This window comes from Marivirga sericea, from assembly GCF_900177665.1.
In the GTDB taxonomy this organism is placed as follows: Bacteria; Bacteroidota; Bacteroidia; order Cytophagales; family Cyclobacteriaceae; genus Marivirga; species Marivirga sericea.
Genome location: NZ_FXAW01000005.1, coordinates 115,343 through 173,013 on the forward strand (window position 1 = coordinate 115,343; position 57,671 = coordinate 173,013).

Consider the following 57,671-nt stretch of genomic DNA (forward strand, 5'->3'; position numbering starts at 1 on the left):
TTCAATCCTCAATTCAAAAGTATCCCGTACATACACTTCTTGCGGAATATTTTGAACCACCAGTTCTGTTGCTTGAACTTCAATATTAAACGCTTGAGAGCTCACAGGACTCGACAATGGATATTGAAAAGAAGATCCTGATGGATTTACTTGAAATTTATGATTTTCTGAAATTTCAAATGCTAGTGTATCACTATCCATTTGTGTTTCTTCCAACCAAATTAAAAGACTAAATTCTTTCGATTCTCCATCTAATATTTCGATTTCATTTCCTGTAAAATCAAATTCTATTTGGTCTTGATTAATAGATAATTGATTAATATTTAAATCAGAATTACCATCATTCAACTTTGCCCCCTTGATTACTCTTGACCAATCTGACACAGTGTTTTCAATACTTTTTTCAATTACTACATTTTTCAGAAGGGTAGAAACCCCATCATCGGTTCCTAAATCGGTGATTTTAAATTTAAAAACCTCCACGGCATCTACTTCAGAATTTAGAATGGAAGGTATGTAAGTTTTTCTAACTTGAGTTTCCGGAGCTTCAATTTTACTATCTTTATCAAAGGAATTAGTGGTAAATACCGTTAATGATTCGACTTCAGTCAAGTAGCAAAAGTCAGCTGCGTAATATTCGAAAATCGAGAAATGATACTCCGTACCTTGAGTTAATCCTGTTATGTCCAAGGAATTGCCGCTTCCCTCATAAACCACAAAATTACCTACCCCTATTTCTTCAGCTAATCCACTACTTAAATCATTGCCAGCAGTATAGGGAGTTCCGTTAATAGGATTTTCATTAACAGGACTATTTTCTTTTACTACTACCACAACGGCATCACCATTTCCCCTAGTCCAGTTCAGTGTAATTTTATCATCGCTAATATCTCCTAATGTCGGAATAGAAAAAACAGCTTGATGAGCCGGTGGGATACATGTTGGTCCTAAATTTTGCTCATTATTAAGATGTCCTGGAGTTTTTTCATTTGGTTCTAGCCAAGAAAAATCTGAAGTGATTATCCCGTTTCCTGACAGTTGTAATGATGTTTCAATAGGAGTTGAAGCGGGTACTTCTACTCCTATATCTTCCGAAGGCATACCGGCAGCAACTCCTCCAGCACCCGTAAAGCTTCCTTCATAGCTGATGAATTGAATTAAAGTGTTGTCATAATCTAATGAGAACCCATCTGGGGCACCATTTTGAATACCCGGGATATTTTTATAAAAAACTGTAAAACCATTTTCACTAATCCCTTCGTCAAAAGAATCTAATGAATGTGCACCATAAGATTCACCGTTACTTCCATTATAAAGATGAACAGTAAATAAATTCAGATCATAAGAATCTGCATCCTGCAAAACAACTTCAATAAATTCCCCGACATCTCCCCCATCATTGTCATAATGGAATTCATTGATCCATGCATTTTGGGCGATTAGATTGAAACAATAGAATAATAATATTAAGACAAGCAGGGCAGGTTTTGGAGAAAATGACATTATTTTAAATACAATGGTTCGTATTCAAAAATGATAATTAACCTTTAAAATTCATAATAATTCAAATAAAATTAATCTTCAAATCTATAATTTCTTGAAGCACTGGATAAATAATAAAATCCAAGGTAGTTTAGTTTACTGCTACTCTTTGAAAGGAATAACAGTTAAGTATTACTTTTTGAAAATCAGTAGTTTCTGAATTGACTACTAAGCTTTCAAACTTTTAATATACAGTCGCTCTACCTTTTCCCTAGCCCAAGGAGTTTTCCTTAAAAAAGTCAAACTTGACTTTATAGAAGGGTCGAAGTTGAAGCTATTAATTTTGATCCTGCTTCCAAGTTCTTCCCAACCGTAAAGATTTACTAAATGCTCTAAAATCGCTTTAAGCGTTACACCATGAAGAGGATTATTAGGTTGTTGCTCCTTGGGCATTATCTAGTTTTAATCATTAAAAAAGACTTCTTTTACAATTGAAATTTTCTTCTAAAAAAAGAATAACCTCCGTTTCTTAAAAGGTGAAGGCGAAAACATTTTGAAGAAGCATTTAAAATCGTACTTAAATAAAAAAAGCATCTGCTAATTTACAGATGCTTTAATTTAAAATTTCTTGCACAAGACTATTACAATAAACCGTTAGTTTTTCTAACAGCTTCTGCACTTTCCGTCAATTTTGCCTTTTCAGCATCATCTAACTTAATTTCTACAATTCTTTCAATTCCATTTCTACCTATTATAGCTGGAACTCCAATAGAAATATCATTCAATCCATATTCCCCCTCAAGCAAACAAGAGCAAGGGAACATTTTTTGTGAATCGTTAGCAATGGCATGAACCATGGCTGATACAGCTGCACCTGGAGCATACCAAGCAGATGTACCTAATAATTTTGTCAAAGTCGCACCACCTACTTTTGTTTCTTCTTTTACATTCTCCAATTTATCCGCAGCTAAAAATTCCGAAACCGGCACACTATTTCTAGTAGCTATTCTAGTTAAAGGAATCATACCCGTATCGCTATGACCACCGATTACCATTCCATCAACATCAGATGCAGGACATCCTAAAGCCTCAGCTAATCTATATTTGAAACGAGCAGAATCTAAAGCACCACCCATTCCAATGATTTTATTCTTTGGCAAGTTGGTCGCTTTGTGAGCTAAATAGGCCATTGTATCCATTGGATTAGAAACTACTATAATAGTCACATCAGGCGAATTTTTAATAAGATTTTCAGCTACTTGCTTCACTATGCCAGCATTAGTAGAAATTAATTCTTCTCTGGTCATTCCAGGCTTTCTTGGAATACCCGAAGTGATAACAGCTACATCGCTATCAGCAGTTTTGCTGTAATCATTGGTAACACCAGTAATCTTAGTATCAAATCCATTTAAAGAAGCACATTGCATTAAATCCATTGCTTTACCTTCGGCAAAACCTTCTTTAATATCAACTAGCACAACTTCCTCGGCAAAATTTTTGATGGCAATGTATTCGGCACAACTTGCGCCCACTGCACCAGCTCCTACTACGGTAACTTTCATTTTATTTATTTTATACGTTAAACAATCTTATTTTCGCTTACAAAACTACAAAAAATAATGCTATTCTGACGAGGATTCTCAAAGTGTTTCAACTCCCTCACTAGCAAAATTTAGTTAAATATATTTCACATTTTCCCGTACACATGACCTAAATCGAAAAAACCGAAATTGGTCTTATAAGTAGAAAACAATCGGGCTACGTAATCATTTTGTTGTTGTGTATAAGACTCCAACACTTTCGCTTTTATTTTCGGATAATGATCAAATATTTCAAAAATATTAATTTGTGGTATTACGTAAATCTGTGCTTTTTCTGAGGCAACTATTGCATTGTAAATTCTTCTGGCATCAGGAATTAGAGCATTATCTCCAAATGACTTATTTTCTGACAAACCACCCAAGCTTTCGAATCTATCTTGAATGTCGATAGTTAAGGTAATTTCTCCTTTTTGCGTCAAGTATAATGCATGACTGGGATCATCTCGAAAAAAGACCACTTCATCTTTTTTATAAACCCTCATGTGCATAAAAGGTACAAAATGTGATAGCTGCTCAAAATTTAGTTGCTCAAACAACTTAATTTCTTTCAAAAACTTAAAAAGGACCATTTGCTTCTGGTCATATGTCTTTCTAAATGGATTAAGAATTTTCATATTCGATTCGTAATATTTTAGTAGTCTCTTCTTTAACTTTGAATAATTCAGAGAATTTGTACCCTATAACCCAGACAATTTCTCCGCCAGATTTTAAAACCATAGCCTTGTTCTTCTGAGGCAAAGGCACCTTTTGATCAATCAATATATCACTAATTTTTTTCTTGCCCTTCATTCCTATGGGTTGAATTTTATCACCTTGCTCCCACAGATCAATTTCAAGTGGTTCTTTCAAGCTTTCAAAAGCTATAAACGCAATTTTTTGATCTCGTTTAAAAGATATCTTTTCCTCTTTTACCAGTTCAATCTTTAAAGTGCCATAAGGAGTAATAATTGGGCTTTCATTCAAACTAATTTTTCTTGGGTAGAAATTAAAATTTTCTTGATCTATAGTTTTAGTGATTAACATTTTATCCCTATCAATCGTCAAGACGTAATTTGAACTGAATAATTGAGCCCCTACCCTAGCAAAATCAAATGCTTGTAATTGCTGTAAAGAAAAACCATAAACTGCCAATAGTTCTGACAGATAAGCCAAAACGTAAGCTTCATTTAATATCGATAAATCAATGACAACATGCTGCTCTTCAAAACTAAGGTAGCGCTTGGCTATAGTTTCTATTTTTTCTTCCCATGCTTTTTCAGTAGCTCTCAAACGAAAAACAGTCTGTTGAAAACTAGCCAATAAGTTAGGGTTTAACTCTAATAATGGAGGAATTACGTGATGTCTAATCTTATTTCGCGTGTAATGATCATGAGAATTTGAAAGATCTTCTCGCCATTCTATTGATCTAGATTCAGCAAACTCCTGAAGTTCAAATTTTGCTGCAAAAAGCAAGGGTCTGGCAATTCTATTTTGTAAAGGCAAAATACTTCTTATGCCCTTTATACCAGTTCCTCTACTTATATTCAACAATGCAGTTTCCAACAAATCATTGGCATGATGGGCTGTCAAAATTTTATCAAATGAATATTCCTCAAGAAGTTTATCAAACCAATCATAACGTAGTTCTCTGGCCTGAACTTGAGTAGATCCTAACTCTTTGTTTATTTGCACTTTCTTTACAAAAACTTCAACTTCTAATTTATCTGCTAAATTTCTAATAAATTGCTCATCTTGATTAGAATCTTCACCTCTCAATTGAAAATTCATATGCGCTAAAGAAAAAGAAAATTTTTCCTCAACTAATAAATGAGCTAAAACCACAGAATCAAGACCACCGCTAATAGCTAAAAGTAAATGTTCGTTCTTTTGAAAGAGTTTTTCTGATTTGATAAATTGTAAAAATGACGTGCTTAACATTTTTCTTTATGAAATTACTTAGATTTGCACAGAATTTGCTGATGACAGCAATCAAAAGTAAATGTATGAACTTCCAACGAATTTTAATCCTTTGTTTCTTTCTAATCTTTTCTTTCAGTGCTTCTGCGCAGAAAAATGGCGTAAAATACGGCTCAGAAGGTTACTCAGAAACAATTAATAAAGGAAAGGATAGCTTTACCCGATTGGTTGATAACGTCTGGTTTGATATTAAAAAAGAGAATGTTAGAATTAAGGGTGATTCGGCATTATACTACGATAAGCAAGGGATTATGATCGTTTTTGGTGATGTAGTGATCACAAAGAATGATACAATTGATATCACTTCGAAACGATTAAATTACTACATAGATGAAAATAAGGCTGAATTACGAAATGATGTAGTCTATGACGATGGAGATATGCGCATGACCACAAATTATTTAGATTATTACATGTCCACTGAAGATGGTCATTTTTTCAATGGAGGAAAATTAGTAGATGACGAAACAACCCTAATTGCAGAAGAGGGCTTTGTTGTAAATGCAGAAGATCTAATCAAATTCTATAAAGACGTGGATTTGACTAATCCAGAATATCAATTGTTGACTGATACACTTTTCTATCATAGAACTACCAAGATTGCCACTACTTTCGGACCAACAAAAACTATTATGAAAAATGGTGAAGTTGTTGATGCCAAAAAGGGAGGTAAATTTTACACCGATAAAAAAAATGCGCAATATACACTGGGTAAGATCACTACAGAATCATATGAAATTTTTGGAGATGAGCTTTATTTCGATGATTTAACGCAAGAATCCAAAGCAAAAGGAAATGTAAAGGTAATCTCCGAAGAAAATGATATTATAATTTTGGGAGACGAAGCCGCCACCAAAAAGGAACAAGGTATCACAAAAATTTGGGGGAACCCTATCTTAAAGCAGGCGGTCGATAACGATACGCTTTATCTAACAGCCGACACCCTAATTTCTATAGACTCCGAATATGATTCGCTTAGCAGATTATTAGCCTACAAAAATGTTAAAATTTATAAATCAGATATGCAGGGTGTATCAGACTCCATGGCTTATATGATGCAAGATTCGATGATATTCTTTTACCATAACCCAATCATTTGGAGCGAAGGAAATCAAATCGTTGCAGACACCATCTTCATGGAAATTAAAAATGGTAAAATGGATAAGCTGAATATGCGAAATAAAGCATTTACCATAAATCAGGACACGATAAAAAATTTCAATCAGATTAAAGGAAGAAATATGACGGCCTATTTAAAAAATGATGAAATGGATAAAATTCTAGTAGAGGGCAATGGTGAAAGTATTTATTTTGCAGTAGACGAAGAAACCTTAGATTTAATTGGAATGAATAAAGTTTTGTGTAGTTCAATGAAGATTCAATTCTTGAATGGCGAAATGAATGATATCACATTTTATAAAGATCCTGAAGGACGGTTTATACCTCCACATGAAATTGAAGAGCCCGAAACAAGGTTAAAAGATTTTCTGTGGCAAATTGAGAAAAAACCCCAACTAATAGATGTTTTAGGCAAATATGCTCCGATCAAAGTTACCAAGGCTGAAAAGAATCAGCCTGTTTTACCTGATGAAACAAGGTTAGAAGACGAAAACTAAAACACAGTGAAACGCTTCATGTAATATTTTATTACATTTAGATTTTATTTTTTTGTAATCCATTAGACTTTATAATAATTAAGTCCTATTTTTACTAATGAAATTAATAAAGTCTAATGAAAATAATATTTACCATATTTTTATCAATAGCTCTTTCCGCATCTTTGTGGGCACAAGATATATTGGTGAAAGATTTAGATGGTGAAATTGTTACAGGCTTCCAAAAAACCACAACTAAAACCTTTAAAATACAGAATTTCAGCAACACTGAGAAATCAATCCGTATTAAACAAAACATTGATGAGATTCAAGGGGGCTCCACCTTCATAATGTGTTATCAAGGTGTTTGTAGCAACAAAAACGAATCTATTACAATCAGTATTGCTGCAAACAGTGTCTCTCATGATATTAAGATCATGCTCAACGGAGGCTTATCGAATTTTAATTCCATTGCCTATTTAGAATTTATAGATTTAAAGGTAGACCATGTGGTTAAAAAAGAAATAGCTCTAAAAGTCACTGAAAGGAATTCTAAAGATGTTTTTTTTGAAAAAGGCGATATAGCGGTTAATAGTTTTTTTCCAAATCCAGCAGTGAAAAATGCAGTGATGGAGTACACTATATCGCCATATGAAGAAGATGCTAAAATTACTCTTCAAAACGTGCTAGGGAGCATTGTTAACACCTATGAATTGAGTCCTGACCACAACAAACTGAGCATTAATACCGAAGATCTAAACCCTGGAGTTTATTTTTACACACTATCTATAAGAGATGAAGGCTTAGCAACAAGGAAACTCATAGTGAAAAAATAAAGCCCTATCCAATCTTTTCCAGAGCGTATCGTTATCAATAAAAATTGCTCATTCCACAAAACAAATGTATATTTGCACCCTTATGCGAAATTCGTACAAAAATCTACTACTAATTACATTAATCACGGTTCTAATCACTGCTTGTAGCGATTTCAGAAAGCTTCGGAAAAGTGATGACTGGGAGAAAAAGTATGATGCTGCTATTAATTATTATGAGCAGGGTGAATACTATAGAGCAAATGTTCTCCTTGAACAGATTTTGCCGATTATTAAAGGTTCTGAAAAAGCTGAAATTGCGAATTTTTACTACGGCTATACTTACTACTATCAAGGACAATACCTACTAGCTTCTCACTACTTCAAAACTTTCTATGATACTTTTAATAGAAGTCAATTTGCAGAGGAAGCAAGATTTATGTTTGGATATTCTTTATTCCAAGATTCTCCAAGATATAACTTAGATCAAGTAAGTTCAAAAGAAGCAATTGTAGCGCTACAGGGTTTCATTAATTTATACCCTAACTCGAAGTTTGTACCAAAGGCAGATGCTGCTTTGGGTCAGTTAAGGTCTAAATTGGAACGAAAAGCTTATGAAAAAGCTTTATTATACTACGACTTAAAAAAATTCATGACCGGAGAATATCTTAAAGCATCATTGGTAGAATTTGATAATTTTCAGGATGATTTCCCGGGTTCTTCATTTACCGAGGAAATTCAATACTTAGAAATAGAAGCAATGTATAATTTAGCAGAAGTAAGTATTTACTCCGTGAAGAAAGAAAGATATTTAGAGGCTATTTCCTTTTACGAAACTTTTATAGAGACTTACGAAAACAGTAAGTACCTAAAAAAAGCACAAGACATTTACGAAGATTGTTTAGAACAAATTAGAAAATTAAATTCATAAATAAATATGGCAAATCCATCAATTACAACTAGAGACACCTCTGAATTGGTTAAAGATACTGATAACATCTACCAAACAGTAGTGGTAGCTTCAAAAAGAGCTCGTCAAATTTCAAGCAATGTGAAAGAAGAATTGAGTAATAAGCTAGCTGAATTTGCTTCAACTGTTGATAATCTTGAAGAAATATTTGAAAACAGAGAACAAATTGAAATCTCTAAATTTTACGAAAGAATGCCAAAGCCAACCATTATGGCGATGGAAGAATTCTTGGAAGGTAAAGTCTATTACAGAAAAAGAGAAGAAGAGGATAAATAAACCTGGAAATGCTCCAAGGTAAAAAGATAATTTTAGGAATAACGGGTAGTATTGCAGCTTACAAAACTGCCATGCTTACCCGTTTGTTGCTTAAAGCAGGTGCAGAAGTTCAGGTTATTATGACAGATGATGCCAAGGAATTTATAACTCCACTTACGTTAAGTACTTTAAGTAAGAAGCCAGCTCTCTCCAAATTTGTAAAAAACAGTGCAGGCGAATGGAACAACCACGTTGCATTAGGTTTGTGGGCTGATTTATTATTAATTGCTCCTGCATCAGCAAATACTATAGCTAAATGTGCGCATGGCATTTGCGATAATCTCCTGCTAGCGACATATCTTTCAGCTAAGTGTCCGATTGCCTTTGCTCCTGCCATGGATTTGGACATGTACCAACATCCTACTACAACTGAAAACCTTCAGAAACTAGAATCATTTGGTAATACCATCATACAAGCAGCATCAGGTGAATTAGCTAGTGGCTTAGATGGTCAGGGTAGAATGCAAGAACCTGAAATTTTAGTTCGAGAAGTTGAAAACATCCTTGCGCTAAAAAAAAACTTTAAGGGGAAAAAAATTCTTATAACTGCAGGACCAACACAGGAAGCTATCGATCCTGTACGATTTATTGGCAACCACTCTTCCGGAAAAATGGGCTATGCATTAGCTGACTCATTTGTCAAAGAAGGAGGTCAAGTTACTCTTATATCAGGACCTTCCGCTCTTAATTCTCCTTCAGGTCTAACGAATTTCATCAAAGTTAAGTCTGCACAAGAAATGTACGAGGCGGCTGAAAAGCATTATAAAGATGCTCATATTGCTGTATTTGCCGCAGCTGTTGCAGATTACAGACCTAAATCAGTGGCCACTGAGAAAATCAAAAAGGAAGCCAATGGAATGTCTATAGAAATGGAGAAAACCGTTGATATTGCTAATTCCTTAGGAAAAAACAAACAAAAACATCAATTGAATATAGGCTTTGCATTAGAAACTGAAAATGAAGAAGCTAATGCTTTAAAGAAATTAGAAAATAAAAACTTTGATTTAGTCGTTCTCAATAGCCTGAGAGATAAAGATGCTGCTTTTGGACATAATACTAACAAGGTGAAAATCTACGGACTTCAAGGATTGATACAAGAATCGGAATTATTAGCAAAGTCAGAAATAGCCAAAATTATATTAAATCAAATACATAATTTGAGTAATGAAAAATGAATAAAATCGTTCTAACAGTCTTTATTATTGTTTTTTCTCTTAGTTCAACGACTGCTCAAGATTTATTTTTTCGAATCAAAGTGGATGCCACTGCAGCCAATACCTCTGAAACGCGTGTATTTACCAATATGGAAAACGCTTTCACCCAATTCATTAATGAAACCAAATGGATGCAAGAAGAACTTGAGCTTTACGAAAGATTAAAGGGGATAATGGCCATCAATATTACAGAAATTCCAAGAACAGGTCGATTTCAGGCGCAGATGCAAGTGCAGTCAGTCAGGCCGGTTTACAATAGTAATTATGAATCTATCATGATTAATATAGCTGATCGTAATCTAAATTTCGATTATACTGAATCTCAACCATTAATTTATACACAAAACAGCTTCAACGAAAATTTAGTTAGTATTTTAGCCTTTTATGCAAATTTCTTGCTTGCAATGGACTTCGACTCTTTTTCAGAATTAGGTGGTCAAAAATATTATGATGAAGCCTTGAATATTGCACGATCGGCTAATCAGCAAGGGTTTGGAGCGGGCTGGGAACAATTTGGGAATATTGAGAGTAGGTACTCTTTAGTTCAGTCAGCTCTTAATTCACAATTAGAACCTGTTCGCAAAAGCTTATATCTATATTACAGAAAGGGCCTCGATCTAATGGAAAAGAATCCCCAAGAAGCGCGAAAATCCATCTTAGAATCATTAGAAAATATTCAAAAAGCGAATAAACTTAATCCTAACTCCCCATTTATCACACTTCTAATCCAATCAAAATCTGATGAAATAGTAGAAATTTTCACAGAAGGAGATTTAGCATTACGAAGAAAGGCTTATGAGGTAATGCGAGAAATTGCCCCTGCAAATTCTGAACGATATGAAGTCATGATTAAATAGGAAGCCAATTCACCATCAATTAGTAATGAAATATTTGGTAAAATTTTATGGAATGCTGAAACAGAAAGAATTTACAATCCATAATTTTTAAGTAAATTAGCCCTGCGATAAAAACCTAGTGCCAATATGCTTCAAAAGCTTTTGATTAAAAATTACGCCTTAATTCAAGAACTAAATATAAATCCCTCTTCTAACCTTAACACAATTACTGGTGAAACGGGAGCGGGAAAGTCTATCATGTTAGGTGCGGTAGGCTTATTGTTAGGTAAAAGAGCAGACACAAAAGTACTTTACTCGTCTGATACCAAATGTGTAGTAGAAGGACTATTTGACATTGGTGAATATAATCTGAATCATTTTTTCGAAAGAGAAGATTTAGATTATGACACAGAATGCGTAATCAGGAGAGAAATAAGTACCAGTGGTAAATCTAGGGCCTTCATTAACGATACCCCAGTTACCTTAGATGTTCTCAAAAATTTGGGCAACCACCTAATGGATATTCATTCTCAACATGAAACTTTATTAATCGGAGATCAAGATTTCCAATTAAGAATTATTGATGCTTACGCAGGCACAATTGAAGCCCTTACTAAATACAAATCCTCGTTTTCCACTTATACTAAAGCTAAAAAAAGTTTAAAGCATTTTAAAGACACTGCTGATCAAATGCAACAGGAAAAAGATTTTAATCAATTTCTTTTTGATGAATTAGATAAGGCACAACTAAAAAATAATGAACAAGAAGATTTAGAAGAAAAGCTAGAGCTGTTGGAAAATGGTGAATTGATTAAACTTAAATTATCAGAAGCCCACCAATTAATGGATGGGCCAGAATTAGCAGCTATCCATAATTTACACCAAGCTACGGAGAGCCTTAAAGCTATTCAATCTTATGGTAAAGATTTTCAAGAACTCTCTGAAAGACTAAATAGCAGCTTCATAGAAATTCAGGATATAAGTAAAGAATTGGAAATCACTGCCAATGAATTTGAACACCAACCAGAAGAACTTCAGCAAACCCAAGAAAGACTGAGCTTGATCTATTCTCTACAACAAAAGCATCATGTCGATTCCGTTGAGGCCTTAATGAAAATAAAATCTGATTTGGAGGGACAACTACTGGCGGTTCAAGATGCAGAAGGGAGCGAATTGAAACTACAAAAAGCAGTTGATGAAGCATATGCTCAAATGGATCAGGAAGCTCAGCAAATCAGCAAACAAAGAATCGAACATTTCCAAAATCTTGAAAAAGAACTTCGTTCTCTATTAGCCGGATTGGGTATGGAAGATGCAGTGGTCAAAATTGATAATCAAGAAAAAGAGCATGATAAAAGTGGAATAGATGATATCAGAATATTATTTAGTGCTAATAAGGGCGTTGCACCTCAAAATTTAAAAAACGTAGCTTCAGGTGGTGAGTTTTCACGTTTAATGTTTGCCATTAAGTATATTATGGCCGATAAGATTGCAATGCCTACAATTATTTTTGATGAAATTGATACAGGAATTTCTGGGGAAGTAGCGATCAAAATGGTAAATATGATGCAGAAAATGGCAGAGAACCACCAAGTCATCACCATCAGCCATTTACCCCAAATAGCGGCCAAAGGAGATCAGCACTACTTTGTTTATAAAGATAATTCTGCAGATAAATCCATTAGTAAGATTAAATTACTGGATGAAAAAGAACGTTCTTTGGAAATTGCAAAAATGATAGGTGGAGAAAACCCAAGTGATTCAGCTATTCAAAGTGCGAAAGAATTGTTGGAGCATTAGTACACAAGTAGGTTACATCCTCTGATGTCTGAGTTATCAAATCGACCCAGCACCTGAAAATCAGCGTTATCATGCACCATTCCCACATCTTGAGTTTCAATAAATGCACAACTATCAATATTAGCTAAATCAATTACATTTAATCCTCCGCTTCTCTTATGAGCGAATTTGACATCGAAGGGGTCGTTTACTTCCCTTATCAATACTTTCATGCTAATAGGAGATTTAAAAAATCCATCTCCTTTGCTGTAGCTTTGTGATAACAATTCTGTCATACCATACTCAGAATGAATGGTATCTACATTTAGTCCTTCACACAAAATCTCATGTAGTTCTTCTCTGGTGATCTCCTTTCTCCTACCCTTCATACCCCCAGTCTCCATCACTATACAATTTGCAAAGTCAGTGCTATAGTTTTCTGCCAAATCCAACAAAGCAAAACTAACTCCCCAGATAATGATTTTCTTTCCGGTATTTTGTTTCTTTAACTTCTCAACTTTATTTATCAACTGCTTTAGATCATCTAAATAAAAACCCGAATCAGAAGACTGCGTAAGCTTAATAAAATAATCTACCATGGCTACCAAAGAAGACCCTTTACGCTCCAAGTAGGATGGTAACACCGCTAGGATTATATAATCTTCAAGATCTCCATATTGGGTTTCAAAAATAAGCCGGGCATTACTTAAATAGTGCTTAGCACTCGGCACATAATGTTTACTTATTAAACCTGAACCAGTGCCACTACTTTCAAAAACAGCATCGAACTCTTCAATATTACTGGAACTAGTAGCAATTCTATGCTGTTTAAAAAATTCTATAGGGAGGAAAGGAATTGACCTCAAATCGCTGATAGAATAAGGGTTAATATTTAAAGCATCAATATATTTTTTATAAACTAAATTGTATTTACTTTGGTACTGGAACAGCGCTAAGGCAAAATCCTGAAAATTTTCATCATTTAGGGCATCAAATTGCTTAAAAAAGCGTTCTCTTTCTGACATTAGGAAAATAATTATGTATTACAAAGCTAAAAATAAGGCACGGTATCTCATATTGAATTCCATTATTATTATCAGCTCTTTAATAATGTTTACTGCCTGTCCGACACCTCCGGAGTTTGAAAATGGCCCAGCCATCGAATATGAAGACATACAATTCAGTCAAATAACAGATACTTCAGCCAGCGGACAACCTTTAAACCAAGACGTGATTAGTGTAACACTATCTTTTGAGGATGGAGATGGGGATTTAGGACTAAGAAACACTGAAATTGAACAGCCTTACAATTTGTTTAATATTCCCTTAAGCCAAGAAAGGGAATTGATTTTTTTTGGAAGTTCTCCCGAATTACCACCATTCAATTTCTATGACTATTATATAGCTTCAGATTCAATTATAATTAACAATACCCTACTAGTCAATGATACTATACTAGTGGATTTTAATGAACGGCATTTTAATATTTATGTAGATTTTTATTATCAACGGCCTGGAAGCAATGACTTTGTACAGTTTGAATGGGAAACGGAACCTGGATTTTATCAGTCTTTCCACGGGAGATTTCCAATTTTGAATACTGAAGATTATAGCCGCCCGTTAAATGGATCTTTGACTTATGAAATGAAAAGTGTAGGGTTTCAAGCTATTTTTAGAGATTACCCTATGTTTTTAGAGGTGTATATTTTGGATAGAGCGGGAAATCGCAGCAACATTATCCAAACTGATCCTATTCGCTTAGTAAATCCAAACTAGTGAATTGTTTTATAGAAAATTAAATGGCTCAAATCAAATTTGAGCCATTGGTGTCAATTCAAATAACTATTACAGAATATCAATTACCGATCTTCATTTGGATTTCCTTCTTTCCCTCACTCTTTTCAGAAGTGGAATTTGAAATTTCACTTAGGTTAGGTATTCGATTATTAGTCGCTTTTTGGCTTTTTGAATAAAGTTTTTTGGCCTCTGGTAGTAATTTGTTTAAATCTTTAATTCTCGTATTGCTCGCAGGGTGTGTACTCAAAAATTCAGGAGGTGCACTTCCTGACTTCGCTTTCATTCTTTGCCAAAACTTAGGTGCTTCTTCAGGATTGTAGCCTGCCAAAGCCATAAATGTTAATCCAAGTTCATCGGCTTCGGACTCATGTAATCTACTAAATGGCAAGATTGCTCCTACCGTGCTGACACCAGAATAAGCTGCCATGGCCAAGGCTTGTGCATTCTCTGGTTGCTCTCTCATTAAAACACTTAAGGTAATACCTCCAGCTTGCTGGGCTAGTGCTTGTGTCATTCTTTCGCCTCCATGCTTAGCAACAGCATGAGCCACCTCATGCCCCATTACGACTGCTATACCTGTCTCATCCTGACAGATTGGTAATATACCTTCATAAAAAGCCACTTTCCCACCTGGCATACACCATGCATTTACTATATTTTCTGCTATCAAATTAAATTCCCACTTAAACCCCTCTGTGGCATTTTCCAAATTATTCTCTTTTAAATACACTTCTACTGCATTTTTAATCCGCTCTCCAACAGTTCTTATCATTTGAGCTTGACCACTATTTGAGGATAATTTACTCTCCTTCATCACTTGATCATAAGATGAAAAACTTGAAGCATTCAACTGATTATTTGGAATTAAATTAAATTGATTTCGGTCGGTTATCGGCACTTTTTTACAAGCAAACATGATTAACACTACCGTCAAAAAAGTCAAAATCTTTCTCATAGCTAGTTATTTTTGTTCTTCAAATGATAATTTTCCAGTTTTAAATTCTTTAAATACCATCTGTAATAATTCTTTTTATAATTTAACGAAAGTTTCATTTTTATAGTTAAAAGAAACCATATTTTTGCATAAAATTCATCAAATGAAGATACTGGCAATTGGTAGAAATTACGGAGACCACATCAAAGAGCTTGACAATGAGCGTCCTGAAGAACCTGTGATTTTCACTAAGCCAGATACAGCAATTTTAAAAAATAATGAGCCTTTCTACTACCCTTCATACAGTAATGATATTCATCATGAAGTTGAATTAATTATCAGAATTTGCAAAGAAGGCAAATTCGTAAAAGAAGAGCATGCTTCCAAGTATTATGACAAAATTGGTTTAGGGATTGATTTCACTGCAAGAGATTTACAATCCAAAGCAAAGGAAAAGGGGTTACCATGGGATATTGCAAAAGGATTTAATGGATCCGCCCCGATTTCAGGGTGGCTCGAGAAGAATGAATTTGAAAACCTTCAAAATATTAATTTCTCCCTTAAAGTAAATGGAGCTTTAAAACAAGAAGGTAATTCATCCCTGATGTTATTTCCTATAGATTATGTAGTTTCTTATCTATCTAAATTTTTTACTTTAAAAACAGGAGACATAATTTTTACAGGTACTCCAAAGGGTGTAGGACCAGTCCTTATTGGTGATAAATTGGAAGGTTTTATTGAAAATCAAAAACTATTAGATTTTGAAGTCAAATAAATATAAAATAATACTATTCGTTTTTTTAATCAGCTTCCCGATCGGGATGTTAGCTCAAAATACGGACCCTTATACTTTCCCAATTCGTCCTAACAAAACCAACTACCTATCAGGTACTATGGGCGAATTACGTTCTTCGCATTTTCACGCTGGCATTGATATAAAGACGGGAGGCAAAATTGGAGAACCTGTACACGCTACCAAAAGAGGCTATATTACGAGAATCAAAGTATCCACCTCTGGTTATGGAAATGCTCTTTATATGTTACATCCTGATGGAAACACATCAGTTTATGCGCATTTGAATGAGTTCTCTCCTGAGATTCAAAAGTACGTTAAATCCGAACAATATAAACAGCAGACATTTGAGATAGAATTATTTCCCCAACCCTACGAATTCGCATTCAAATCGCAAGAAGTAATAGGTCTTTCAGGAAATACAGGAGGTTCTCTTGGGCCTCATCTCCATTTTGAAATTAGAGATGCACAACAGCGAGTTTTAAATCCTTTGCATTATGGCTTTGCAGAGGTCAAAGATGACATCCCTCCTATTCTACAAGGCTTTGCGGTTAGACCAATGAATAATAATGCACGTGTATTTTCTAAATATGATAGAGCCGATATTAAGCTTAATAGAATAGGATTTAATTATAGAGCCACAGATACCATCAAAGCAATCGGAAAAATTGGTTTAGAACTCTGGGGCCATGATAAATTAAATGGATCTGCGAATAAAAATGGTATTAGCATCATTGAAGTTCAAGTCAACAAACAACCACATTTCAAGCAAAACATTGATGTGATGAGTTTCGGTTTGCAACGACATATTTTAATGCATTATCCTTATGATGTAAAGATGACGACAGGTCCTCGGTACCATAAATTATATATAGACGATGGCAATCAACTGAAATTTTATGAAACCCAAAATCATAATGGAATAATTACAATAGAAAATGATAGGATATATGAGGTCAAAATCAATATGTTCGATCCTTATGGAAATGAGAGTACCTTAGATTTAGTTATTAAAGGAAAAGAACCCGAAAAATTCTTACAAGAGTCTTTAGATTTTCAAATAGATGAAATCGATTACACTATTAATGGCAATATCTTGAAAGTATTTGCAAATTCTAATTGTGAAAATGAAAGCGAAGAACTAAATCTAAACCTAGGCGGAGAGATAGAATCAATCAAACCGGACTATTTCATAAATACAACAGCAGTATATTTGTGGAATTTAAAGAATGGAGTACCTGAATCGATATTGAACTGTGATAATGGTTTAAACCTTAGAGCAATTCATGAAGTTCTTCCCAACCAAAACAAGACAATATCTACTCAGAAAATGAATTTTCAATTCAGCTCTTATTCTGTATTTGATACCCTTTATATAGAAACAGCTTATGAAATTAAAACCACTGATTCTTTAGAAATATTTTCATTGGGACCTGTTACCTCACCACTAAAGAGCTCAATAGAAGTGGAATTATCCCCTTCGTTAAACCACTATAAAGCAGGTAAAAGCCATGTTTACGAAATAGATGATTCGGGTAATTTCTCATTTACAGGTGGGGAGTGGAATAATGGTCAAATAACTTTTCAAACCAGGAATCTGGCCGATTATACTATTCTGACAGACAGCATTTCTCCATTAGTAAAAGTAGGCAGCAGCAAATACAGCTATAGCATAAAGGATGAATTATCCGGAATCAAATCTTTTGAGGGGAAACTTAACGGAGAATGGGTACTGTTGAAGTATGAACCAAAAGATAATTTGATATGGATAGATTGGCCAGATCATAAAATCACGAAAACTGGAGAATTTGTATTGATAGTAACCGATAATGCGGGAAATGAAACTGAATACACTACTAAATTGTAAAAACTATGGAATTAAATATTGGAGATAAAGCACCAGATTTTAAGGCTAAAGATCAAGATGGCAACGAAATCAAATTAAGCGATTTCAAAGGTAAAAAAGTAATTCTTTACTTCTACCCTAAAGATAATACGCCAGGATGTACAGCACAGGCCTGTAACTTAAGAGATAATTATGAAGAGCTTCAGAAGCAGGGCTATGTTGTGCTTGGTGTAAGCCAAGATTCAGAAAAATCACATAAAAAATTCATTGAAAAACAAAGTTTACCTTTTCAGCTTATCGCTGACGAAGACCATACTGTGCATAATTTATATGGCACCTGGGGTGAGAAAAAAATGTACGGAAAAACTTATATGGGCACGATACGGACTACCTTTGTTATTGATGAAAAAGGTGCAATTGCAGACATCGTACAAAAAGTAAAGACAAAAGAACATACAGCACAAATTTTAAATTCATAATCAATGGCAAGTCAGGCAAACATTCAAGAGCTTGAAAAAATAGCTTCTCAAGTAAGAAGAGACATAGTTAGGATGGTCCACGCGGTTAATTCTGGTCATCCTGGAGGCTCTTTAGGCTGCACAGATTTTTTTGTAGCATTATACTTCCACATCCTAAAGCACAATATCGAATTCGATATGGATGCTAAAAAAGAGGACCTATTTTTCTTATCAAATGGGCATATATCTCCCGTATGGTATAGCGTTTTAGCAAGAAGCGGCTATTTCGAAGTCTCAGAGTTAAGCACTTTTAGAAAAATTAATAGCAGATTACAAGGCCATCCAACAACTGAAGAACATCTTCCGGGGATTAGGATTGCTTCAGGTTCCCTTGGACAAGGATTATCAGCTGCTTTAGGTGCTGCTCAAACCAAGAAACTAAATAATGAAGATAATTTGGTTTATGTGCTGATGGGAGATGGAGAATTACAAGAAGGTCAGATCTGGGAAGCTGCAATGTACGGTGCTCATCACAAAGTTGATAATATCATCGCCACAGTCGACTATAATGGCCAACAAATTGACGGTCCTATTTCAGAAGTGATGGATTTGAAGGATTTAAAAGCAAAATGGCAAGCTTTTGGTTGGGAAGTGATAGAAAGTAATGGAAATAATATGTCTGAGATTATTAAATCTTTAGAGCATGCTAAAAGCTTAACAGGCAAAGGAAAACCTGTTTTAAATTTAATGAAAACAGAAATGGGCTATGGTGTAGATTTCATGCAAGGAACTCACAAATGGCATGGTGTAGCTCCAAATGATGATGAATTAGCTAATGCATTATCTCAATTGGAAGAAACATTAGGAGATTACTAAGCAATAGTTATAAGCGTCAAGAAAAATTCTTCACGCTTATATCGACTAAATGAAAGAGAAAATAATCATATCGTTAGTTTTTATACTCTTTGTTTTGCAAAGTGCAAAATCACAAAGGGTGGAGCAAAGTATTCCTGAAAAAACAAGAATTCTGTTTTTGTTTGATGCATCAGGAAGCATGTTGGCTCCATGGGGCAACGAATTAAGAATTGATGCCGCTAAAAGGGTGCTGACTAATCTGGTTGATTCCCTTCGAGTAAATAATAAAATAGAATTGGCACTTAGACCATATGGACATCTAACACCTGCTAAAGAACGCAATTGTCAAGATACAAAACTAGAAATCCCCTTTGCACCTAAAAACAATGATCGCATCATAGATCGCTTAAAATATATTTATCCTAAAGGAACTACTCCCATAGCCTATTCATTAGAACAATCTGCGAATGATTTCCCAAAAGATGATAGTTATCGAAATATCATTATAATCATTACTGATGGTATAGAGTCCTGCGATGGTAACCCATGTGCAGTATCATTAGAACTACAGAAAAAAGATATTTTCCTTAGACCATTCGTAATTGGTCTGGGAATGGAAGAAAAGTTCGCCTCCGAATTTGACTGCATGGGCGAATACTACAATGCTAAAAACATAAGCGCTTTTCAGTCTGTTTTGAATGGTATTTTAAGCCAGTCATTGAGCAAAACCACAGCAAGTGTTGAGTTATTAGATCAATTAGGAAAGCCTGTTGAGAAAGATGTCAACGTGAGCTTTATCAATACGTTTACAGGCATCTCAGAATTCGATTTTATCCACTTCAGGGACCGAAATGGGAAACCAGATACAGTGGAAGTTGATCCTGTCTTAAGTTATGACGTAGTTGTGAATACACTTCCCCCAGTTGTCAAAAGAAATGTTTCCTTAAAAGGAGGAACACATAACATCATTAAAATAAAAACCCCTCAAGGTAGCTTACAAATCAATCAAGATAATACCACAGAATACGAGAGTGATGTGCGCGTTTTGGTGAAAAAAGCTACAGAATCAGCCATTATAAATACACAAACAATCCGATCAGAAGAAAAGTATTTAATCGGAAAATATGATTTAGAGATTCTTACTTTACCAAAAATCGAGATAGATGGAGTTGAAGTAAAACAAGGACGTTCGCAAACGATCGAGATACCTGCTCCTGGTAGAATTAATATCAGCTATAGTAGCAGAGGAATAGGGAGTTTGTACTCAATTGATGATAATGGGAGGCAAACATGGATTAAGAAGTTAGATCTTAAAGGAGGAAAATCAAGTTTTGGAATTCAACCAGGAAAATATAAATATGTATTTCGTTCAGACCAAGCAATGGGAAGCAAATACACGCAAATTAAAGAATTCAACATTCAGTCGGGACAGACTTTAAATCTTAAAATATACTAATTAGAGCAAAATGGCAGAAACTAAATTTACTTTTACTGAAAAGAAGGATACACGCTCGGGATTTGGCGATGGGCTACTAGAAGCTGGTAGAAATAATGAGCAGGTGGTTGGACTATGTGCAGATTTAATTGGCTCATTAAAAATGGGAGCTTTTCAAAAAGAATTTCCAGATAGATTCTTTCAAACGGGGATTGCTGAAGCCAACATGATGGGCCTAGCGGCTGGAATGACAATAGGTGGAAAAATCCCGTTTACTGGAACATTTGCTAATTTCTCAACAGGAAGAGTGTATGATCAAATTCGCCAGTCCATTGCTTATTCTGAAAAAAATGTGAAAATATGTGCATCTCATGCGGGTGTTACCTTGGGAGAAGATGGTGCTACTCATCAGATTTTGGAAGATATTGGTATGATGAGAATGCTACCAAACATGACCGTCATTAACCCATGTGATTACAACCAAACTAAAGCAGCAACTTTAGCAATTGCAGATTATCAAGGCCCAGTATATTTAAGGTTTGGAAGGCCAAAAGTACCGATTTTTACTCCAGATAATCAAAAATTTGAAATTGGTAAAGCCATCAATATGATAGAGGGTTCTGACGTAACCATATTCGCTACAGGACATTTAGTGTGGGAAGCAATCGAGGCTGAAGCTATTTTAAGAGAAAAAGGCATCAGTGTAGAGTTAATTAACATCCATACTATTAAGCCAATAGATGAAGCTGCAATACTGAAATCAATCTCTAAAACAAGATGTGTAGTGACTGCTGAAGAGCATCAACGTAATGGTGGCTTAGGGGATGCTGTAGCCCAAGTTTTAGCTCAACACAATCCTACACCTCAAGAATATGTTGCCGTTGATGATCAGTTTGGTGAAAGCGGAAAACCAGAGCAGTTGATGAAGAAGTATGGTTTAGATGCTGAGCATATTGTTGCTGCCGTTGAAAAAGTAATTAAAAGAAAATGAAGTTAGGAAAAGGCCGGCTAGTTCCGGCCTTAATATTTTAATATTATGATCATTAGAATAGTAAAAATGACTTTTCAAGAAAATAAAACTGCTAGCTTTATTAAAATATTTGAAGAGAATAAAGAGGCTATTCGCCATCAACCTGGCTGCTTGCACCTAGAGCTTTGGCAAGACAAGAATCAACCGCATATTTTCAGTACCTATAGTTTGTGGAAAAGTGAAGATGACTTAAACCAATATCGACATTCGGAAACATTTGGTAAAGTTTGGCCTGCCACTAAAGCTCTTTTTGCAGCTAAGCCTATTGCAAGCTCTCATATTCAGCGATTTACAATAGATTAATTAATTTACTTCTTTCTTTCAATAGTGTATTTTACCAAATCCATTAAAGACTGTCGATATTCTGACTGCGGAAAATCTTTCAAGATGGTCATTGCTTCATCAAAGTAATTATGCATCACTTCTTCAGCGTAGGCAATACCATTCTTTTCTCTCACAAATGCTACTACAGTTTTGACAGTGGAACTTTTGTCGCTCTTATTTTTAATGAGTTTTATTATATGCTTTTGCTCTGAACTATCAGCATTATTTAGGGCATGAATCAATGGTAAAGTCATTTTCTTTTCCTTAATATCAATTCCCAATGGTTTACCTATTTCATGTGTGCCATAATCAAATAAATCATCTTTTATTTGGAATGCCATTCCCACTTTTTCACCAAAAAGTTTCATTTTCTCACTCACATCATCATCTTTCATTACTGAACGACTACCTACAGCACAACATGAGGCGATTAACGAAGCGGTTTTTTGTTTTATAATATCGTAGTAAATATCTTCTGTAATATTGAGCTTTCGCGCTTTTTCAATCTGTAACAATTCTCCTTCGCTCATCTCTCTGACAGCCTCCGATACTATTTTCAATAAATCAAAGTCTTCATTATCTATTGAAAGCAGTAAACCTCGTGATAATAAATAATCACCCACTAAGATGGCTATTTTATTCTTCCACAAAGCATTTATGGAAAAAAAACCTCTTCTGTAATTTGCGTCATCAACAACATCATCATGCACCAAGGTAGCAGTATGTAACAATTCGATTAGAGCAGCCCCTCTATACGTAGCTTCATTTATCTGTCCATGGACACCAGCTGAAAGAAACACAAACATAGGACGCATCTGCTTTCCTTTCCTTTTAACAATATAGCCCATGATTTTATCAAGCAAATAAACTTTGCTTTTCATAAACTGACGGAACTTTATTTCAAATTCCGCCATTTCATTGGCTATTGGTATTTGTATTTCTTTAATTTTACTGCTCATTAGTATGCAATATTACTACCAAATGAATATCTAAGCAATGCATTCAAACAAAATGATTCAAGAAAATATAATTATTACAAGTACGGTTCATAACAAGCCAATTACGGCTGATTTTCGCTATATTCCAAGTAAAGAAAAGAAACCGTTGATCCTTTTTGTTCATGGTTTTAAAGGATTTAAAGACTGGGGAGTTTTTAATTTGCTTGCCGATGGTTTTGCACAGAATGGTTTTGTTTTTGTGAAAATAAATCTAAGTCATAACGGCACTACTCCCGAGCAATTAAATGATTTCGCTGATTTAGAAGCCTTCGGAAACAATAACTTCACTAAAGAATTAGATGATGTAAAAGACACAATTGATTATCTATTCTCAGCATCCTGCCAAATTCCTAAGGACGAAGTTAACTTAAATAGTATAAATTTAATGGGGCACAGTAGAGGGGGTGGATTGGTACTCCTAAAAGCTAGAGAAGAAGTAAGAATACATAAAGTGATCACTTTAGCAGCTATTAGTGATTTGACTAAAAGATGGCCTGAGAGTTTCTTACAAGAGTGGAGAGAAAAGGGAGTGCAATACATCGAAAATAAAAGAACTAATCAATTAATGCCTCTTTATGTCCAATTGTATGATGATGTACTCAACCATCCTGATCGCTTATCAATTCCAAAAGCAATAAAGGAAATGAAGCAGCCTTTGCTTGCCTTTCATGGAACAGAAGATGAAACCCTACCCGTAGCAATGGCTCATCAAATAAAAGAATGGAAGCCTGATACGGAACTAGTGATTTATGAAAAAGAGAATCATGTTTTTGGGGCTGCGCACCCATGGCAGGAAAAAACATTACCCAATGCCTTCAAATTGATTCTAATGAAATCTGAAAGATTCCTGAAAAATCATGAATAAATTCGTGAAAAATAACAACTGTAGATATTCCTTTTGTAAACCCAGATTAAAAGAAGTTTCCTACTAAACCATATTTTTTTGTCGATATACTTCATCGAGAGGAAAATAAGAAAGGTTGCCTAATACAAGACAACCTTTCAACTTAATTAAAGAAATATTATTGATTTTACTCCTCTTCAGGTTCAATAACTACATCTATTTGAATACTACCACTTAATCCCTGATCATTTTCAACAGTTAAAGTGACAGTACCAGTTTCAGTTGCAGTAACTTCAACGAATTCACCATAACGATCAGGAACGGGCGTTGCTGAAGAACCAGCACCAGAGGCACTCCATGTGTAAGTCTCATCTATAGTATGACCGGCAACATAATAAACACCTGTTTCTCCTACAAACTCTAGACCCGAACTAGTTTCAATAATTAAATCCGTACCTGGAGTGAAACTAAAACTCTCTTCCTCATTTTCACAAGACATTAAACCTAATGTCGCAATTAGAAGGATCGCAAAAATATTATATTTTAAATTTTTCATGTTTTTAGAATTAATCTATATCCCAAAATAAGTTTGTACTGTATGCATCTGAACCAATATTGCTTGAAGCAGCAGAATAATTAGCTCCGTTTAGAGTTTGCTCATTTTGCGGATAAATTCTTCGCTTCAAAACACTTGTTACATCAACGAACACTTCAATATCTGTAATATCTACCAAATTAGCTGCATCAACTGATTCCAAATTCATTCTTCTGATCTCAGCCCATGATTGCCATCCTTGATAATACATTGCAATATACTTTTGAACTTTTAAGTTCTCCTCTGAATAAGGATTTGCTGCTATATAAGCTGCAATATCTGCTGCTTCAGTGATCCCCCAAAAATTCATACTTGCAGTAATAGCTTGAGCATAGTACGTTTCCGCTGTTCCCCCAACTGCCCAGCCGTTAGCTGCTGCTTCTGCTAAGATAAACGAAGTCTCCATGTAATCCATTAAGATTCCAGGGAAGTCTGCAGCATAAACTTGAGGATTAAGTTGCGAAACGGCATCTCTGCTGATTCCGGCAGCTACAGCACTAGTAACCCCGTATGGAAGTCCTTCAAAAGTTCCTGTAGAAGCAGCGGGAGTGAAATACTCACCAATTCTAGGATCGCTAAGACCAGTTAACAAACCAACAAAGTTCTCAGTTGCACAATAATCTTGTCGTCCATTCACTACATAAGAAACAAACAATGGATTAACGTTTGGCTGTGCTGTAATATATTGAATAGAAGCGTTATCAGCATTACTTGCAATAGCGCCTGAAGCAGCACCAGTAATTGTTGTTTCTGCTAATCCAGGATTAACTTCTGAGATTCTAATTCCAATTCTCAACAACAAAGAATTACCAAACTTCTGCCATTTCGATAGATCACCACCGAATATTACATCCCCTCCAGGAAATCCAGGAGCACTTGGGTCAATGGCAGCCACGGCACTTGAAATAGAATCAATTAAAGCAGTATAAATTTCCTGCTGATCAGAATAAGCAGGGGAAGGTATATCTGTACCTTGCAATGCTTCTTCAAAAGGAATATCTCCATAAATATCAACCATAGAATGATAAGCCCAAGATTGTAGTATTGTGGCTACGGCATCTTGATTAACACCCTGCTGACCTTTATCAATTGTTCTGTTTATCGTCTTAATTTCTTGCAAATCATTGATTGCAGTATAAAAATCTGACCAGAATGTATTATTGGTATTGGCCCTAAATTGATATCTGGTTTCATCAGAATACTCATTCTGTGCCCAATATTGCGATACTGTCATACCAAAAGCTACGTTATCGAAGCCACCGTATAATCTATTACCTAATTGACGTTCAGCTGAAGTCAATAAGTACTCAACAGGAACCTCTGTAGGTCTGTTGGGATCTTCATTAATCTCTGTGATATCTTCGCATGAACTTGCGAAGATTATTACAGCGATCAACAAGAAATATAATTTATGTAAATTTTTCATATTTAAGTTTTTTCAATTTTAAAATCCTAAACTTACTTTAAATCCATATGATCTTAAACTTGGCAAAGCACCACCTTCAAGTCCTTGAATATTACCTGAATTCGTAACGTTTTCAGGATCAATGTGAGGAATATTTTTAGACAGAATAGCTAAGTTTCTTCCTTCTAAAGCAAGATTGATCTTTGTGAATGGAGTATTTCCAATAATGCTGTTTGGTAATGAGTAACTTAACACTACTTCTCTCAATTTCACAAAACTCGCATCATAAACATGAGCGCCACCTAAACCAAAATGACCTTGGAAAAATGAAATAGGGTCAATAACTGTGGTATTTTCTTCTCCACCTTCAGTAACACCATCAGCAATTAAACCAACCTGTCTGATATTTCCCTCTACTGTTTCTTGAGTCATTCCAGAATATTTTGCAAATAGATTGGTTACAGAATGTAGTGCTCCTCCTTGTTGGAAGTCAACTAAAAAACTCAAATTCAACCCTTTATAAGAAAAGCTATTTCTTACACCACCAGTAAAATCGGCTAATACTGAACCTAATGGAACCGGACTACTTGTAGCTAAATAATTTCCATTAGAGCCAATTACCTTATTACCATTATCGTCTGTAAGAAAATCATTACCATAAATTGTTCCGTAACGTTGACCAACTCTAGCATCTAAGCTTACAACACCAAATAGTTCGTTAGCTAGACGATAATTATCGATCCCTTCAGCCAACTCTTCAACTCTGTTATCATTCTTAGCCCAGTTTACCAAGATATTCCATTGAAAGTCATTGCTTTGAACAACTGCCCCAGAAATGCTGATCTCAGCACCTTGGTTTACCATTCTACCAGCGTTAATAATCTGTGCATTGTAACCAGAAGCTGCAGAAACATCTACTTCGAATATCTGATCAGTTGATACATTCTTGTAGTAAGTCGCATCAAACGTTAATCTATCATTCAAAAATCTCAATTCAGTACCAATTTCATAACTGTTTGTTTGCTCTGGTCTCAAATTCGGATTGTTTAAAGTACCCGGCAAAGAATATGCAGGATTAACACCAAAGTTTTGCCCTGGAGCATATACTGTTGAAATTCTGTAAGGATCAGTATCATTACCTACTTGTGCAACACTACCTCTCAACTTACCAAATGTGAAAATATCACCACCATTTAAGGCATCTAGCTCTGAGAAGATAAATGTACCACTAACAGATGGATAGAAATATGAATTATCTCCATCTGGTAAAGTAGACGAAACATCATTTCTTAAAGTAGCATCTACAAATACCAAATCTTCATATCCCATAGTCAATGAAGCGAACCAACTGTTGATTTGTCTTTCTGATGTGAAATCTGAAAGCACATTTCTATCAATAGAATTTTCTAAATTATAGAAACCTGGAACACTTAATCCACCTTGAGTTTGGCCATAGTTTCTATTATATTTATCCATTCTAATATTACCTCCAATGAATGTAGATAGAGAAATTTGATCGTTTATTTCACCGTCATATTTTAACATCATATCCATATTAGTTTCAGAAACCTGACGAACATCTTCACTGTAAAAAGATTGTCCTACAGATCCTTCTGCAATTCTTCCTTCCCTTCGGTCAGTGTAAAAATCAGTTAGCACTCTACCTGATAATGATAAATTTTCAGTGAAATCATAATTTAAACCTATATTACCAAATATTCTGTCTCTCCCATCATTTTGGAAGTTTTCATTTCTTATCCAGTAAGGATTATCAGCATACAATGGGAAAGCAGTACTTTCACTTATTCTATTCCAAGATCTTTGGGCGCCAGTTGCTTCAACTTTGTAATTTCTCAATTCATTATCATCAAGTTGCCTTTGACCAAAGTGGTTAAATTGAACTATCAAATCACCATATCCCTGTTGCGGTCTTCCTAAGGCTCTTGATTGAACATAATTTACATTAGCATTTGCACTTAATTTATCAGTCAAAAACTGTGAGCCACTGAAATTGACAGTATTTCGTTGCAGTTCACTATTTGGCATCAGACCTTTCTGATCTAAATTAGTGAAAGACATTCTAAATGAACCATTATCATTTGCACCAGAAAACGAAACATTATTGTTTAATGTCACTTGAGTTTGATAAAAGTCTTTAATATTATCAGGGTGTGCTTCCCATGGAGTCTCCTGTCCAAAATTAGGATGATCTTCATAATAGCTATACCATTGACGAACAGGTCGACCATCTAATCTAGGTCCCCAACTTTGATCAACTGCGAAACTTACAATTTCTTGGCCGTCTCCATTTGTACCGAATGGTCCAAAACCACCACCATATGAATTTTGATATTCTGGCAGAACTAAAGGATTAGCGAAAGTAATACCCGAATTAACATCAACGCCAATTCCTTTTCCTTTCTTACCTTTTTTAGTTGTAATAATAATTACACCATTAGATGCTCTATTACCGTACAATGCTGCAGCACTTGCACCTTTCAATACAGACATACTTGCTATATCTTCAGGATTAATATCTTGAGCAGCATTACCATAATCATATCCACTGGAACCTCTTGATTGGCCAGTAGTATTAAAATTAGAGTTATCAATTGGAGTACCATCTACCACGAAAAGTGGTTGATTATTACCTGCAATTGAATTAGCACCTCTAATTAGGATTCTAGATGAACCACCTAAAGCACCAGAATTACCTCCTATTTGAACCCCTGCTATCTTACCCTGCAAAGAGTTTACAATATTGGTTTCACCTGCTTTGATAATTTCATCTCCATCTACTTCTTGAACAGAATATCCCAAAGACTTTTGTTCTCTTTCAATACCTAAAGCAGTCACTACCACCTCAGATAATTGCCGAACATCAGCTTCCATCTGCACATCTATCACTGATCTTGAGCCAATCTCAACTTCTTCGTTAGACATTCCAATAAAAGTAAAAACTAGCGTACCACCATCAGAGGGAACAGAAATCTTGTAGTTTCCGTCTAAATCTGTAGTCATACCCGTAGAAGTACCTTTTAATAATACATTCACACCCGGTAAGGTTTCTCCTGTCGCTGCATCAGTGACAGTTCCGCTTACGGTGCGATCCTGTGCCCATGCGTGTAGCACGAACACCAACATGAAACATGTTAGTAGAATCTTCTTCATTTCTGTTTATTTAGGTTAAAAATTTATTTACTCTTCTCAAACTTAATAAAGATTTAACTTAAGCAAAACATTAATAGGCAATAAAGGTGAGTTAATCGAAAAATATCATAAAAATTACAAATAAGTGATATAAAAAATATAAATAATTATGCAAAGCGTCTGAATTTTAATTAAATTAAAAACATCTGTATATTATCTTATACACCAAGCTCTTTTTTCAGCACTTCTTATTTCAGCTCTTCTTCAGTCTCTGGATTAACAAAAACAAAGCCCCTAGCATCATTTCCTTCATGAAATCGCACTTCCATCCCAATGATGTACATCACATGGCTTTTATCAATGTAAACGGGTATATTCTCTATCTCAAAAATTTTATCTGATTCCTTTGGTTTATCAAAGCCTAACATATAATTCATTCCAGCAGCGCTACAGCCTCCACCCCCACGCACTCCAACTCGAAGCCCATAACCTTTGGGGATATTCTTATTCTGCATGATGTTTTTTACTTCTTTAATAGCTTCTTCTGAAATTTTAACTGGAATCATAAATTGTAATTTTTTTACAGGAACGAATGACTCAAAACAAAAGTTTGCTTCACCCTCTTGCTTTTATTTGCTGCGAAATTAACTAAATTTGAACATCATCAGAGAAAATTAACTATATGGAGCCGATTTGGGACTTATTAAAAATCATCATTCCTGCAGGAATTGTACTGTATGCTATGTTTCTGACTGTAAAAACGATGTTACAGAAACAAAATGAAGCTAAAATCATTGAGATTAAAGCTAAAAATAAAGAAATAGTGCTTCCCATAAGACTCCAAGCCTATGAAAGAATGACTCTTTTCCTGGAAAGAATCTCTCCAGATCAAATTATAAAGCGGGTCCAGAAAAACGAAATGAATGTAGCCGAACTTCAGTATTTACTTTTAAATGAAATAAGAGAAGAGTTTAATCATAATTTATCTCAGCAAGTCTACATGAGCGATGAATCATGGAAAATCATTAAGAATGCAAAAGAGGAGTTGATTATGGTGGTCAATCAATCTGCAAAAGAATTAGATCCTGAAGCTAAAAGCATAGAATTGGTTAAAAGGATTTATGAAGAATCCTTGGAAAAAAAGATTGACAGTATAGAATATGGACTTAGTTTCTTAAAAAATGAGATTCAACAAGAATTCTGATTTATTGCTTACAAATTTAGGTTCTAACAGTACTATATAAACTAATCATTATCGGTTAACTCCAGAAAAGCATCTATTTTCTCATTATCAATTGTGACTGACAAATCGTAGAGTGCTATTTTCCAGCTATTATCCTTTAAAACCAAAATAGCGGTTCCTTTGCAGACACCCATCCAGGTATCTAGTTTTTCATTCAACCATGCTGTTTTTCCGTCTTCTGAAAAATACACATCTCTAGAAATAGCTTTAAAAGACCAAGCTGATTCTTTTTGAAAATGCTCATCTGCCCACTTAGCCATTTCATCTCTGGTCCACTTTTCAGTTTTATCAGTACCTAAATAAACCCCATTTTCGGTCATGCTTCCGAAAAACTTTTCCTCATCGGCAGTAGCTGCTGCTTTATGCCAGTTATCCATAAATTGATTGATAGTTTTAGTAGGGCTTTGGGCGAAAACGCCAAATGGCATCAAAAACAGAGAAAGAGCTAATAATTTCTTCATAATTATAATTTTTCTAAATACTAAAGATATAAATTTAAAAGCTAACAGTATCAATTACAATTTAATAGTTATGGCAATAAAAGGAATACCAAACGGTATGAAATCTGTAATTTCCTGATTATAGAAAAAACCTAAATCATAGCTAGCAGTATCTGTTAAATACCTGCCGCCATAAAAAAGAAAACTTATATTATCCTCAAATTCAGTAGGGACATAAAAACCTTCAGATAGCAGCATTAATTTCTTCGATATTCTGGCCATTCCAGCTAAAGAGTAAAAGGGATATAATTGTTGAACCTCACTAATAGCGCCATAATAGACAGTGCCCGTTAAATTTAGATCTGGTTCTCCTATTGTTATTCCAGTATTTAGCACTGCTGCCCCTGCACCTTCAGATGATTCTAAAGAAAAACCAGCAAATGCATCCAGTCCAATCTTGTATTGCACATGTTTACCTAGCTTTTTGGTAAATTGGGGATTCACATAGATGACAGGCACTCTCAAAACTAAGGCCCAAAGACTTGTTCCAACGCCAATAGAAAAATTATCAGTCACTCCTCTATGATAAGTCATTGGATTATTACGAAGGTAATTCCCTCCTTTTTCATAATTAAAAGCACTAGTACCCAGCATGTACCTAACAGGATTTATTTGTTGTAACCGCTCATCTTCATCCATTTCAATTTCCTCATCAACACTAAGCGATTCAATTTTTTTAATCCTTTGCGTAGGAATTCTAACTGTGCCTACTGTAGTGGTCTCAATTTCAAGAAAATCTTTATCTTGACTAATAAAAAATCCTTTATAAATTTCTCCCGTTTTTGTATAGACTACTATTTTGGTTTTAATCTGGCTTGGGGTATCACGAATTTTAGGATCTTCAATTTGAGCTTGTCCAACAAGACTTGTTAAAAATAAAAGTATGTAAATGAAGTTGAGTTTTTTCATATGAAAAAGCAAAATCGTTTCAAATATTGTAAATTTACCGAACGTTAAAAAATTCAAAAGTATTATGAATAATCCGCATAAAAGTAGTCAAATAAAAGCTAATAATATAAGGTTATGGGTTGGTGTCATCAGCTTAGTAGTTGCATGGGCGTTATTTATTTACAAAGACCTTTTGCATGATTTATACTTAATTTTGATAGGTGCCTTCACATTGTATACATTATTTGCTTATATATGGATGCCTTTGCAAAAAAACAGAAAATTGAGAGATTCAGAAGATGGGTAAAAGATTGAATTATAAAAACGCATTAAAGCGAGCCTCACATATACTAGCTGACAAAAGACTTAGCAAAAGCTTAGTAACAGAAGCCAAGGCAACGCTGACTAGCCGAGCCAAGGCATCTGAAAAAATTGCTCAGCTAAAGCAAAAAATCTTCACTTTAATTAGATTGGTAAAAGCATACACTAAAGGCAAATACAAGGAAATATCTCTTAAAAGCATGCTTTATACGGTTGGCGTGTTAATCTATTTCATTACTCCGACTGACATTATTCCTGATTTCATACCTCTTTCAGGCTATCTAGATGATGCCTCATTAATCTTATGGCTCTACAATCATTTAGGTCAAGAATTGCAACAATTTCAGGCTTGGGAGAGTAAGCAAGAAGAAAAGGAAATATATGATTGAATCTACATCAAATTTAAAGGCAACAGTCTTCGCTAACGCAATAAACTACCCCTCCTATAGAAATTTAATAAAATCCCTTTTAGTAGATAAAAAAACTACAGGTTCTAACGATTCAGAAGCTATGATTAACTACACTTCAATGAATGACAGACGAATGGATAGATGGGATAAAAAAATCAAAGTAGATGAAGATCTATCACAGCAGATCAAAGACCTGCCAAAAATGAATTGGCTAGTGATTACAGAAGCTTGGTGTGGAGATGCAGCACAAAATATTCCATTTATAGCAAAATTAGCGGATGAAAATTCGAATATAGATTTGAGATTTATTATGAGGGATGAAAATCTAGAAATAATGAATCATTACCTTACCAATGGTGCTAAATCTATCCCAATTCTGATTATGATGGATGAAAATTTCAATGATTTAGCTACTTGGGGACCAAGGCCAGAACCAGTTCAAAAAATGGTGATGGAAGCCAAAGAAAAACCTAACCTTGATCAACCTAAATTTATTGAAAGTATTCATAAGTGGTACGCTGTCGATAAAAATAAAAGGATTTCTGAAGAATTTACGAACTTATTAAACGAGATCACCCATGGGTAAAATAGCACTAATTGCAGGAGCAACCGGGCTTGTTGGAGGGCACTTATTGGATTTACTTTTAGAAGACGAAAATTATTCCGAAGTAAAGGTGTTAAGCAGAAGAAGCTTAGGTGGAAATGATGGCAAGTTAACAGAAATCATAATTGAAGATTTTAATTACCTCGAAGATAAAAGTTCTACTTTAAAAGCTGATGATTACTTCTGTTGTTTAGGGACAACCATTAAAAAAGCAGGCAGCAAAGCAGCTTTTAAGAAAGTAGATTTTGAATACCCTATTAGCTTAGCAGCAATTGCAAGAGAAAGTAATGCAGATTCTTACCATGTCATATCAGCCATGGGTGCTGATTCAAGTTCCATGATTTTTTACAATAAGGTCAAAGGCGAAATGGAAGATGCAATTAATGCAATGAAACTAGAAAGTGCTTATGTATATCGCCCTTCTTTTATAGCGGGAGAACGTTCCGAAAAACGAGCCGCTGAAAAAGCTGCTTTATGGTTTGCAGATAAATTTGATTTCATATTCTCGGGTCCTTTTAAAAAATATGCTGCTGTTCATGCCAAAACAATAGCAAATGCCATGCTCCAGTCTGCCAAAAATGCCATCGAAAGATTTAAGGTGATTCCTTCTGATGAGATAGAAAAAATAGGTAAATGATAGCCGTAATACAAAGAGTTTCAGAAGCTTCTGTAAAAATAGAAAATGCAGTCAGCGGAGAAATCCAGAATGGTTTAATGATTCTACTAGGAATAGAGGAATCTGATAATGAGGAAGATATTGATTGGCTCTCACGTAAAATAGTAAATATGCGTATTTTCAATGATGAATCTGGCGTTATGAACAATAGTCTATTAGATATTGAAGGAGAAATACTCTTGATCAGTCAGTTTACGCTGCATGCTAGCACTAAGAAAGGAAACCGACCTTCCTATATAAAAGCTGCTAAGCCAGATATTGCTATTCCACTTTATGAGAAAATGCTAAATTCTTTAGATATTTTGATTTCAACCAATATTCAGAGCGGTGAATTTGGCGCTGATATGAAAATAAGTTTAGTGAATGATGGTCCTGTGACGATCATTCTGGATAGTAAAGACAAGAAGTAAAATTTGCAATAAATCGTATTAAAGAGACAAATAGATAGATTAAAAGCATTATCCACTGTTTTGACAATATGCTCTTCTCATAAAGGCCAAAAATCTGGTTTTTGATCAGTTGCACCTTCTAGCAATAAGCAATCGCAACAAGTGATTGGAGGTAAACGTGGGGGATCAGTTGGTGGAAACTTATCTACACAGTTTAATCTGTTAAAAGGATCCCGAATGGGTTCACTCAACACTTGATTAGTTATGAAAATTCTCTTGCTAGTCGAACTTAACACAGTAAAGTACCCCAGAGCTCTGTTTCCGTCATTTCCTTCCTCATGTATATTACCGACCACAGGGGTAGGTGGAGGAGCAAATAGATCGCCTCCAAAACTGCTTTGTTCTTTGATCTGATCTAAATAATTGAAATAGGCTTCTGTTAATTTATATTTCCAGACCAGCATACTATATCCGAAAAAAAATTCCCTCCCCGGAGAAATAGATAGAATTTTCTGGTTGGTATTATTATCAATTTTCAAATTTCTAGTCGTGTATAGATTTAAAGGTAACACAACCTCCTGACTCTTGAAACAAGTACGAGCACTATCCAAGGGAAATAGCTCAATTGGGACTGCTTGAATGCTATCCCAACATCTGGTTTCGCCCTGATATAATGTTTTAAATTCATAGACCCCTTCGTAATCATAACTCAGAAAGGCATCGTCATCTCCAACGTTAACATTTGTATACACATTCAGTAGCTCGGTTTCGGCAACGTTACTTCCCGCTAAGAATGATTCTGTTTCACCTCTTACCCAAAGTCTATCTATGGGAGCAACAGCTTCTAGTTTCTGAAAATCAGAAATATATTTCACTCCATTTTCTAAGGCAATATCTAATTGATAAGAACGGTCAAACACAGGTGAGAATTCATCCTGATTAGTGACATAGACTCCCGGTTGAGATTCATCTAGTTGAAAGCAATTATCTAAATCATCCTTGATTGAAACTGTGGCTCCTGATACGCTTTCATATCCGCTAAATTGTTCAACCGGTGCCGATCGGCTAAGCCTCACAATTTGGGGCTTGTCCTCAGCTGTTAGAATTCCTTCCACCACCAACTGGCCACCCGCCTTGTCATCTTCTAAATCGATGGCGAAAGGATCAATACATGAAAACGATGCTAAAATAATTATTGAAATTAAATAGTATCTTGTCATATTATAAGTCGTCCATAAATATATCAATTGTCTTCAATTGTAATGGTGCGGCTTCCTTGATATATTTTCCCTGAACTATCAATACCATGCAATTCAATCAAAAAGTTCCCCTCATCATCAGACGAATGAAATTTGATACCATTCTTTTTATCTGAAGCTATTTTGTAACTACCATTCCAATACAATACATCTCGAAAATCAGGTAATTTATCTTTACCATCAATCTCTGTATAATTTAAACTTACTTTATCAGTATTTTGGTAAAAGCCTTGCATTGACATCCAGTGATGATTTGTACCATTTTTCTTATAATAATCAGAATCAAGGGTACTTAATTCTAGAATTCCATCATGAAAAACGCCATTTATGAAGTATTTTTTGTTCACTAGGCTAAGAATCTTGATTTTTGCCGTACTGTAATTTAAGATTCTAGTATGATCAAATACTGGAAGTCCATCTATTAATAGTAAAGGCTCATTTTCAAATCTACCAATGAAAGAATTCCTCCCTGTATCATCTATCTCTCTCAAAAAAATCTTATCAGAACTTCCAACACTTTTGATAGCAACTCCTGGTAGTAATTCTCTAGAGATCTGTCTGAAATCTTCTAAATATTCGTATTCGATCAAATCTTTTGAATCCGAATAATTAGGAAAAAAACCGGTAACTTTTATTTCATCCTTCATCTCCTGCCTATTGGAACTGGCGGGATCATAAACTCTTGAAATCAATTTGTTCTCTTCATGATACCGTAGGTAATGTACTGTTTTAATAGAATTGAATATAAAGTCATCTTTAAACCCAAAATCATTAATATTCACTTCATTTCTATCCAATTGATACGACAAATTATCTTGGTTTTCATCAACATTCGCCACTTTCAAAACAATGTCAGACTTTCCGTAAAAAGATCTTAACTGAAACACAAACCTCCCATCGCTATCTGTTCTACTAGCATAAAACTGAGGAATTTGACCCAAGACAGAACAGTAAATTACTGAATCTTGAATAGGTTGGTCTGATATATTATCTGTGACACGACCTGAAATCATGAAGTAATCTCTACTATCAGATATTGCTCTGTTTTCACTTTGGTTACCTAATTGTCTGATATGATTTAGACCGGTTGATTTTGTTTTAAGATAAATATCAGTAAACGAGCGATCTTCATTTATTTGATTGATGATACCTATTGGATCCAATATATTTAAAGCTGAAAACATATCGAAATAGAGATTCATATCATTAAATTTCAATGGATCAAAATAATCCAAATTCTTAATACTAATTGAAGCATCTATATCGATTGGTTCCGAATTGAAGCTTTCAATTTCAATGGGCATGAATACTTCACTATTTTTACTGATCTTATCGACATCAATTTTTACTTTTCTAGGGGCTTTATTATTATTTCTTTTATAATAATTCCTTTCAGATATAATTTCCTGGTTTTCATCGTAAAAAAGAATTGAATTTAATCCTGATTTCATTAAGCTTTTGGGAATATTAAAAATCATTCTCCTAGCTTTAACAATCTGTTTAGCTCCTAAAATAACCTCACCATTATTATATACAAGCATACTCAATTGATCTCCTGCATAATTGTCACCAATATTTGCAACTACCACTAGAGTATCGGATTCAATATTTACAATTCTTCCTGTTAGCTTAGTGCTACTGACTGTAGGCAGCTCAAAAGTACTTACCCTTCTCTCATGTTCGATTTTAACACTGTAGGCTAAGGTTTCCTTTGCAAAGAAAGAAAATTGGCCATAGCCCAACTTATAAGGATCAATCATAGACACTGTATCACCCTCATTCGAAATTACGATTCCAGTCCAATCATCATTCAAGTAATCAGCTTTAAATGCTACAGTATTAATATGTCCTCCGATTATGTGTCCTCCTTCGGGGTAAAACTCCAAGTCGAATTCTTTTTGATCAGCTAATGATCCTTCATCTCTAGGATTTACAATTGTAATTTTTTGTTTAAATGCATATTTGTAATTTGAATGCACACTATTACTTGTATAGGCTAGCAGGAGATAATTTCCTGAAGCGATTGATTTATTCAATTCTAACCTACCTTCGGCTGTACCCCTATTCAACACTAACTTTTGAGAGATTATTTCTTCACTGCTACTATTGAAAATTTTCACATCTAGCAGGCTACCTGAATTTGATGGTTTATGAGTTTTCGCATCAACAACATAGACACTATACCTTAATTTGGTTCCACTCAAATAATAGCTTTTATCAAGTTGCAAAAAGACCTTTTCTTCCCGCTGTGATGAAAAAGTAGAAGATTGTGCAAAAATATATTCTGAATTAGACACTTGTAGAATCCAAATCATGGTAAAAAATAAGTAATGCTTATATCGTATTTTCATTTTTTTAAAAATTATGAATAATTCTAATCCAATGGCGGGAAAAACTCAGGAATTTGATCCGTTGCTCCTGGTACCAATCTGCAATCACAACAGGTTGGATCAGGTCTTCTTACGTTTTGCTCAAGAACGATCGCCTCAGGGTTCAGACTATTAAACTCATCAAAATTATCGCTACAGTTGGTAAAGTCGAATCGATTAATTTCTGCTCGGAGTATTTCTTTAGATATAAATATCCTCTTAGTTGTTTCAGAAAGCAGAGCGAAAAAGCCTAATGCCTCTATATCTCGGTTTTGCACATTTCTGATATTACCAACTATAGGGGAAGGTGGAGGGTCAAATAAACTCCCCTGCACTTCATTTTGAGTCTTGATTTCATCTAAATATTGAAAATAGTTTTCTGACAATCTTTTTTTCTTAATCAGTAAACTATAACCGATAAAAAATCTTCGATCAGGGAAAATACTGAGTATATTTTGAGCTACGTTTTGATCCTTTTTCAAATTCTCCGCAGAAATAATATTTAGCGGTAAATCTACAGTTTCAGTTCGAAAACAAACTAGATCTTCTCTTGGAGAATGTCCTATAGGTCCAAATTCATCACATGCTTCACTACCTTGATATACAGATTCAAATCCAAATGTACCTTCATATTCATACTGATCGTAGATAGTTTTCTCCGTGGTAAAAATATTAGTGTATACATTAACTATATCTCCTTCAATTACATTACTACCCGCCACAAATGAAAACTTCTCTGGTTTAACCCAAACTGAATCAATAGGATCCACCTCTACAAAATTTTCCTCTTCAGACTCATAAATTTCTCCATTCGGCAGTTTAATTACTAAAGAATAGCTCATTCCAAACTGCGGTTTAAAAATAGCAGAGTCAACACTGTACCTTCCCTTTGAGGTCTCATTGAATACAAAACAATTATTTTGAGAATCAAGGATCTCAACCTTTGCATCTGAAACTCTTATGTAGCCTGAATTCTGATTGATAGATGCGGGCCTACTTAAGATAATTTCATGAACTGCTGACTCTCTCTGTAATACTGCATCAACTACCAGAGAACCATCAATTTCAGATGAGGGCACTTTAACATCAAACGGATCAATACATGAGATCACAAATAAAGAAACAATTAAGAATACAGCTATAGGATTATTAGTGCTCATCTTAAAATTTAAAATTATATGTAAGAGCCGGAACAATTTGACCAATAATAGCTAATCGATAAGAATTTAACACTCTCAAAGATTCTGAACTTCTAAAGAAAACTGAATATGCATTTCTTCTACTATAAACATTATACAGGGTTAATGTCCAATCTGCTTCTATATTCTTTTTCTTTTTTAAAGATGAGGCCATATGAAACGACAAGTCCAATCTATGGTAATCAGGAATTCGATATTGGTTTCGTTCTGAATAATTAGCGATTCTTATTCCATTAAAATCAAAAGTCGACTCAGGATAGGTTATGGGTCGCCCTGTATTATATTGAAAATTGGCAGATATATCGAACCTCTTGCTCAATTCAAAATTGCCTAGAAAAGTAATATTATGGGGTTGATCAAAATTAGTTGGAAACGGATTTCCATTATTTATAGTCTCACTACTTGATTCACCATCTATTATGATTAATGATCTAGAATATGTGTAGCTCACCCAACCTGTCAGTCTTCCTCTATTCTTTTTAAGATAAAATTCAGCACCGTATGCAACGCCCTTTCCCTGTACTAACTCTTCTTCTATTTCATCGTTTGCAAACAGATTTGCACCATTTTTATAGTCAATAAGATTCTCAATATCTCTATAGTAAAACTCAGCTGAAGCTTCGAAATTATTGTAGTCAAAATTTCTAAAATACCCTATGGTATATTGATCTGAAACAGTAGGAGCAATTTCTTGATTACTTAATTTCCATATATCTACAGGTGTCACTGAGGCTGTATTGGAAATCAAATGAATATATTGCCTCATCTTACTGTAGCCTGCTTTTATAGAACTTTTGGAATCTATCCTATAATTAAGAGATAATCTGGGTTCAAAACCACCAAAATTTGCTGACAAACTATCTCTTCCGCCACTGTAATATGAATATCTTAACCCTCCATAAGCGGAAATATTATCCGTAAATTCAACTTCATCGCTCAAATAAATGGCTGACTCAATTGCTGACTCATTCGTTAAATCTGAGACAACTAATAAGGAATTATTATTTTGATTAAACTTTCCAGGTTGCAGATTATATAAAACATTATTGAAGCCAAACTCAATTAAATTCTTTTCAAAACCAGTAAACTCAAACTCGTAGTTCAGTTTATTATTTTCGATTACTGAATATAACCCAAAAGATTGTTGTTCATCAACCTCTTCATTTAGCGTATAATTATATTGGCTGTAATTATAATTTAACTTGGAGCTTAAATTTTCATTTAAATTCTGATTCCATTGAACGCTCCCAACCAGATTATTATACTCGTAACTCACATCATTACTCACAGTAAATTCATCGCGACTAGTGTAGGCGGTTACTAGAATCTTATTACTTTCATTTATAGAATGATCGTATTTTAAACTCCAATCACCAAAAAACGTGCTACTTCTTTTTAAATCAAAGTTATCGACCGCATTGATTAAATAATTGGGATAAGCTACTCTAAAACCTGTCAAAATCGAACTTTTATCTTTAATGATTGGTGTTTCAATATTAAACCTAGAGGAGATTACGCCAATTCCACCATTTCCTTTTACTTTTTGTTTACTTCCACTTCTCATTTCCATGTTGAGCACTGAGGAAATTCTACCTCCAAAACGAGCAGGCACAGCTCCTTTATATATTTCAATCGACCCAATATTATCAGCACTGAAAGCAGAAAAGACACCAAATAAATGAGAAGAATTATAAAGAGTTCCATTATCTAATAACACCAAATTGGCCCCTACCCCGCTTCCTCTTACATTAAATCCAGCTGAAGCCTCACCAGTCAAACTAACACCTGGAAGCGAAGTAATACTCTTGATTACATCAGCTTCTCCCAGAAAAGCTGGCATCTTTTCTATTTCTTCCAAGGTCATACGCTCAACTCCTGTGACAGTCTCCGAAATATTTTCGTCAAATGCTTTTGCTGTTACCACAACCTCGTTCAATTGAACAAAATCTTTATACAATTTTACATCTAAATTGCTAGAGGAATTTAAGACAATCGATATTTCAAAATTCCCTGTTTCTAGCGATTGAAACTTTACCGTGTGGAAGCCCACTGGCAGCACTAGACTATATTTACCATTCGTACTGGAAACTGTTCCTTTATTCTCTTCCAGAGATATAATGGTGATTCCGGGAAGTATTTCACCTGTTTCTGCAGACTTTACAGTTCCATACAAAGTTGCTTCTTCAGCATCGGAGTCAATATTACCTAAGGTAATTACTTCAGACCTATCCTCTGAAGATTCTGCACTAATCTCAATTTGTTTCGGACTATCTTTGAGTAGAATGAAGTAGTTCGGTTCCTTGAACATTAATGATAGCCCTTTACTGCCGAAATACTCTTTGAAGAAATCTTCGATTGGTTCTTGCTGAGCTTCTACATTTAATACAATATCTTCTAACCACTCATACTTGTATCTGAACTCTATCTCATATTGATTTTCTAATTTATTCAGCAAGTCTACAGCAGGAATATTTTTCTGAGATATTGAGATTTTTACATCTTTTAAACCCTGAGCTTGAATTGAATTAATGGTGAAAAGTAATAAGAATAAAGGAACGAGGAGATTAAGATATTTCAACTGGCTGCTGTTTAAGGATAAAATTACTAGTACAAATCTAATTTTGATTAAAAACCATGACAAACTTTTCGGAGCCCGATTTTATGCTATGAAATTAAAAAATTAATTCCAATTATTCAACTATTGATGTAATTGTTATCATCAAATCACAGTGAAGCTAATCATTCCTTTAATAGTGTTGGCAACAAGATCAAATCCGTCAGCACAGCAAATAACATAGCTAAGGAAAGAAAAAAGCCCAAATAAAAAGTAGTGGCAAAAGCAGATAAAGTGAAAAGAACAAATCCGCCTATTATTAAAACCGAAGTAATTAAAATAGCCAGTCCAGCTGATTTAAAAGTTTTGATGATTCTCCAAATTGGACTTTTAGCTTTTTGTTTCTTATAAGCTCCAAGAAAATGAATGGTATCATCAACTGCTATACCAAAAGCCACTACAAAAATAATAGCAGTGGTTAATTTTAGTGGAACACCCATAAAGCCCATGATTCCAGCAGTGAAGAGCAAAGGGATAAAATTAGGAATTAGGCTTATGAGCATCATCTTAAATGATTTAAAATATACAGCCAACACAATAGAGATCATAATAACCGCAAGCAAGAGCCCCTTTAAAAGCTCCAAAGATAAACTCTCATTACTTTTGTCAATCAAATAAGTGGTACCTGTAATTCTTGCCTCTAATATGCTTTCATCAATTTCTCGATCTATGAAAGCTTTCAATGCATGATTTCGTTCTTGTGTATCATGAGAGCCCCATTCAGGTATGAAGCCTGCAAACCTAGAATACTGCCTACTCGAATCCACTACTCCACTTGCAACACCATTTCTCAAAAGCAGATTGCGAATTGATTTTTGATCCTCAAAATCTTGCTTTTCAGGAAACTGAAATGACTGACTTGCACCTCCTTTAGATATTTGATTCGCATATTTCACTACCGATAAAGGCGAAAGTACTTTCTCTATTCCAAAAGAGTCTTTTAAATAATGTTCAATCTTTAAAGCCTCTTTCAAAAATACGTAGCTCATGACGCTTGAGCTTTCTTTAGCTGGAAAAATGGCCATTTCCCATGCTTTTGATCCACCAAACGCGCTATCTAAAAATTGAAAGTCATTTCTAACCTGAGAATTTTTAGGTAAGTCCTTTAATAAATAAGCATCCGTTTTCAGCTGCAAAAAACCCATTACACTAACTATTATAAGAGCAATGTAAACCGCTAGAACAGTTTTTCTATTTCTAGATAACTTCAATGCCCATAGTTTATAGGGCAGTTTTATGGATTGACTTTTATAATTTTTACGTATTAAAAGTGGCCCGAATAAAAAATTTACTCCAAATGCTATCAGTACCCCTAATCCGGCAAAGACTCCCAATTCCTGAATTGGCTGAGTGGGGAGTATTAGCAAACTAAAAAAACCTAAAGCAGTAGTGATGGAAGTCAATAAAGTAGGTGAGAAAACTTTTTTAATGGACCCTTTCAATCTGTTGAGATATTCTCTTTCTTCATTTTGCCGATAAGCATTTACTAAATGAATGGCATCAGAAGTAGAGACAAAAAGAATAATGGGTGGAATTAAAACACTCAATATGCTGAGTTCGATTCTAAAAATCGCCATAAATCCAAGCAAATAGATCAAAGAGGATACACTCATCAAGAGTGGTAAGAGCATAATGTTGAATGAGCGATAAATCAGTAACAGCAATAAAATGGTTACTGCAATCCCTAACCCCAAGAATACACTAAAATCCGATCTGATATGGTCTATGAAGCTTTGCTGAGCTACCAATTTACCCACTAACCTGAAATCCTTGATTTGAGATTGAGCTAAGCTAGATTTTAAGGAATTAAAAAATACTAATTCATTTTGAGGGTTTTTAAAATGTTGATGATTGATTTGAATGATCAATGATTCCGCATTTTTGGAAATAAAATTGCTATATAAAGAATGACTCATGACTCTGGCACTATCACTTTTGAGCCTTGCGGAATCTTGAGAATGAATTAAAGGAATTGCCGCAATGCCATAAGGTGATTTAATCAGATGCTTTAAATCAAAAATAGATTGAGTGCTAATCAAACCATGTATAGTATCTAGCCGATTTTTCCAATCCTCAACTTTGGTCAAAAATTCAGTATTGAAAACAGATGGATGGTTTTCAAAGGCAACCAGCAAATAGTCATTATCATATCCGAATTTTTCTACATGCTTTTCAAAAAAAACCTTATCTTGATTATCGTCTGCAAAGAACTTCTCGAACTCAAAAGCTACTGACAGCTTAGGGAACTGTGAGACAAAAAAAGCTATACTAATAAGCCAGACAGCATAAAGCATGAATCGAAATTCTCGGTCTTTAAAATTCTTATAAAACTTATTAGCTGCTCTTTTCAAAAACTAAATTTAATTGTAAATTCTAAAGGTAAATAAACGAAGTAAAAGACAAGTTTGGATTGCTAGAATTTTATGGTTTTCTATTTGCAACTGTATGAGTCGCAAGAATTCTTCTAGCTTCCATCTTCACAAGTGGCTTCTTTCGCATTTCCCAAATCACTTTTCTTGCTTTTTTCCCGGCCTCCTCCAAATCAATTATTGGTCTGGGGTAATCTTTTCCCAATTGAAATTTTAAATCATTTTGTTCTATAAAACTGAGTTTCCACGGTTCATGAATAAATGTAACTGGAATATTTTTTAACTCAGGAATCCAATCTTTGATGAATTTCCCCTTTGGATCATGTTCTATTGATTGCTTCACTGGATTGTACATTCTAATGGTATTGATCCCTGTCACACCAGACTGCATCTGAAATTGAGGATAATGAATTCCGGGCTCAAAGTCTAGAAATTGCCTTCCTAAATAAATGGCTCCCCGTTTCCAGGGCTGCCACAAATGATAGGCTAGAAAAGAAACCAACATGGCACGCATTCTAAAATTCAAATAACCTGTTTCCGTTACACATCTCATACAGGCATCAACTAATGGAAAACCCGTCTCTCCCTTTTCCCAAGCTTGATACAAGACATCATTTGTATTTTGACGAATGCTGTCATAACCTATGTTTATATTTTCACTTTCATACCGCATTTCCATTTCAAATTTTTGTATAAAATGGCAGTGCCACCTTAAACGAGAGGCAAAATTATTTAATGCACTTTTATTACCCGTTCCCTTAGCATTTCTCATGGATTGATATACAAATCGCATACTGATATTTCCATAAGCCAAATAAGGTGATAAACGGCTACAGGATTTTCGCGCTTCCGTAGGTTTACTAATATTTTTATTATACGTCCAATGTCTCTCTTGCAGAAAAGAATTCAGATACCGGTTTGCTTTCTGGATTCCACCAGTTTGAGCTATTTCTTTCTCTCTATGTATTCTGAGATCATGAGCGTCACTAACAATAAAAGAAGGGAAATCTTCCCCTATCTCGGTGGTTTTCAGTGTATTGTAGTCGTTTTGAATAATAGGCTCAGACATAAAACCATACCATGATTTAGACCAATCCTGCCTATTTGACCTTCCCCTTTGCAAGCCAAATTGTTGAAATTCAAGCCAGTGTATATTGAGATTGCTGCAATATTCTTTTACCTGTAAATCCCGATCATAAGTAATTTTGAGACCTGTTTCTTCGTGAGACAATAAATACTTAATCTCATACTTCTCATTAAGTAATTTCAAAATGTCGATTACCTCAGCATGAATTTGAAGTAGTCTTAAGTTAAAAGTAATTAATTGATTATTCATTTCTGCAAGTGATTCAGAAATGAAATTCCAATGTCTGTTGCTATAATCTGGTGCTTTTAATAGACTGGGTTCCCAAGCATAAAAGATAATAGCAGGAAGCCCTAATTCGGATGCTTTTTGAAGAGGTGCATGGTCTTCAAGTCTTAAATCTCTTTTTAGCCACACCAGCGTAATTGGTTTTTTCATGTTATTTTGGTATTGCTATATCCATAGCAAAAACTGACTCGAAGTCCCTTTGTTTGAAATAGCTTCATTACAACATTGAAATAAAAAACCGATTTGGTTCGCCAAGTACCAAATCGGTTTCATAAAAATTAAGCACTCAATTTCAATTAAGAATCATTTCCTCAAGAAATCTCTTAAGACATACTGTAGAATACCTTTATTCTTATAATATTCTACTTCAATTTGAGAATCTAATCTAGCCAATACTTCAAATTTCACTTCTTTACCGTCAGACTTTTCAGCTACTGCAGAAAGTTTTTTGGAAGGTTCTAATCCATCACTTATTCCAGTAACAGAAATCTTCTCTGAACCGTCCAAGCCTAAAGATTCAGCTGATTCTCCTTCAGAATATTGCAAAGGCAATACGCCCATTCCGACTAAATTACTACGGTGAATACGCTCATAACTTTCTGCAATTACTGCTTTAATTCCAAGCAAATAAGTACCTTTTGCAGCCCAGTCTCTGGAGGAGCCACTTCCATATTCTTTACCACCTAATACCACTAATGGGGTACCATTTTCTTTGTATTTCTCAGCAGCATCAAATACCGTCATCTCTTCTCCAGAAGGTATATGTTTGGTGTAACCGCCTTCTTGTTCCGCCAACTGATTTTTGATTCGCACATTTGCAAAAGTTCCACGAGTCATAACTTCATCATTACCTCTTCTAGAACCATAAGAGTTAAAATCTTTCTTTTCTACTCCTCTACCTTTTAAATACTTACCGGCAGGACTATCTTCTGCAAAAGCACCAGCAGGAGAAATATGGTCTGTCGTAATCGAATCACCCAATTTCAATAGTACATGAGCCTTTTCAATATTTTCAAAATCTGGTGCCTCTTCACTTATATCTTTAAAAAAGGGTGCCTCTTTGATATATGTGGACTTATCATCCCATTGATAATCTTTCGACTCAGGAGCCTTCATGTCTCTCCACTGTTCATTTCCATCAAAAATTTCACCATAGTTCTTTTTGTAAGAATCAGGTGAAAGCACTTTCCTCATTACCTCAAATATCTCATCTTGAGACGGCCATAAATCTTTCAGATAAACTGGTTCTCCATTCACATCATAGCTTAACGGATCATTATTTAAGTCAATATCTACCCTACCCGCAATGGCATATGCCACAACTAACATGGGAGACATTAAGAAATTCATCTTCACATCTGGATGCACTCTAGCTTCAAAATTTCTATTGCCCGATAAAACAGAGGATACCACTAAGTCATTTTCTTTTACAGCTTTCGCGATGTGTGGTGGTAAAGGACCTGAATTACCAATGCAAGAAGTACATCCATATCCCACAACGTGGAATTTCAATGCTTCTAAGTCATCCAATAGTTCAGCTGCTCTTAGGTAATCTGTCACCACTTTCGATCCTGGAGCCAAACTAGTTTTGACCCATGGCTTAACATCAACTCCTCTTTGAATAGCTTTTTGGGCCACTAAACCAGCACCTAACATCACACTTGGATTCGAAGTATTGGTACAACTTGTAATGGCCGCGATCACAATTGAACCATCGCTTAAGCTAAATTCATCATTATGGGTTTTAATTTTTACTGTTTTCAAGCCGTTGCTATCGCCTTCTTCTATGGCTACGTCATCATCGACCTCAGCAGTTTGTTGTACAGGTTGAGAGCCCCCTTCAGCATACCACCTGCTAACAGGACGTTCGTACATGCTTAGGTATTCTCTTCCGTGTTCTTCCTTCAGTAAATCTTTAAATTTATCTTCAAATTCTCGAACCAAAATCTTATCCTGCGGTCTTTTTGGACCAGAAACAGTAGGTTCCACAGTACTTAAATCTAATTCCAGCACTGTAGAATAATTGATTTTATCTTCATTCTCTCTCCAAAGCATATTGGATTTAGCATATTGCTCTACCAAATCAATTTGCTCCTTAGAGCGATTGGTTTTATCCATATAAGATAAAGTCTGGTTATCTATTGGGAAATAAGTAACTGTACATCCAAATTCAGGAGACATATTGGAAATAGTGGCTCTGTCTGGAATCGTTAGATTATCTAATCCTGGACCAAATACCTCTACAAATTTACCTACTACACCATGATTCCTTAATAAATGGGTGATAGTTAAAACTAAATCTGTAGCAGTGGTTCCTAAAGGCATATCACCATTGAGCCTAAGTCCTATCACTTCTGGCATAATGAAATTAATAGGCTGACCTAAAATAGCGGCTTCCGCCTCAATTCCACCAACTCCCCAGCCCACTACGCCAATTCCATTGACCATAGGTGTATGGGAATCTGTTCCTACTAAAGTATCGGGAAAAACATATCCATCTCTCTCGATGACGCCCTTTGCTAAGTACTCTAAATTCACTTGGTGGCAAATTCCCATTCCTGGGGGCACAACTGAGAAATTATCAAATGCATTTTGCGCCCATTTCAAGAACTTATATCGCTCACCATTTCTTTCGTATTCTTTATCAACATTCTTTGCGTAAGAGTAGTTAGTACCAAAATAATCAACCTGAACAGAGTGGTCAATCACCAAATCAACAGGAATTAATGGATTAATTTTTTGAGGATCCTTTCCTTTTCGCACTGCTTCTGCTCTTAATGAAGCAATATCGACCACAGCAGGTACTCCCGTAAAATCTTGCATCAAAACCCTAGCAGGTTTATAAGGAATATCTTTTCCAGAAGGCTCTGGTGTCCAATTCAGAAGAGTTTCTACATTTTCTTTCGTGATCGCAAAATCATCAAAGTTTCTGACTGCATTTTCCAATAAAATCCTGATTGAAAACGGTAATTTATCAATATCATGACCTTGCTTTTGGAGTTCTTCCAAGCTGTAGTACTTTAGCTTGCCTTTCTTGATGTCTAGCTCTTTTACAATTTTATAAGGATCTTTATGCATGGTGAAAAAGTTTTAGTTTCAATAAGTTGATATAAATTAAAAAGGAGGAAGCTTCTTTCAAACTTCCTCCTTTATTATACCTATTTTTCAGGAAATTGTTACTCCAAACTTACAACTAGATCATCCTGCTGCACCATATCCCCAGCTTTTAAATGGACTTCCTTCACTACTCCTGCTCTTGGCGGAGTGATAGAAGATTCCATTTTCATCGCTTCTATGACAAATAGCGCTGTATTTTCAGTCACTTCATCGCCCGGTTTCACTTTTATTGAGGCTAGCTTTCCTTGTAAAGGTGCTCCAACCTCGTTTTCTCCAGAAATCTTTCGATTGGTCACTTTATCTACCTTGGCAGAGTTATCTTTAATTTTAACCCTTCTGGTTTGCCCGTTTAATTCAAAAGCAACCGTTCTTAATGCTTCCTCATTAGGCTCAGAAATGTAAAGCAACTTAATGATAATCGTTTTACCCTCAGAAATCTCTACCAAAATCTCTTCTCCATTTTTCATCCCGTAGAAGAACGCTAAAGTCGGAATATACCCTACTTCACCAAATTGCTGCTGATGCTTGTAGAAATCTTCATACACTTTTGGATAAAGTAAATAAGCCAGTAAATCGGATTCATCTTCATGACCATCAAATTTCTTCTTGAAGGCATCCATTTCCACTTTAAAATCTATCGGCTCTAAATGTTTATTCGGCCGATCAGTGAATGGCTTTTCTCCCTTTAAAATGATTTTGCTTAATTCCTGAGGAAAACCACCTACCGGCTGACCTAATTCCCCGCGGAACAAATCAACTACAGAATCAGGAAAAGAAAGTGTATGTCCTTTTTCAAAAATATCATTTGGCGTTAAATTATTGGAAGTCATGTAAAGAGCCATATCTCCTACCACCTTGGAAGAAGGTGTCACTTTTACCAAATCTCCAAACATCCTATTGACCAATGCGTAGTTTGTTTTAACCGTTTCGAACTTATCGCCCAAGCCCAACGCATTTGCTTGCGGTCTTAAATTTGAATACTGTCCTCCAGGGATTTCATTATCATAAATTTCAGCAGTACCTGCTTTCAGGCCAGATTCAAAAGGGTAATAAAACTCTCTCACATACTCCCAATAAGTAGAATAATCGTTTAAAGAATTAATATTTAATTTCTGCTCCCTTTCATGACCTTGCATATAACTCGCAACAGAATTAAAATTAGGCTGAGAAGTTAATCCTGACATACTCCCCATAGCCACATCTACCACATCCACTCCAGCTTCAATGGCCTTTAAATATGTAGCTGACTGAACGGAAGAAGTATCATGCGTATGTAAGTGAATTGGCAAATTAATTTCAGATTTCAATGCTCCGATTAATTCTGCTGCGGCATAAGGTTTTAGTAAGCCTGCCATATCTTTAATGGCAATAATATGAGCTCCCTCATTCTCCAATTGCTTGGCAAAATCCACATAATAATCGAGTGTATATTTCTTCTGTTCTGGATCCAAAATATCTCCTGTGTAGCAAATAGCAGCTTCAGCAATTGAATTCGTTCGTTCTCTTACTGTTTTGATGCTGACTTTCATTGCCTCCAACCAATTCAAAGAATCGAAAATTCTGAACACATCTATTCCAGTCTCAGCCGATTTCTCTATAAACTTCTCAATAAGATTGTCCGGATATGCTTTATAACCTACAGCATTGGAACCTCTTAAGAGCATTTGCAGGAGTACATTAGGCATAGCCCTTCTGAACTTTGCGAGTCTTTCCCACGGGTTTTCATGCAAAAAGCGCATGCAGACATCGAATGTTGCTCCGCCCCAAACTTCCATTGAAAATATCTCAGGATTGTTTTTAGCATAACCTTCTGCTACTTTCATCATATCAATACCTCGCATTCTTGTAGCCAGTAAGGACTGATGCGCATCTCGGAAAGTGGTATCCGTATAGTGAATAGCTTTTTCATTTTTCAGCCATTGTGCAAATTTCTCTGGACCCAATTCTGTGAGTATATTTTTTGTTCCTTTTGGATAAGTTCCGTACTTATCATAATCTGGAACTACTGGATGCCGGAAAGTTTTGTTCTCTTCCTTCACCTTCACATCTGGATGTCCATTAACGCTTACATCTGCTAAAAAACGCAATGTTTTCGTACCTCTATCAAATTTCTGAGTGATTTTAAATAAGTCAGGATGCTCATCAATGAATTTCACAGTACATTCTCCGTTATAAAAGGTTGGATGTGAAATCACATTCTCCAAGAAGCCAATATTTGTTTTCACTCCTCTGATCCTGAATTCTCTTAATGCACGATGCAAGCGTTGTGCAGCACCTCTCAAAGTTCTACCGTGGGAAGAAACTTTAACCAACATCGAATCAAAGAAAGGAGATATATTTACTCCGGCATAAGAACTTCCCTCATCAATTCTAATTCCAAAACCGCCTGCATTTCTGTATGCAATAATAGTCCCATAATCCGGTTTAAATCCATTTTCAGGATCTTCAGTCGTAATTCGACATTGAATAGCAAAACCATTGGCTTTTACATCTTCTTGGCTTTTGATATAGATTCTAGGATCATCTAAGGCATGTCCCTTAGCAATCAATATTTGTGAACGTACTATATCGACACCCGTAATTTCTTCCGTAATCGTATGCTCCACTTGAATTCTAGGATTCACTTCAATAAAGTAGATATTCTCTTCTTTATCTACCAAGAACTCAACAGTACCTACGTTATTGTAATTGACTTGTCTGGTAATGGCCAAAGCATATTCATACAATTTATCACGAGTTTCCTGAGATAAATTAGCTGAAGGTGCAACTTCTACCACTTTCTGGAATCTTCTTTGTACAGAGCAATCACGTTCAAAAAGGTGGACAATATTGCCATAATTATCACCCATGATTTGCACTTCAATGTGTTTCGGATGGTCAATGTATTTCTCCAAGAAAATAGTATCATCTCCAAATGCATTGCCTGCTTCACTTTTGGAATCAACAAAGGCAGATTTTAATTGCTCTTCATTTTGAACTACTCTCATACCACGACCACCACCACCAGCAGCAGCTTTCACCATGATGGGATACCCAATTCTTTCAGCCTCTTTCAAAGCGGTTTCAGTATCTACCAGATCAATTTTACTATCTTCAATAATAGGGACATTGGCTTTTACAGCTATATCTTTAGCTCGAACCTTATCACCTAAGGCATTCATCACTTCCGGTTCAGGGCCTACGAAAATTATACCTTCTTCTTTACACCTTTTTGCCAACTTCACATTTTCAGAAAGGAATCCATATCCAGGGTGAATAGCATCCACTCCTTTGTGCTTTGCCAGGCTAATGATTTCTTCTATATCCAAATAAGGTTTTAGCGGATCATCGTCTTTTCCAATCTGATAAGCCTCGTCTGATTTATATCTATGTAGGGAATATCGGTCTTCGTACGTATAAACTGCTACTGTTCGGATTCGAAGTTCCGAAGCAGCACGGAGCACCCTAATTGCAATTTCGCCTCTGTTCGCTACTAATAATTTATTTATTTCAAATAATTTCGTTGTCATATTGATCTCTTGAATTGTCTGTATTTAAGCTTTTTTATTAAGGATGCTGAATTTAAAAAGGGATTCTGAGAAAGGGAAGGAAAAAGCGGAGAAATTGGCTTTATTAATTCAAAATATTACATCTGTAGTAAGAATAGAAGCAAGTTCTCCCACTTCAGAAAAATACATTAATTGGTATAGAGCTTTAATTAAAATCATTGAGTAAATAATGTCGAAGAGGATTTTTTGACATGGCTTAAGGTTTTTCAACAATTATTTTCATATACTTACTTTTCTAATCAACATTAATATTTATTGGCGAATAATGTCATCTCCGAGCCCAGTACTTTCTACCATCATATTTGTATTTGCGTTACAAGCTATTTTATTAAGTGCATTAATATATTTTAAGCGACCGAAAAGACAATCCAACACTTTCTTATCCCTATTGATATTTTTTTATGCGCTAATGGCTTTAAATATTGCCTTCATAAATATTCTGATACGATTTGATAGCTTTCCCATATTCAGATATTTCCAGTTAGAGCTACTTTATGGAATAGGTCCAGCGATTTATTTTTACACAAAAAGCATTTCAAATCCAAGTTTCAAATTTAAGAAAAGAGACTATATACATTTTCTTCCGGTTTTTTTAGAGTTTATCTTTTATCGTACAGGTTTTTACCGGCTGGGAGCAGAGGGCATGTATCAAGCTCAACAACATCCTTACACAAAAATTTATTTGACTGAACAATGGTTAGGAATTATTTCAATAACAGTTTATACCCTTTTTGCATTTAAACTTCTTTTAAATCACCAAGATTGGTTAAAGCAACACTACTCAAACCTTGACAAAAAATCGCTCAATTGGTTGAAATTGCCTGTCATTTTCTATGCATTTTTTTGGATTGCATGGAATATTCTGAGAGAAATAGACCGTGTCATCTATGAAGGTTATTTAAAAGACTATTATTTTCTTCCCACTTTTATGGGACTTGCTATTATAAGTGTTTGGATCGCTTTTAAATCCTACACCATACCTCCAGCTAATCACCAAGAGAAATTAAAAAAACTCAATCTAAAAGCAGACGGACCAATCAATTTAAGTGAATATGCCAAGAAAATTGAGCTCCTTATGACAACTGAAAAGCCCTATTTAAATTCTGACCTCAGTCTATCGGACTTGGCTAATCAATTAGATATGAATACCAAACAAGTATCTCAGACTATCAACTCTTGTTTTGAAAAAAATTTCTATGAATTTGTTAATCAATATAGAGTAGGCTATTTCATTCAAAAAGTAAAAGCTTCAGAACAGGAAAAATTTACGCTACTTTCTCTAGCCTATGATTGTGGATTTAAATCAAAATCAACCTTCAATGATTCATTTAAGAAGATAACTGGAAAAACTCCGACAGAATATATAAAAAAGATGAAAAAAGAGTCCGAAAGCATGCATTCGGTCGATTAGAGAGAAATAAAGACCCTGATTTGCATTAAATTACTAAAGTATAATCATTCTAATTCTTAAAATCCTGATCAATGAAAAGATTGAGTTTTATTTTCTCACTACTAATTACATTTCAACTTAACGCCCAGAATTACTTTTCTAAGCAAGAAGTTTTATCCGACTTAAACTATCTTAAAAAATCTTTAATAGAAACCCATTATAACATCTACACCTATACTACCAAAGAAGCATTTGATGAAAATTTCGAAAAAATAAAAGCCTCCATTAAAGCTGATAGTTTAACTAAGCTTGCTGTCACTTCTCTTTTTCAAGCTGTCATTTCAAAAGTAAATAATGGGCATACCGAAATTCCTTTTCCCGGCAAATTATACGAAGAATATGCTTATTCGGAAGGCACACTTTTTCCATTAGAAATTGCCTTTGAAAATCATAAGCCATTGGTAAGAAAAAATTGGTCTTTAGAAAAAGGAATTAAAATAGGTGATGAAATAGTAAGTATAAATGATCAACCAATTTCGAACGTACTAGAAAAAATATATCCACTCATTTCTGCTGAAAGAAGATATTTCAAGAATGCAAAGATTGAACTATTCTCTTTTCCTAGACTCTATTGGCAAGCCTTTGGACAATCTGATGTCTTTACAGTTGAAATTAAAAATGGTGGACAAATAAAAAGATATTCAATAGATGCCGTGAATGTTATCGATGGCTACGAAATGAAAAGAAATGATATTTCCACACCAAATATGTTTTTGAAATTTCATAACCAATCCGCATACTTAAAACCAGGAAACTTTGGCGGAGATCTAGACAACTACAAAAACTTTATAGATTCTTCTTTTACTGTTATTAATCAGGCAAAAACTGAAAACTTGATAATAGATTTAAGAAACAATTTGGGTGGTGGAAACGATTTTAGTGATTATTTGATTTCTTTTATCGCAGATACAACCTATCATTGGAATGCTGAGTTCTCGCTGAAAACAAGTCAAATCCTAAAAGAACATGTTCGAGCTACATATGACACAACCGAAAGCTTTTGGAAAAGTGTTCTAATCCATAAAAATGGTGAAATCTATCCTTATGAATTTGACCCCCATCAACCTCAAGTCGAAGAGAAAAGATTTCAGGGCAAAGTATTTGTGCTAGTAAACCGACAATCACACTCTCAAGCTACCGTTACAGCTGCTCAAATACAAGATTATGGTTTTGCTACCATTGTAGGTGAAGAAACAGCAGAATTTCCGAGTTTATATGCCTCACAATATCAATATAATCTACCTAAAACAGGGATCGCAGTAAAAGTATCAAAAGGCTATATAGTAAGGGTAAATGGAAGCAAGAAAGCAGAAGGAGTAATTCCTGATATTTACATTAAAGACTATTTATTGGATGAGGAAGATGAGATTTTGGAGGGTGTCTTGGATTATATTAATGGGAATTAAAATTACTATCCAACTGATCTTAGTTTCCATTTTTACAATTTACTTAAAATTAAGATCAGTTAATTTATAAAGTTGAAGAAGGCTAGACCTGACAAGCATGTTCAATTAAAACTTTTTAGTCCACTTTATCATCATTACAAAAAACTCTAATTCTAAAAAAACTTGAATGAAATCGATAAAAGCATTAATTGTCTTGTCATGGCTATTGCCAGTTGGTTGCACAACAAAAACAAATGATATAAAAACAGAATATCAGTTAATTCCAGACGATGATGGGATAATGGTAGAAAAATTTGATTCTACTATTATTGATGAAAATAGGTTTAACCAAAACAATGACATATTTAAAGTAGGAAATAGCTTTAAATATGATTTTGAACACAGAACAACTTCAGGTGAAATAAAATATTTCAAAATCAATCCTGATTATAAAGGGTGGGATTTTGCAGATGCTGATGATACAGACTCATTAATAGTAAAATCAGTAGTTATACAAGTGTTGAATGGTAATCCAATAGCTCAATTTATTCCTGATTATAACCAAACCGCTCTTGCATACATATTGATCGAAGGTGTTCCCTTTTCAATGTCAGGAGCTATTGAAAATGAAGCGAATATTTGGATTCACCCCCCTAGAGAACACTATTTTAAAATCCTTGAATTAAATCCATTTCCTTATATCAAGGCTCCTTACGAAATAGGCACCAAATGGAATTGGAATTTAACAATTGGCAGTAGCTATGCGGATAAGCGATGGAAAACGTGGGAAAATACAATAGAAAACAACTATCAGTATGAAATTACTAATAAGATTTTACTTGAAACACCACTCGGTAATTTACAATGCTATGTAATTGAATCTGAAGCAGAAAGTAGAATTGGCAAAACAGCTCTGACTGCCTACTTTCATCCAAAGTACGGTTTTGTAAAATTAGATTATACAAATATTGATGGAAGCGAAACAAAGCTTGAATTAACTAAACATTTAACCAATAACCCAGAAAATTAATGGGGAGTTTTTATCACTGAATTAATGCTTACTATCAAAAGCAACTCCACTAAAAACATAACAATTTTTTCAAAAAAGTATATAGCAAACTAAAGAAGTAGAACAAATGAAACCATTTTTTTTATTAGTTGCTGGCATATGTGTTTTCATAATTGCTTGCCAAAATCAAAAACAAGAAAATTTAAAAGCTAGTGACAAATTAGTTTATGAAAATTACTTTGATTTTCCTGATAGTTTATCTGCAAGAAGAATTTCTTTCGTGCTTAACCTAAAGCAAGATGTTGCCAAAAAGGTATGGGGTGACTTTGGTAGAAAAAGCACCGAAGGTCCTTTAATTTACTTCAACAAAGATAAATCTGAGATATTCTTTCCTAATTCAACAGTGAATAATTCCTTAGTTAGTTTCGATAAACACAGTGATGATTACCTATTGACGGCAAGAACCGATAGTATTCCCTTTCATATGGAAAACATGTTAAGCTTTGATACGGCAGATTCTTCTGAGTTCTACTATAACAACCCAGTGGAGCAATATTGTTCTGTTGAAGAAATAGCTCAATATATTCCGTCTGTTGAAAGCACAGAAATGTGGTCGACAATGGTGATCCATGAGATGTTTCATCATTATCAGTTCAATAATGAGCATTATAAAGAATATGCTAAAAATGAAATTAGCCCACTATCATTTAATCCAAAAGATTTAGTGAGTCTCTGCCAGTATGATGAAGATTTCTTACCTATGATTCAAAATGAAAACGACCTTCTTATGAAAGCCATTTCAGAAAATAATGGTGCTAGTCGTGATTCATTAGTTTTAACCTACCTAGAAAAAAGAAAGAGCCGTATTGAGAAATATCGCCCAGAAAACCCCGATTTAGAAAAAGTAGAAAATTTCTACCTTATTCAAGAGGGATCGGCTAGATACATTGAATACAAAAGCATGTTTACTCTTTCAAATTATATAAAGTGTTCAGATTCCATTGTTATTTTAAATGACCCAATGTTTAAATCTTATGAAGAGTTTAAAGAGGTTGACCTAAGTAACCCCAACTTTAGCTATCTAACTTATGCTGGCCTTACTGATTATTACTATACAATTGGATTCAATACAATGCGACTACTGGATGTCTTACTAATTGATAATAAGTCCAATCTACTCAACAAACCGCAAATGGGTTTACATAACTATTTAGAACAGCACATAAATACTTTGCCTAAAAGAAATTGAGGCATTAGCATCATAGGTATTATTACCTGTAATGGCCAAGCCGATATAAACCAAAAAAAGATCAATAAAATGAAACAGAAATTTAGCTTAATAACAATTGGATTAATTACATTTTTAACAATTCAGGTTAATGCTCAATCAAACAGTATCCTGAAGAATTGTTGGGATAGACAAGTCAAGCCTTTGGGGAATAGTTATATAACATTTTCTTTCTCAGAAAAAAGAAATGAATTAGAGCATAGTTTTAGACCATGGCAAGAGACTAATTATAAAAGTAATGGGATTGTTTGGAGCAATGCTAACAATTTCATGAAATCAGATACTTTAACGGTAAGAAATCAAAAGTACAACTCTAAAATCCAATTAGACAAATCAACGCTACTTTTTTTGAATTATGGAGACGAAGAAATATTTGCAGTAACAAAAAGCATGTATCAAAATCAGATATTTAATACCATTAGATATTCACCAATTAATTTAATTAACTATTTCTTTCAGCATAAAATACCTACCGATAAAGAAAGCAATAGTGGTTTCGCTGTCTACAAAACAACGATTAACGAGGCACTTGTAAGATTATATATCAAAAAATCTGACAATATTGTACACAGGGTAACCGTATTAAGTTACGATGAATTATTCGGAGATGTGTTAAGCACATTCCATTACAGCGACT

50 protein-coding genes (2 of these 50 running past the window's edge) are annotated in these 57,671 nt (G+C 34.7%); 28 read left to right on the forward strand and 22 right to left on the reverse strand.

What is annotated here, in order from left to right:
* The 5 genes from B9Y84_RS12340 to tilS form a co-directional block, all read right to left on the reverse strand.
* On the reverse strand, positions 1-1,503 hold the beginning of the coding sequence (locus B9Y84_RS12340; protein ID WP_085517684.1) for a T9SS type A sorting domain-containing protein. 1,704 nt of this gene lie to the left of the window's left edge; the window shows 1,503 of its 3,207 coding nt (coding positions 1-1,503); it begins with the start codon at positions 1,501-1,503; its stop codon lies beyond the left edge, outside the window.
* A 207-nt stretch (positions 1,504-1,710) separates the two neighbouring features.
* The gene (locus tag B9Y84_RS12345; RefSeq protein ID WP_085517687.1) at positions 1,711-1,935 is read right to left on the reverse strand and encodes a VF530 family protein; all 225 of its coding nucleotides are present in this window, start codon (positions 1,933-1,935) and stop codon (positions 1,711-1,713) included.
* 188 nt (positions 1,936-2,123) lie between these two features.
* A complete protein-coding gene (locus tag B9Y84_RS12350; RefSeq protein WP_085517689.1) occupies positions 2,124-3,044 on the reverse strand; it encodes a malate dehydrogenase in 921 nt (306 codons plus the stop codon).
* A 125-nt stretch (positions 3,045-3,169) separates the two neighbouring features.
* Positions 3,170-3,697: a Crp/Fnr family transcriptional regulator gene (locus B9Y84_RS12355; protein ID WP_085517690.1), complete on the reverse strand. Its 528-nt coding sequence runs from the start codon at positions 3,695-3,697 to the stop codon at positions 3,170-3,172.
* Positions 3,684-5,000, reverse strand: a complete 1,317-nt coding sequence (tilS, locus tag B9Y84_RS12360) for a tRNA lysidine(34) synthetase TilS (protein ID WP_085517691.1) — start codon at positions 4,998-5,000, stop codon at positions 3,684-3,686. The genes B9Y84_RS12355 and tilS overlap by 14 nt, the downstream gene beginning before the upstream one ends.
* A gap of 8 nt (positions 5,001-5,008) precedes the next feature.
* Here tilS and B9Y84_RS12365 point away from each other — a divergent pair, with 8 nt between their 5' ends.
* From B9Y84_RS12365 to recN, 7 genes are all read left to right on the forward strand, one after another.
* A complete protein-coding gene (locus B9Y84_RS12365; RefSeq protein WP_176223791.1) occupies positions 5,009-6,655 on the forward strand; it encodes an OstA-like protein in 1,647 nt (548 codons plus the stop codon).
* A gap of 116 nt (positions 6,656-6,771) precedes the next feature.
* Positions 6,772-7,470 carry a T9SS type A sorting domain-containing protein gene (locus tag B9Y84_RS12370; RefSeq protein ID WP_085517693.1) on the forward strand — a complete coding sequence of 233 codons (699 nt, stop codon included), beginning with the start codon at positions 6,772-6,774 and terminating at the stop codon, positions 7,468-7,470.
* A gap of 82 nt (positions 7,471-7,552) precedes the next feature.
* Positions 7,553-8,377 carry an outer membrane protein assembly factor BamD gene (locus B9Y84_RS12375; protein ID WP_245830863.1) on the forward strand — a complete coding sequence of 275 codons (825 nt, stop codon included), beginning with the start codon at positions 7,553-7,555 and terminating at the stop codon, positions 8,375-8,377.
* Between the two features lie 6 nt (positions 8,378-8,383).
* Positions 8,384-8,692, forward strand: coding sequence for a DNA-directed RNA polymerase subunit omega (locus B9Y84_RS12380; RefSeq protein WP_085517695.1), 309 nt, complete (start codon positions 8,384-8,386; stop codon positions 8,690-8,692).
* A gap of 8 nt (positions 8,693-8,700) precedes the next feature.
* Positions 8,701-9,906, forward strand: a complete 1,206-nt coding sequence (gene coaBC, locus B9Y84_RS12385; RefSeq protein WP_085517696.1) for a bifunctional phosphopantothenoylcysteine decarboxylase/phosphopantothenate--cysteine ligase CoaBC — start codon at positions 8,701-8,703, stop codon at positions 9,904-9,906.
* Complete coding sequence (gene porD, locus B9Y84_RS12390; protein WP_085517697.1) at positions 9,903-10,802, forward strand: type IX secretion system protein PorD; 900 nt, start codon at positions 9,903-9,905, stop codon at positions 10,800-10,802. Before coaBC ends, porD begins: the two co-directional genes overlap by 4 nt.
* A gap of 126 nt (positions 10,803-10,928) precedes the next feature.
* A complete protein-coding gene (gene recN, locus B9Y84_RS12395) occupies positions 10,929-12,581 on the forward strand; it encodes a DNA repair protein RecN (RefSeq protein WP_085517698.1) in 1,653 nt (550 codons plus the stop codon).
* On the opposite strand, the gene B9Y84_RS12400 is transcribed toward recN, so the two are convergent.
* Positions 12,578-13,585: a LuxE/PaaK family acyltransferase gene (locus B9Y84_RS12400; RefSeq protein ID WP_085517699.1), complete on the reverse strand. Its 1,008-nt coding sequence runs from the start codon at positions 13,583-13,585 to the stop codon at positions 12,578-12,580. The two genes, recN and B9Y84_RS12400, sit on opposite strands and share 4 nt — an antisense overlap.
* A gap of 13 nt (positions 13,586-13,598) precedes the next feature.
* On the opposite strand from B9Y84_RS12400, the gene B9Y84_RS12405 reads away from it, so the two are divergent.
* Positions 13,599-14,336: a hypothetical protein gene (locus tag B9Y84_RS12405; protein WP_139828026.1), complete on the forward strand. Its 738-nt coding sequence runs from the start codon at positions 13,599-13,601 to the stop codon at positions 14,334-14,336.
* A gap of 79 nt (positions 14,337-14,415) precedes the next feature.
* Here B9Y84_RS12405 and B9Y84_RS12410 read toward each other — a convergent pair whose 3' ends face one another.
* Positions 14,416-15,312: a M48 family metallopeptidase gene (locus B9Y84_RS12410; RefSeq protein WP_085517701.1), complete on the reverse strand. Its 897-nt coding sequence runs from the start codon at positions 15,310-15,312 to the stop codon at positions 14,416-14,418.
* Between the two features lie 142 nt (positions 15,313-15,454).
* Here B9Y84_RS12410 and B9Y84_RS12415 point away from each other — a divergent pair, with 142 nt between their 5' ends.
* Genes B9Y84_RS12415 through B9Y84_RS12445 form a run of 7 tightly spaced genes read left to right on the forward strand, consistent with a single transcriptional unit; the run spans position 15,455 to position 22,011 of the window.
* Complete coding sequence (locus B9Y84_RS12415; protein WP_085517702.1) at positions 15,455-16,066, forward strand: fumarylacetoacetate hydrolase family protein; 612 nt, start codon at positions 15,455-15,457, stop codon at positions 16,064-16,066.
* Positions 16,053-17,951, forward strand: coding sequence for a M23 family metallopeptidase (locus B9Y84_RS12420; RefSeq protein ID WP_139828027.1), 1,899 nt, complete (start codon positions 16,053-16,055; stop codon positions 17,949-17,951). Before B9Y84_RS12415 ends, B9Y84_RS12420 begins: the two co-directional genes overlap by 14 nt.
* Positions 17,952-17,956: 5 nt before the next feature.
* The gene (bcp, locus tag B9Y84_RS12425; RefSeq protein ID WP_085517704.1) at positions 17,957-18,409 is read left to right on the forward strand and encodes a thioredoxin-dependent thiol peroxidase; all 453 of its coding nucleotides are present in this window, start codon (positions 17,957-17,959) and stop codon (positions 18,407-18,409) included.
* Positions 18,410-18,412: 3 nt separating this feature from the next.
* Positions 18,413-19,264, forward strand: a complete 852-nt coding sequence (locus B9Y84_RS12430) for a transketolase (RefSeq protein WP_085517705.1) — start codon at positions 18,413-18,415, stop codon at positions 19,262-19,264.
* Positions 19,265-19,313: 49 nt separating this feature from the next.
* Positions 19,314-20,699, forward strand: a complete 1,386-nt coding sequence (locus B9Y84_RS12435) for a vWA domain-containing protein (protein WP_085517706.1) — start codon at positions 19,314-19,316, stop codon at positions 20,697-20,699.
* A gap of 10 nt (positions 20,700-20,709) precedes the next feature.
* On the forward strand, positions 20,710-21,669 hold the full coding sequence (locus B9Y84_RS12440; RefSeq protein WP_085517707.1) for a transketolase family protein: 960 nt from the start codon (positions 20,710-20,712) through the stop codon (positions 21,667-21,669).
* A 45-nt stretch (positions 21,670-21,714) separates the two neighbouring features.
* On the forward strand, positions 21,715-22,011 hold the full coding sequence (locus tag B9Y84_RS12445; RefSeq protein WP_085517708.1) for a putative quinol monooxygenase: 297 nt from the start codon (positions 21,715-21,717) through the stop codon (positions 22,009-22,011).
* Positions 22,012-22,016: 5 nt separating this feature from the next.
* Here the strand turns inward: B9Y84_RS12445 and B9Y84_RS12450 are convergent, their stop codons facing one another.
* Positions 22,017-22,991, reverse strand: a complete 975-nt coding sequence (locus B9Y84_RS12450; RefSeq protein ID WP_085517709.1) for a polyprenyl synthetase family protein — start codon at positions 22,989-22,991, stop codon at positions 22,017-22,019.
* Positions 22,992-23,028: 37 nt separating this feature from the next.
* Between B9Y84_RS12450 and B9Y84_RS12455 the strand changes: the two genes are divergently transcribed.
* A complete protein-coding gene (locus tag B9Y84_RS12455; RefSeq protein WP_245830864.1) occupies positions 23,029-23,895 on the forward strand; it encodes an alpha/beta hydrolase family protein in 867 nt (288 codons plus the stop codon).
* A gap of 166 nt (positions 23,896-24,061) precedes the next feature.
* Here B9Y84_RS12455 and B9Y84_RS12460 read toward each other — a convergent pair whose 3' ends face one another.
* The 4 genes from B9Y84_RS12460 to B9Y84_RS12475 all read right to left on the reverse strand — a co-directional run bounded on the left by B9Y84_RS12460 (position 24,062) and on the right by B9Y84_RS12475 (position 29,590).
* Entirely contained in the window at positions 24,062-24,430 is a 369-nt protein-coding gene (locus tag B9Y84_RS12460; RefSeq protein WP_139828028.1) for a hypothetical protein, read from the reverse strand.
* A 10-nt stretch (positions 24,431-24,440) separates the two neighbouring features.
* Positions 24,441-25,895, reverse strand: coding sequence for a SusD/RagB family nutrient-binding outer membrane lipoprotein (locus tag B9Y84_RS12465; protein WP_085517711.1), 1,455 nt, complete (start codon positions 25,893-25,895; stop codon positions 24,441-24,443).
* Between the two features lie 18 nt (positions 25,896-25,913).
* Positions 25,914-29,045, reverse strand: coding sequence for a SusC/RagA family TonB-linked outer membrane protein (locus B9Y84_RS12470; RefSeq protein WP_085517712.1), 3,132 nt, complete (start codon positions 29,043-29,045; stop codon positions 25,914-25,916).
* A gap of 227 nt (positions 29,046-29,272) precedes the next feature.
* Positions 29,273-29,590 (reverse strand): HesB/IscA family protein, encoded by a 318-nt coding sequence (locus B9Y84_RS12475; protein WP_085517713.1) that lies wholly within the window; start codon positions 29,588-29,590, stop codon positions 29,273-29,275.
* A gap of 116 nt (positions 29,591-29,706) precedes the next feature.
* Here B9Y84_RS12475 and B9Y84_RS12480 point away from each other — a divergent pair, with 116 nt between their 5' ends.
* Positions 29,707-30,228, forward strand: coding sequence for a DUF7935 family protein (locus B9Y84_RS12480; protein ID WP_085517714.1), 522 nt, complete (start codon positions 29,707-29,709; stop codon positions 30,226-30,228).
* A 41-nt stretch (positions 30,229-30,269) separates the two neighbouring features.
* Here B9Y84_RS12480 and B9Y84_RS12485 read toward each other — a convergent pair whose 3' ends face one another.
* Positions 30,270-30,728: a nuclear transport factor 2 family protein gene (locus tag B9Y84_RS12485; protein ID WP_085517715.1), complete on the reverse strand. Its 459-nt coding sequence runs from the start codon at positions 30,726-30,728 to the stop codon at positions 30,270-30,272.
* A 54-nt stretch (positions 30,729-30,782) separates the two neighbouring features.
* The gene (locus B9Y84_RS12490) at positions 30,783-31,676 is read right to left on the reverse strand and encodes a hypothetical protein (protein WP_085517716.1); all 894 of its coding nucleotides are present in this window, start codon (positions 31,674-31,676) and stop codon (positions 30,783-30,785) included.
* 64 nt (positions 31,677-31,740) lie between these two features.
* On the opposite strand from B9Y84_RS12490, the gene B9Y84_RS12495 reads away from it, so the two are divergent.
* Genes B9Y84_RS12495 through dtd form a run of 5 tightly spaced genes read left to right on the forward strand, consistent with a single transcriptional unit; the run spans position 31,741 to position 34,076 of the window.
* The gene (locus B9Y84_RS12495; RefSeq protein ID WP_085517717.1) at positions 31,741-31,962 is read left to right on the forward strand and encodes a hypothetical protein; all 222 of its coding nucleotides are present in this window, start codon (positions 31,741-31,743) and stop codon (positions 31,960-31,962) included.
* The gene (locus B9Y84_RS12500) at positions 31,955-32,365 is read left to right on the forward strand and encodes a YkvA family protein (protein ID WP_085517718.1); all 411 of its coding nucleotides are present in this window, start codon (positions 31,955-31,957) and stop codon (positions 32,363-32,365) included. The genes B9Y84_RS12495 and B9Y84_RS12500 overlap by 8 nt, the downstream gene beginning before the upstream one ends.
* Entirely contained in the window at positions 32,358-32,972 is a 615-nt protein-coding gene (locus tag B9Y84_RS12505; RefSeq protein WP_085517719.1) for a thioredoxin family protein, read from the forward strand. Before B9Y84_RS12500 ends, B9Y84_RS12505 begins: the two co-directional genes overlap by 8 nt.
* Positions 32,965-33,627: an NAD-dependent epimerase/dehydratase family protein gene (locus tag B9Y84_RS12510; RefSeq protein ID WP_085517720.1), complete on the forward strand. Its 663-nt coding sequence runs from the start codon at positions 32,965-32,967 to the stop codon at positions 33,625-33,627. The genes B9Y84_RS12505 and B9Y84_RS12510 overlap by 8 nt, the downstream gene beginning before the upstream one ends.
* Complete coding sequence (dtd, locus tag B9Y84_RS12515; RefSeq protein WP_085517721.1) at positions 33,624-34,076, forward strand: D-aminoacyl-tRNA deacylase; 453 nt, start codon at positions 33,624-33,626, stop codon at positions 34,074-34,076. Before B9Y84_RS12510 ends, dtd begins: the two co-directional genes overlap by 4 nt.
* A gap of 77 nt (positions 34,077-34,153) precedes the next feature.
* Here the strand turns inward: dtd and B9Y84_RS12520 are convergent, their stop codons facing one another.
* From B9Y84_RS12520 to B9Y84_RS12555, 8 genes are all read right to left on the reverse strand, one after another.
* Positions 34,154-35,275, reverse strand: a complete 1,122-nt coding sequence (locus B9Y84_RS12520; protein ID WP_085517722.1) for a DUF4249 domain-containing protein — start codon at positions 35,273-35,275, stop codon at positions 34,154-34,156.
* Between the two features lie 23 nt (positions 35,276-35,298).
* On the reverse strand, positions 35,299-37,665 hold the full coding sequence (locus B9Y84_RS12525; RefSeq protein ID WP_139828029.1) for a hypothetical protein: 2,367 nt from the start codon (positions 37,663-37,665) through the stop codon (positions 35,299-35,301).
* Positions 37,666-37,688: 23 nt separating this feature from the next.
* The gene (locus tag B9Y84_RS12530; RefSeq protein WP_085517724.1) at positions 37,689-38,843 is read right to left on the reverse strand and encodes a DUF4249 domain-containing protein; all 1,155 of its coding nucleotides are present in this window, start codon (positions 38,841-38,843) and stop codon (positions 37,689-37,691) included.
* 1 nt (position 38,844) lies between these two features.
* Positions 38,845-41,460: a TonB-dependent receptor gene (locus B9Y84_RS12535; RefSeq protein WP_139828030.1), complete on the reverse strand. Its 2,616-nt coding sequence runs from the start codon at positions 41,458-41,460 to the stop codon at positions 38,845-38,847.
* 161 nt (positions 41,461-41,621) lie between these two features.
* Positions 41,622-43,847 (reverse strand): efflux RND transporter permease subunit, encoded by a 2,226-nt coding sequence (locus B9Y84_RS12540; RefSeq protein ID WP_085517726.1) that lies wholly within the window; start codon positions 43,845-43,847, stop codon positions 41,622-41,624.
* Between the two features lie 70 nt (positions 43,848-43,917).
* The gene (locus B9Y84_RS12545; RefSeq protein WP_085517727.1) at positions 43,918-45,387 is read right to left on the reverse strand and encodes a cryptochrome/deoxyribodipyrimidine photo-lyase family protein; all 1,470 of its coding nucleotides are present in this window, start codon (positions 45,385-45,387) and stop codon (positions 43,918-43,920) included.
* Positions 45,388-45,540: 153 nt separating this feature from the next.
* Entirely contained in the window at positions 45,541-48,315 is a 2,775-nt protein-coding gene (gene acnA, locus B9Y84_RS12550) for an aconitate hydratase AcnA (RefSeq protein ID WP_085517728.1), read from the reverse strand.
* 98 nt (positions 48,316-48,413) lie between these two features.
* Entirely contained in the window at positions 48,414-51,863 is a 3,450-nt protein-coding gene (locus tag B9Y84_RS12555) for a pyruvate carboxylase (protein ID WP_085517729.1), read from the reverse strand.
* Between the two features lie 43 nt (positions 51,864-51,906).
* Between B9Y84_RS12555 and B9Y84_RS20650 the strand changes: the two genes are divergently transcribed.
* The 6 genes from B9Y84_RS20650 to B9Y84_RS12580 all read left to right on the forward strand — a co-directional run.
* Complete coding sequence (locus B9Y84_RS20650) at positions 51,907-52,068, forward strand: hypothetical protein (protein ID WP_176223792.1); 162 nt, start codon at positions 51,907-51,909, stop codon at positions 52,066-52,068.
* A 99-nt stretch (positions 52,069-52,167) separates the two neighbouring features.
* On the forward strand, positions 52,168-53,313 hold the full coding sequence (locus B9Y84_RS12560) for a helix-turn-helix domain-containing protein (RefSeq protein WP_085517730.1): 1,146 nt from the start codon (positions 52,168-52,170) through the stop codon (positions 53,311-53,313).
* Positions 53,314-53,384: 71 nt separating this feature from the next.
* Positions 53,385-54,758, forward strand: coding sequence for a S41 family peptidase (locus B9Y84_RS12565; protein ID WP_085517731.1), 1,374 nt, complete (start codon positions 53,385-53,387; stop codon positions 54,756-54,758).
* A gap of 166 nt (positions 54,759-54,924) precedes the next feature.
* Positions 54,925-55,767: a hypothetical protein gene (locus B9Y84_RS12570; RefSeq protein WP_085517732.1), complete on the forward strand. Its 843-nt coding sequence runs from the start codon at positions 54,925-54,927 to the stop codon at positions 55,765-55,767.
* Between the two features lie 106 nt (positions 55,768-55,873).
* Complete coding sequence (locus B9Y84_RS12575; RefSeq protein WP_085517733.1) at positions 55,874-56,995, forward strand: hypothetical protein; 1,122 nt, start codon at positions 55,874-55,876, stop codon at positions 56,993-56,995.
* A 69-nt stretch (positions 56,996-57,064) separates the two neighbouring features.
* Positions 57,065-57,671 carry the beginning of an MBL fold metallo-hydrolase gene (locus tag B9Y84_RS12580; protein ID WP_085517734.1) on the forward strand. The gene runs 857 nt beyond the window's last position, so only the first 607 of its 1,464 coding nucleotides appear in the window; it begins with the start codon at positions 57,065-57,067; the stop codon falls past the right edge of the window.

Bases quoted from the DNA above. Each gene is read 5' to 3' on its own strand.
- acnA (WP_085517728.1), bottom strand. From the start codon at position 48,315: ATGCATAAAGATCCTTATAAAATTGTAAAAGAGCTAGACATCAAGAAA.
- B9Y84_RS12380 (WP_085517695.1), top strand. From the start codon at position 8,384: ATGGCAAATCCATCAATTACAACTAGAGACACCTCTGAATTGGTTAAA.
- B9Y84_RS12370 (WP_085517693.1), top strand. From the start codon at position 6,772: ATGAAAATAATATTTACCATATTTTTATCAATAGCTCTTTCCGCATCT.
- B9Y84_RS12365 (WP_176223791.1), top strand. From the start codon at position 5,009: ATGAAATTACTTAGATTTGCACAGAATTTGCTGATGACAGCAATCAAA.
- B9Y84_RS12465 (WP_085517711.1), bottom strand. From the start codon at position 25,895: ATGAAAAATTTACATAAATTATATTTCTTGTTGATCGCTGTAATAATC.
- B9Y84_RS12500 (WP_085517718.1), top strand. From the start codon at position 31,955: ATGGGTAAAAGATTGAATTATAAAAACGCATTAAAGCGAGCCTCACAT.
- B9Y84_RS12555 (WP_085517729.1), bottom strand. From the start codon at position 51,863: ATGACAACGAAATTATTTGAAATAAATAAATTATTAGTAGCGAACAGA.
- B9Y84_RS12510 (WP_085517720.1), top strand. From the start codon at position 32,965: ATGGGTAAAATAGCACTAATTGCAGGAGCAACCGGGCTTGTTGGAGGG.
- B9Y84_RS12415 (WP_085517702.1), top strand. From the start codon at position 15,455: ATGAAGATACTGGCAATTGGTAGAAATTACGGAGACCACATCAAAGAG.
- B9Y84_RS12530 (WP_085517724.1), bottom strand. From the start codon at position 38,843: ATGAGCACTAATAATCCTATAGCTGTATTCTTAATTGTTTCTTTATTT.
- B9Y84_RS12475 (WP_085517713.1), bottom strand. From the start codon at position 29,590: ATGATTCCAGTTAAAATTTCAGAAGAAGCTATTAAAGAAGTAAAAAAC.
- B9Y84_RS12525 (WP_139828029.1), bottom strand. From the start codon at position 37,665: ATGAAAATACGATATAAGCATTACTTATTTTTTACCATGATTTGGATT.
- B9Y84_RS20650 (WP_176223792.1), top strand. From the start codon at position 51,907: ATGCTGAATTTAAAAAGGGATTCTGAGAAAGGGAAGGAAAAAGCGGAG.
- B9Y84_RS12560 (WP_085517730.1), top strand. From the start codon at position 52,168: ATGTCATCTCCGAGCCCAGTACTTTCTACCATCATATTTGTATTTGCG.
- B9Y84_RS12405 (WP_139828026.1), top strand. From the start codon at position 13,599: ATGTATTACAAAGCTAAAAATAAGGCACGGTATCTCATATTGAATTCC.
- B9Y84_RS12480 (WP_085517714.1), top strand. From the start codon at position 29,707: ATGGAGCCGATTTGGGACTTATTAAAAATCATCATTCCTGCAGGAATT.
- B9Y84_RS12460 (WP_139828028.1), bottom strand. From the start codon at position 24,430: ATGAAAAATTTAAAATATAATATTTTTGCGATCCTTCTAATTGCGACA.
- B9Y84_RS12505 (WP_085517719.1), top strand. From the start codon at position 32,358: ATGATTGAATCTACATCAAATTTAAAGGCAACAGTCTTCGCTAACGCA.
- coaBC (WP_085517696.1), top strand. From the start codon at position 8,701: ATGCTCCAAGGTAAAAAGATAATTTTAGGAATAACGGGTAGTATTGCA.
- B9Y84_RS12445 (WP_085517708.1), top strand. From the start codon at position 21,715: ATGATCATTAGAATAGTAAAAATGACTTTTCAAGAAAATAAAACTGCT.
- B9Y84_RS12440 (WP_085517707.1), top strand. From the start codon at position 20,710: ATGGCAGAAACTAAATTTACTTTTACTGAAAAGAAGGATACACGCTCG.
- B9Y84_RS12520 (WP_085517722.1), bottom strand. From the start codon at position 35,275: ATGACAAGATACTATTTAATTTCAATAATTATTTTAGCATCGTTTTCA.
- B9Y84_RS12410 (WP_085517701.1), bottom strand. From the start codon at position 15,312: ATGAGAAAGATTTTGACTTTTTTGACGGTAGTGTTAATCATGTTTGCT.
- B9Y84_RS12470 (WP_085517712.1), bottom strand. From the start codon at position 29,045: ATGAAGAAGATTCTACTAACATGTTTCATGTTGGTGTTCGTGCTACAC.
- B9Y84_RS12490 (WP_085517716.1), bottom strand. From the start codon at position 31,676: ATGAAAAAACTCAACTTCATTTACATACTTTTATTTTTAACAAGTCTT.
- B9Y84_RS12570 (WP_085517732.1), top strand. From the start codon at position 54,925: ATGAAATCGATAAAAGCATTAATTGTCTTGTCATGGCTATTGCCAGTT.
- B9Y84_RS12495 (WP_085517717.1), top strand. From the start codon at position 31,741: ATGAATAATCCGCATAAAAGTAGTCAAATAAAAGCTAATAATATAAGG.
- recN (WP_085517698.1), top strand. From the start codon at position 10,929: ATGCTTCAAAAGCTTTTGATTAAAAATTACGCCTTAATTCAAGAACTA.
- B9Y84_RS12565 (WP_085517731.1), top strand. From the start codon at position 53,385: ATGAAAAGATTGAGTTTTATTTTCTCACTACTAATTACATTTCAACTT.
- B9Y84_RS12375 (WP_245830863.1), top strand. From the start codon at position 7,553: ATGCGAAATTCGTACAAAAATCTACTACTAATTACATTAATCACGGTT.
- B9Y84_RS12485 (WP_085517715.1), bottom strand. From the start codon at position 30,728: ATGAAGAAATTATTAGCTCTTTCTCTGTTTTTGATGCCATTTGGCGTT.
- bcp (WP_085517704.1), top strand. From the start codon at position 17,957: ATGGAATTAAATATTGGAGATAAAGCACCAGATTTTAAGGCTAAAGAT.
- B9Y84_RS12545 (WP_085517727.1), bottom strand. From the start codon at position 45,387: ATGAAAAAACCAATTACGCTGGTGTGGCTAAAAAGAGATTTAAGACTT.
- B9Y84_RS12355 (WP_085517690.1), bottom strand. From the start codon at position 3,697: ATGAAAATTCTTAATCCATTTAGAAAGACATATGACCAGAAGCAAATG.
- B9Y84_RS12400 (WP_085517699.1), bottom strand. From the start codon at position 13,585: ATGTCAGAAAGAGAACGCTTTTTTAAGCAATTTGATGCCCTAAATGAT.
- B9Y84_RS12575 (WP_085517733.1), top strand. From the start codon at position 55,874: ATGAAACCATTTTTTTTATTAGTTGCTGGCATATGTGTTTTCATAATT.
- dtd (WP_085517721.1), top strand. From the start codon at position 33,624: ATGATAGCCGTAATACAAAGAGTTTCAGAAGCTTCTGTAAAAATAGAA.
- B9Y84_RS12430 (WP_085517705.1), top strand. From the start codon at position 18,413: ATGGCAAGTCAGGCAAACATTCAAGAGCTTGAAAAAATAGCTTCTCAA.
- porD (WP_085517697.1), top strand. From the start codon at position 9,903: ATGAATAAAATCGTTCTAACAGTCTTTATTATTGTTTTTTCTCTTAGT.
- B9Y84_RS12350 (WP_085517689.1), bottom strand. From the start codon at position 3,044: ATGAAAGTTACCGTAGTAGGAGCTGGTGCAGTGGGCGCAAGTTGTGCC.
- B9Y84_RS12450 (WP_085517709.1), bottom strand. From the start codon at position 22,991: ATGAGCAGTAAAATTAAAGAAATACAAATACCAATAGCCAATGAAATG.
- tilS (WP_085517691.1), bottom strand. From the start codon at position 5,000: ATGTTAAGCACGTCATTTTTACAATTTATCAAATCAGAAAAACTCTTT.
- B9Y84_RS12435 (WP_085517706.1), top strand. From the start codon at position 19,314: ATGAAAGAGAAAATAATCATATCGTTAGTTTTTATACTCTTTGTTTTG.
- B9Y84_RS12455 (WP_245830864.1), top strand. From the start codon at position 23,029: ATGCATTCAAACAAAATGATTCAAGAAAATATAATTATTACAAGTACG.
- B9Y84_RS12345 (WP_085517687.1), bottom strand. From the start codon at position 1,935: ATGCCCAAGGAGCAACAACCTAATAATCCTCTTCATGGTGTAACGCTT.